56 protein-coding genes and 1 tRNA gene (2 of these 57 running past the window's edge) are annotated in these 54826 nt (G+C 71.1%); 30 read left to right on the forward strand and 27 right to left on the reverse strand.

Going from position 1 to position 54826, the window contains the following annotated elements:
• Positions 1-946 carry the 5' portion of a serine/threonine-protein kinase gene (locus tag ACFY1P_RS17310; RefSeq protein WP_390751042.1) on the reverse strand. Its footprint begins 722 nt before the window's first position, so the window shows 946 of its 1668 coding nt (coding positions 1-946); it begins with the start codon at positions 944-946; its stop codon lies beyond the left edge, outside the window.
• Positions 947-1188: 242 nt separating this feature from the next.
• Between ACFY1P_RS17310 and ACFY1P_RS17315 the strand changes: the two genes are divergently transcribed.
• Complete coding sequence (locus ACFY1P_RS17315) at positions 1189-1452, forward strand: hypothetical protein (protein ID WP_361535206.1); 264 nt, start codon at positions 1189-1191, stop codon at positions 1450-1452.
• 150 nt (positions 1453-1602) lie between these two features.
• Here ACFY1P_RS17315 and ACFY1P_RS17320 read toward each other — a convergent pair whose 3' ends face one another.
• Positions 1603-2391, reverse strand: a complete 789-nt coding sequence (locus ACFY1P_RS17320) for an ABC transporter permease (protein WP_390751043.1) — start codon at positions 2389-2391, stop codon at positions 1603-1605.
• Complete coding sequence (locus ACFY1P_RS17325) at positions 2388-3341, reverse strand: ATP-binding cassette domain-containing protein (protein WP_361535212.1); 954 nt, start codon at positions 3339-3341, stop codon at positions 2388-2390. Before ACFY1P_RS17325 ends, ACFY1P_RS17320 begins: the two co-directional genes overlap by 4 nt.
• Positions 3342-3404: 63 nt before the next feature.
• On the opposite strand from ACFY1P_RS17325, the gene ACFY1P_RS17330 reads away from it, so the two are divergent.
• Positions 3405-4136: a TetR/AcrR family transcriptional regulator C-terminal domain-containing protein gene (locus ACFY1P_RS17330; protein WP_361535215.1), complete on the forward strand. Its 732-nt coding sequence runs from the start codon at positions 3405-3407 to the stop codon at positions 4134-4136.
• On the opposite strand, the gene ACFY1P_RS17335 is transcribed toward ACFY1P_RS17330, so the two are convergent.
• From ACFY1P_RS17335 to hmgA, 3 genes are all read right to left on the reverse strand, one after another.
• Positions 4131-5342, reverse strand: a complete 1212-nt coding sequence (locus ACFY1P_RS17335; RefSeq protein ID WP_390751044.1) for a type ISP restriction/modification enzyme — start codon at positions 5340-5342, stop codon at positions 4131-4133. The genes ACFY1P_RS17330 and ACFY1P_RS17335 overlap by 6 nt on opposite strands.
• Positions 5343-5980: 638 nt before the next feature.
• Positions 5981-6730, reverse strand: coding sequence for a GntR family transcriptional regulator (locus ACFY1P_RS17340; RefSeq protein ID WP_361528208.1), 750 nt, complete (start codon positions 6728-6730; stop codon positions 5981-5983).
• 49 nt (positions 6731-6779) lie between these two features.
• A complete protein-coding gene (gene hmgA, locus ACFY1P_RS17345; RefSeq protein ID WP_361528206.1) occupies positions 6780-8105 on the reverse strand; it encodes a homogentisate 1,2-dioxygenase in 1326 nt (441 codons plus the stop codon).
• Between the two features lie 124 nt (positions 8106-8229).
• On the opposite strand from hmgA, the gene ACFY1P_RS17350 reads away from it, so the two are divergent.
• Entirely contained in the window at positions 8230-9186 is a 957-nt protein-coding gene (locus ACFY1P_RS17350; RefSeq protein WP_361528204.1) for a hypothetical protein, read from the forward strand.
• Here the strand turns inward: ACFY1P_RS17350 and ACFY1P_RS17355 are convergent.
• Positions 9171-9788, reverse strand: a complete 618-nt coding sequence (locus ACFY1P_RS17355) for a TetR/AcrR family transcriptional regulator (protein ID WP_361528202.1) — start codon at positions 9786-9788, stop codon at positions 9171-9173. The genes ACFY1P_RS17350 and ACFY1P_RS17355 overlap by 16 nt on opposite strands.
• Positions 9789-10024: 236 nt before the next feature.
• Here ACFY1P_RS17355 and ACFY1P_RS17360 point away from each other — a divergent pair, with 236 nt between their 5' ends.
• A complete protein-coding gene (locus ACFY1P_RS17360) occupies positions 10025-10543 on the forward strand; it encodes a DUF2165 domain-containing protein (protein ID WP_361528200.1) in 519 nt (172 codons plus the stop codon).
• A gap of 33 nt (positions 10544-10576) precedes the next feature.
• Here ACFY1P_RS17360 and ACFY1P_RS17365 read toward each other — a convergent pair whose 3' ends face one another.
• From ACFY1P_RS17365 to ACFY1P_RS17375, 3 genes are all read right to left on the reverse strand, one after another.
• Positions 10577-11662, reverse strand: a complete 1086-nt coding sequence (locus ACFY1P_RS17365) for a Zn-dependent alcohol dehydrogenase (RefSeq protein WP_361528198.1) — start codon at positions 11660-11662, stop codon at positions 10577-10579.
• Between the two features lie 85 nt (positions 11663-11747).
• Complete coding sequence (locus tag ACFY1P_RS17370; protein ID WP_361528196.1) at positions 11748-13166, reverse strand: aldehyde dehydrogenase family protein; 1419 nt, start codon at positions 13164-13166, stop codon at positions 11748-11750.
• A 115-nt stretch (positions 13167-13281) separates the two neighbouring features.
• Complete coding sequence (locus ACFY1P_RS17375; protein WP_361528194.1) at positions 13282-13743, reverse strand: MaoC family dehydratase; 462 nt, start codon at positions 13741-13743, stop codon at positions 13282-13284.
• Between the two features lie 108 nt (positions 13744-13851).
• Between ACFY1P_RS17375 and soxR the strand changes: the two genes are divergently transcribed.
• A complete protein-coding gene (gene soxR, locus ACFY1P_RS17380) occupies positions 13852-14337 on the forward strand; it encodes a redox-sensitive transcriptional activator SoxR (protein WP_361528192.1) in 486 nt (161 codons plus the stop codon).
• A 20-nt stretch (positions 14338-14357) separates the two neighbouring features.
• Here the strand turns inward: soxR and ACFY1P_RS17385 are convergent, their stop codons facing one another.
• The 4 genes from ACFY1P_RS17385 to ACFY1P_RS17400 all read right to left on the reverse strand — a co-directional run bounded on the left by ACFY1P_RS17385 (position 14358) and on the right by ACFY1P_RS17400 (position 19449).
• Positions 14358-15800, reverse strand: coding sequence for an amidase (locus ACFY1P_RS17385; RefSeq protein WP_390751045.1), 1443 nt, complete (start codon positions 15798-15800; stop codon positions 14358-14360).
• A gap of 91 nt (positions 15801-15891) precedes the next feature.
• Positions 15892-16503: a hypothetical protein gene (locus ACFY1P_RS17390; protein WP_361528188.1), complete on the reverse strand. Its 612-nt coding sequence runs from the start codon at positions 16501-16503 to the stop codon at positions 15892-15894.
• 212 nt (positions 16504-16715) lie between these two features.
• Positions 16716-17999, reverse strand: a complete 1284-nt coding sequence (locus ACFY1P_RS17395; protein WP_361528186.1) for a serine-threonine protein kinase — start codon at positions 17997-17999, stop codon at positions 16716-16718.
• Positions 18000-18099: 100 nt separating this feature from the next.
• Positions 18100-19449, reverse strand: coding sequence for an erythromycin esterase family protein (locus ACFY1P_RS17400; RefSeq protein WP_390751046.1), 1350 nt, complete (start codon positions 19447-19449; stop codon positions 18100-18102).
• A 188-nt stretch (positions 19450-19637) separates the two neighbouring features.
• On the opposite strand from ACFY1P_RS17400, the gene ACFY1P_RS17405 reads away from it, so the two are divergent.
• The 4 genes from ACFY1P_RS17405 (at position 19638) to ACFY1P_RS17420 (ending at position 23140) form a co-directional block, all read left to right on the forward strand.
• Positions 19638-20414: an SDR family NAD(P)-dependent oxidoreductase gene (locus ACFY1P_RS17405; RefSeq protein ID WP_361528182.1), complete on the forward strand. Its 777-nt coding sequence runs from the start codon at positions 19638-19640 to the stop codon at positions 20412-20414.
• Positions 20415-20423: 9 nt separating this feature from the next.
• Positions 20424-22118 carry an AMP-binding protein gene (locus tag ACFY1P_RS17410; protein WP_390751047.1) on the forward strand — a complete coding sequence of 565 codons (1695 nt, stop codon included), beginning with the start codon at positions 20424-20426 and terminating at the stop codon, positions 22116-22118.
• On the forward strand, positions 22115-22723 hold the full coding sequence (locus ACFY1P_RS17415; RefSeq protein ID WP_361528178.1) for a TetR/AcrR family transcriptional regulator: 609 nt from the start codon (positions 22115-22117) through the stop codon (positions 22721-22723). Before ACFY1P_RS17410 ends, ACFY1P_RS17415 begins: the two co-directional genes overlap by 4 nt.
• Before the next feature lie 99 nt (positions 22724-22822).
• The gene (locus ACFY1P_RS17420) at positions 22823-23140 is read left to right on the forward strand and encodes a hypothetical protein (protein WP_390751048.1); all 318 of its coding nucleotides are present in this window, start codon (positions 22823-22825) and stop codon (positions 23138-23140) included.
• A 152-nt stretch (positions 23141-23292) separates the two neighbouring features.
• Here ACFY1P_RS17420 and ACFY1P_RS17425 read toward each other — a convergent pair whose 3' ends face one another.
• The 4 genes from ACFY1P_RS17425 to ACFY1P_RS17440 all read right to left on the reverse strand — a co-directional run bounded on the left by ACFY1P_RS17425 (position 23293) and on the right by ACFY1P_RS17440 (position 27168).
• A complete protein-coding gene (locus ACFY1P_RS17425) occupies positions 23293-24525 on the reverse strand; it encodes an acyl-CoA dehydrogenase family protein (RefSeq protein ID WP_361528174.1) in 1233 nt (410 codons plus the stop codon).
• Between the two features lie 5 nt (positions 24526-24530).
• Entirely contained in the window at positions 24531-25553 is a 1023-nt protein-coding gene (locus ACFY1P_RS17430; protein ID WP_390751049.1) for a phosphotransferase family protein, read from the reverse strand.
• Positions 25554-25697: 144 nt separating this feature from the next.
• The gene (locus tag ACFY1P_RS17435; RefSeq protein WP_361528170.1) at positions 25698-26639 is read right to left on the reverse strand and encodes an MBL fold metallo-hydrolase; all 942 of its coding nucleotides are present in this window, start codon (positions 26637-26639) and stop codon (positions 25698-25700) included.
• 88 nt (positions 26640-26727) lie between these two features.
• Positions 26728-27168: a MarR family transcriptional regulator gene (locus ACFY1P_RS17440; RefSeq protein ID WP_361528168.1), complete on the reverse strand. Its 441-nt coding sequence runs from the start codon at positions 27166-27168 to the stop codon at positions 26728-26730.
• A gap of 134 nt (positions 27169-27302) precedes the next feature.
• Here ACFY1P_RS17440 and ACFY1P_RS17445 point away from each other — a divergent pair, with 134 nt between their 5' ends.
• Together ACFY1P_RS17445 and ACFY1P_RS17450 are read left to right on the forward strand one after the other, a co-directional pair.
• A complete protein-coding gene (locus tag ACFY1P_RS17445; RefSeq protein ID WP_361528166.1) occupies positions 27303-28793 on the forward strand; it encodes an MFS transporter in 1491 nt (496 codons plus the stop codon).
• 34 nt (positions 28794-28827) lie between these two features.
• Positions 28828-29754, forward strand: coding sequence for an NADP-dependent oxidoreductase (locus ACFY1P_RS17450; RefSeq protein ID WP_361528164.1), 927 nt, complete (start codon positions 28828-28830; stop codon positions 29752-29754).
• A gap of 48 nt (positions 29755-29802) precedes the next feature.
• Here ACFY1P_RS17450 and ACFY1P_RS17455 read toward each other — a convergent pair whose 3' ends face one another.
• Complete coding sequence (locus tag ACFY1P_RS17455) at positions 29803-30327, reverse strand: NUDIX domain-containing protein (RefSeq protein ID WP_361528162.1); 525 nt, start codon at positions 30325-30327, stop codon at positions 29803-29805.
• A 311-nt stretch (positions 30328-30638) separates the two neighbouring features.
• Positions 30639-31523: a DMT family transporter gene (locus ACFY1P_RS17460; RefSeq protein WP_361533363.1), complete on the reverse strand. Its 885-nt coding sequence runs from the start codon at positions 31521-31523 to the stop codon at positions 30639-30641.
• A gap of 418 nt (positions 31524-31941) precedes the next feature.
• Here ACFY1P_RS17460 and ACFY1P_RS17465 point away from each other — a divergent pair, with 418 nt between their 5' ends.
• Together ACFY1P_RS17465 and ACFY1P_RS17470 are read left to right on the forward strand one after the other, a co-directional pair.
• The gene (locus tag ACFY1P_RS17465) at positions 31942-32895 is read left to right on the forward strand and encodes a hypothetical protein (protein ID WP_390751050.1); all 954 of its coding nucleotides are present in this window, start codon (positions 31942-31944) and stop codon (positions 32893-32895) included.
• 78 nt (positions 32896-32973) lie between these two features.
• Positions 32974-34494 carry an APC family permease gene (locus ACFY1P_RS17470; RefSeq protein WP_361533357.1) on the forward strand — a complete coding sequence of 507 codons (1521 nt, stop codon included), beginning with the start codon at positions 32974-32976 and terminating at the stop codon, positions 34492-34494.
• Positions 34495-34631: 137 nt separating this feature from the next.
• Here ACFY1P_RS17470 and ACFY1P_RS17475 read toward each other — a convergent pair whose 3' ends face one another.
• On the reverse strand, positions 34632-35036 hold the full coding sequence (locus tag ACFY1P_RS17475; RefSeq protein WP_361533354.1) for a (2Fe-2S) ferredoxin domain-containing protein: 405 nt from the start codon (positions 35034-35036) through the stop codon (positions 34632-34634).
• Positions 35037-35091: 55 nt separating this feature from the next.
• On the opposite strand from ACFY1P_RS17475, the gene ddaH reads away from it, so the two are divergent.
• The 9 genes from ddaH to ACFY1P_RS17520 all read left to right on the forward strand — a co-directional run bounded on the left by ddaH (position 35092) and on the right by ACFY1P_RS17520 (position 42361).
• Positions 35092-35868: a dimethylargininase gene (gene ddaH / locus ACFY1P_RS17480; RefSeq protein ID WP_390751051.1), complete on the forward strand. Its 777-nt coding sequence runs from the start codon at positions 35092-35094 to the stop codon at positions 35866-35868.
• 284 nt (positions 35869-36152) lie between these two features.
• Positions 36153-36707 (forward strand): hypothetical protein, encoded by a 555-nt coding sequence (locus ACFY1P_RS17485; protein ID WP_390751052.1) that lies wholly within the window; start codon positions 36153-36155, stop codon positions 36705-36707.
• 547 nt (positions 36708-37254) lie between these two features.
• Positions 37255-37464 (forward strand): hypothetical protein, encoded by a 210-nt coding sequence (locus ACFY1P_RS17490; protein WP_078870908.1) that lies wholly within the window; start codon positions 37255-37257, stop codon positions 37462-37464.
• Positions 37448-37960: a DUF6879 family protein gene (locus ACFY1P_RS17495; RefSeq protein WP_390751053.1), complete on the forward strand. Its 513-nt coding sequence runs from the start codon at positions 37448-37450 to the stop codon at positions 37958-37960. Before ACFY1P_RS17490 ends, ACFY1P_RS17495 begins: the two co-directional genes overlap by 17 nt.
• Positions 37957-38790, forward strand: coding sequence for a helix-turn-helix domain-containing protein (locus ACFY1P_RS17500; RefSeq protein WP_390751054.1), 834 nt, complete (start codon positions 37957-37959; stop codon positions 38788-38790). The genes ACFY1P_RS17495 and ACFY1P_RS17500 overlap by 4 nt, the downstream gene beginning before the upstream one ends.
• A 494-nt stretch (positions 38791-39284) precedes the next feature.
• Positions 39285-39422: a hypothetical protein gene (locus ACFY1P_RS17505; protein ID WP_169748831.1), complete on the forward strand. Its 138-nt coding sequence runs from the start codon at positions 39285-39287 to the stop codon at positions 39420-39422.
• A 14-nt stretch (positions 39423-39436) separates the two neighbouring features.
• Positions 39437-40624, forward strand: a complete 1188-nt coding sequence (locus ACFY1P_RS17510) for a cupin domain-containing protein (RefSeq protein ID WP_390751055.1) — start codon at positions 39437-39439, stop codon at positions 40622-40624.
• Positions 40625-40653: 29 nt separating this feature from the next.
• Positions 40654-41526 carry an aldo/keto reductase gene (locus ACFY1P_RS17515; protein WP_390751056.1) on the forward strand — a complete coding sequence of 291 codons (873 nt, stop codon included), beginning with the start codon at positions 40654-40656 and terminating at the stop codon, positions 41524-41526.
• Positions 41507-42361 (forward strand): hypothetical protein, encoded by an 855-nt coding sequence (locus ACFY1P_RS17520; protein ID WP_390751057.1) that lies wholly within the window; start codon positions 41507-41509, stop codon positions 42359-42361. The genes ACFY1P_RS17515 and ACFY1P_RS17520 overlap by 20 nt, the downstream gene beginning before the upstream one ends.
• A 21-nt stretch (positions 42362-42382) precedes the next feature.
• On the opposite strand, the gene ACFY1P_RS17525 is transcribed toward ACFY1P_RS17520, so the two are convergent.
• Positions 42383-43219 (reverse strand): recombinase family protein, encoded by an 837-nt coding sequence (locus ACFY1P_RS17525; protein WP_390751058.1) that lies wholly within the window; start codon positions 43217-43219, stop codon positions 42383-42385.
• A 510-nt stretch (positions 43220-43729) separates the two neighbouring features.
• Between ACFY1P_RS17525 and ACFY1P_RS17530 the strand changes: the two genes are divergently transcribed.
• On the forward strand, positions 43730-44473 hold the full coding sequence (locus ACFY1P_RS17530; protein ID WP_390751059.1) for a hypothetical protein: 744 nt from the start codon (positions 43730-43732) through the stop codon (positions 44471-44473).
• A gap of 20 nt (positions 44474-44493) precedes the next feature.
• Complete coding sequence (locus ACFY1P_RS17535) at positions 44494-46593, forward strand: DNA methyltransferase (protein ID WP_390751060.1); 2100 nt, start codon at positions 44494-44496, stop codon at positions 46591-46593.
• Between the two features lie 776 nt (positions 46594-47369).
• Here the strand turns inward: ACFY1P_RS17535 and ACFY1P_RS17540 are convergent.
• Positions 47370-47744, reverse strand: coding sequence for a hypothetical protein (locus ACFY1P_RS17540; RefSeq protein WP_390751061.1), 375 nt, complete (start codon positions 47742-47744; stop codon positions 47370-47372).
• Between the two features lie 114 nt (positions 47745-47858).
• Positions 47859-48041 carry a helix-turn-helix domain-containing protein gene (locus ACFY1P_RS17545; RefSeq protein ID WP_390751062.1) on the reverse strand — a complete coding sequence of 61 codons (183 nt, stop codon included), beginning with the start codon at positions 48039-48041 and terminating at the stop codon, positions 47859-47861.
• Positions 48042-48180: 139 nt separating this feature from the next.
• On the opposite strand from ACFY1P_RS17545, the gene ACFY1P_RS17550 reads away from it, so the two are divergent.
• Together ACFY1P_RS17550 and ACFY1P_RS17555 are read left to right on the forward strand one after the other, a co-directional pair.
• On the forward strand, positions 48181-48744 hold the full coding sequence (locus ACFY1P_RS17550; RefSeq protein ID WP_390751063.1) for a hypothetical protein: 564 nt from the start codon (positions 48181-48183) through the stop codon (positions 48742-48744).
• Positions 48745-48776: 32 nt separating this feature from the next.
• Positions 48777-50054: a tyrosine-type recombinase/integrase gene (locus ACFY1P_RS17555; RefSeq protein ID WP_390751064.1), complete on the forward strand. Its 1278-nt coding sequence runs from the start codon at positions 48777-48779 to the stop codon at positions 50052-50054.
• Between the two features lie 88 nt (positions 50055-50142).
• On the opposite strand, the gene ACFY1P_RS17560 is transcribed toward ACFY1P_RS17555, so the two are convergent.
• Positions 50143-50230 (reverse strand) — tRNA-Leu (locus ACFY1P_RS17560).
• 228 nt (positions 50231-50458) lie between these two features.
• Between ACFY1P_RS17560 and ACFY1P_RS17565 the strand changes: the two genes are divergently transcribed.
• The 3 genes from ACFY1P_RS17565 (at position 50459) to ACFY1P_RS17575 (ending at position 53225) form a co-directional block, all read left to right on the forward strand.
• On the forward strand, positions 50459-51793 hold the full coding sequence (locus ACFY1P_RS17565) for a M20/M25/M40 family metallo-hydrolase (RefSeq protein WP_361533345.1): 1335 nt from the start codon (positions 50459-50461) through the stop codon (positions 51791-51793).
• Positions 51794-51923: 130 nt separating this feature from the next.
• On the forward strand, positions 51924-52157 hold the full coding sequence (locus ACFY1P_RS17570) for a chaplin (protein WP_390751065.1): 234 nt from the start codon (positions 51924-51926) through the stop codon (positions 52155-52157).
• A gap of 141 nt (positions 52158-52298) precedes the next feature.
• A complete protein-coding gene (locus ACFY1P_RS17575) occupies positions 52299-53225 on the forward strand; it encodes a chaplin (RefSeq protein WP_390751066.1) in 927 nt (308 codons plus the stop codon).
• A gap of 73 nt (positions 53226-53298) precedes the next feature.
• On the opposite strand, the gene ACFY1P_RS17580 is transcribed toward ACFY1P_RS17575, so the two are convergent.
• Complete coding sequence (locus ACFY1P_RS17580) at positions 53299-53487, reverse strand: DUF5703 family protein (protein ID WP_361533246.1); 189 nt, start codon at positions 53485-53487, stop codon at positions 53299-53301.
• A gap of 47 nt (positions 53488-53534) precedes the next feature.
• On the opposite strand from ACFY1P_RS17580, the gene ACFY1P_RS17585 reads away from it, so the two are divergent.
• Positions 53535-54248 carry a hypothetical protein gene (locus ACFY1P_RS17585; RefSeq protein WP_361533243.1) on the forward strand — a complete coding sequence of 238 codons (714 nt, stop codon included), beginning with the start codon at positions 53535-53537 and terminating at the stop codon, positions 54246-54248.
• Positions 54249-54311: 63 nt separating this feature from the next.
• Here ACFY1P_RS17585 and ACFY1P_RS17590 read toward each other — a convergent pair whose 3' ends face one another.
• Positions 54312-54826 carry the 3' end of a helix-hairpin-helix domain-containing protein gene (locus ACFY1P_RS17590; protein WP_361533240.1) on the reverse strand. It continues 2197 nt past the right edge of the window, so only the last 515 of its 2712 coding nucleotides appear in the window; its start codon lies beyond the right edge, outside the window; its stop codon occupies positions 54312-54314.

Consider the following 54826-nt stretch of genomic DNA (forward strand, 5'->3'; position numbering starts at 1 on the left):
GCGCGGTGCCGGAGCCCGGGGTGCCGGGACCGGGCGTGAAGGGCGCCGGGGCCGCGGGGTGCGCGGCGACCGTCGGCGCGTGGGACACGTCCGCGCCGCGCTCCCCGCCCGCGACGGCGCGCAGCATCCGCTCCGCTTCCTCCGCCCCGAGCCGCCGCTCCGGCTCCTTGCGCAGCAGGCCTTCCAGTACGGGCGTGAGCGCGCCCGCACCGCGCGGCGGCGGGAGTTCCTGGTCCACCACCGCCCTGATCGTGCTCAGCGGGGTGTCCTGGCGGAACGGCGAGAAGCCCTCCACGGCGGCGTAGAGCGTCACGCCCAGCGACCAGAGGTCCGACGCCGGTCCGGGCGGCCGGCCGAGGGCGCGCTCGGGGGCGAGGTATTCGGGCGAGCCCACCAGCTCGCCGGTCCGCGTCAGCGCGGAGCTGCCCGCGACCGTCGCGATGCCGAAGTCGGTGAGGACCACCCGGCCGTCGTTCGCCAGCAGGATGTTTCCCGGCTTCACATCGCGGTGCAGCACGCCCACCTGATGTGCGGCCCGGAGCGCGGCGACCGTCTCCGCGCCGATGTGCGCCGCGCGCGCGGGCGTGACGGAGCCCTGTGCTTCCAGAACATCGGCGAAGGAGAGGCCCCGGATCAGCTCCATGACGATCCACGGGCGGCCGTCCTCGGTCACCACGTCGTAGACGGTGACGACATTGGGGTGGGATATGCGGGCCGCCGCCCGGCCCTCGCGCTCCATCCGGGCGTAGAGCTGCCGCACCTCGTGGTCGAGCAGCCCGGCCGGTGCCCGCACCTCCTTCACGGCCACCTCGCGGTCGAGCACCTCGTCCCGCGCCCGCCGGACCACGCCCATACCACCTTGGCCGAGCCGGTCCAGCAGTCGGTAGCGGCCCGCCACCCACCGGTCGCCCTGGCCGTCGTACCCGGCTCCGGAATTCCCGCTCATCGACGGGCCCCCTCCCGCAAGAGAGCAATTCGGGGTGAATGTACCGCAACGGAGCGTGATTGCCCCCCGTTCCGCGCATTCCGGCCCTCGCCAACTCGCGCCCAGTAACGGCAGGTTCACGCCAGGTTCGTCAACGCCCTTGACGGAGTGGTGAATACGGCCTGCCGATGCGCGGGTGACGGAATGGGGCGGTAGGGTTACTCTGCCTGGGCCGGGGTGCCTCGTACGGGTGGGGAGTTTCGATGGATCAGATAGCGATGCGCGGCAGGGCACGAGTGCCTGCCATCAACTGCAACAGCGGTGCGACCAGTGCGCGCCTCGACCGCCATCTCGCGGTGCTGGGCGGACCCGCCCTGCCGCAGCGGGAGGTCGAGAACGCGACCCTGCTGATGCGCGAGCTGACCGCGCGCGACCGGGTGGCCGCCAAGCAGAGCAGGACCGCCAAGGTCTCGCTCCTGGCGCCGCTCAGACGACTGCGCCGATCGCTCTTCGGCAACCACGGCTGACCCGGACCCCGGCCCGGATCGCATAAGCCGCCCACCACACCGACCCGGCTCAGCGCCGTCGGCCGTACGCCCTCTCCCCAGGGCCGGCCGATCGGCGCTGTGGCATGCCAGGGGCGGGCGGGTCGCTCGGGCCGTGTTGCCCAGGGCCGCTCAGGCCGCGTCGCGCCCGTACCGCCGGACCGTCAGCGGGACGAAGACCGCCAGCAGGACCGCCGCCCAGCCGAGGGACGCCGCGAGGGGATGGGCCACCGGCCAGGACGCGTGGGAGGCCGGGCCGCTGTTGCCGAAGAGGTCCCGGACCGCGGTGACCAGCGCGCTGATGGGGTTCCACTCGGTGACCGTCCGCAGCCAGCCCGGCATGCCGCCGGTCGGCACGTAGGCGTTCGAGAGCAGCGGGAGCATGAAGGTGCAGGCACCCAGCTGTCCCGCCGCCTCCTCGGACCCCACCACCAGCCCGATGTAGTGCCCCACCCAGGCCGTGACCAGCCGGAAGAGCAGCAGCAGCGAGAAGGCGCCGACGGCGGCGGCCGGCCCGCCCTCGACGCGCCAGCCCACCGCGAGCCCGCACAGTGCGAGCGGGACGAAGCCGAGCGCGGCCATGGCGACGTCGGAGGCGGTCTGCCCGGCCGGGATCGCGAAGCGGCTCATCGGCAGGGTGCGGAAGCGGTCCATGACGCCCCGCTGGTGGTCCTGCGCGGACGCCAGCATCGAGGTTAGCACGCCGTTGACGGCGGTCGCGGCGAACAGTCCCGGCACCAGATAGGCCCGGTAGTTCCCGCCACCGTCCAGCACCATCGCGCTGCCGAAGACGTAGCCGAAGAAGAGCAGCATCGTCATCGGCATGGTCATGGTGATGATGAACAGGCCGGGCGCGTGCCGCATCCGCTGGAGGTGACGGCCGAGCATCGACCAGCTGTCGGACAGGGCGAGCGTGGTCATGCGACGGCCTCCTCGGCGTCGGTGGTGGCGGTGAGGCGTAGGAAGACCTCGTCCAGGGTGGGCTGCCGCAGCGTCGCGTCGACGACGGGCACGCCCGCGGCGTCGAGTTCACGCACGAGGCGCGGCAGGGTCAGGTCCGGCTCGGCCGCGGCGCCCGCCGCGCGCCGGGCGGTGTCGAGCGTGGCCCGGGAGCCGGTGAGGCGGCCCAGCACCATCGCCGCCGCGGGCAGCGCCGCGTCGTCGGCGACGACCACCTCGGCGTGCGCGCCGATCTCCGCCTTCAGCGCGGCCGGTGTGCCGCGGACCGTGGCCCGGCCGCGGTCGATGAGCACGATGTCGTCGGCCAGTTGGTCCGCCTCCTCCAGATACTGCGTGGTCAGCAGCACCGTGGTGCCGCCCAGGGTGAGTTCGCGGACGACGTCCCAGATGGCGGTGCGGCTGGCGGGGTCGAGGCCGGTGGTGGGCTCGTCGAGGAAGAGCACCCGCGGCCGGGTGAGCAGGCTCGCGGCGAGGTCGAGCCGCCGCCGCATCCCGCCGGAGTAGGTGCGGGCGGGCCGGTCCGCCGCGTCGCCGAGCGCGAAGCGGTCCAGCAGCGCGTCCGCGCGGGCGCGCGCCACCGCGCCGCCCAGCCGGTGCAGCCGGGCGAACAGCCGCAGGTTCTCCCGTCCCGTCAGGTCCGTGTCCACCGAGGTGGCCTGGCCGGTCACGCCGATGGCCCGGCGCACGGCGGCGGGCTCCCGCGCCACGTCGTGCCCGGCCACTTCGGCCCGGCCCCCGTCCGGCCTGATCAGCGTGGTGAGCAGGCGGACCGCGGTGGTCTTGCCCGCGCCGTTCGGCCCGAGCAGCCCGCACACGGTGCCCTCGGGCACGGCGAGATCCAGCCCGCGCAGCGCGTGGACGTCCCCGAACCGCTTCTCCAGACCCTTACTAAGTACAGCGTACGTAGTCATGAGGGCGACCATACTCCATTACGTACGCTGTACGTAACTAGGATGGGAGCGAGGTGATGATCAATGACAGCCAGCGGTCGCCCGTCCGGGCCCGAGGTGATCTGGGCGCGCCCCGAACGCGCCGGCCGCGGCCCGCGCCCCGCGCACACCCGCGCCGAGATCGCGGCGGCGGCGGTGCGCGTCGCCGACGCGGAGGGGCTCGACGGCGTCTCCATGCGGCGCGTGGCGGCCGAGACCGGCTGCGGCACGATGTCGCTGTACAACTACGTGCCGCGCAAGGAGGACCTGTACGAGCTGATGGTCGACGCCGTCGTCGCGGAGTACGTCTTCCCCGACGCACCCTCCGGTGACTGGCGCGCCGATCTCAAGGCGCTCTGCCGGCAGACGCGCGGCATCATGCACCGCCACCCCTGGGTGCCCCGGGTGATGGCGCCCGCCCACGGCTTCAGCCCGAACGCGCTGCGCTATTTCGAGTACGCCCTGGGGGTCCTGGACGGGCTGGACGTCACCGACGGCACCAAGATCGAGCTGCTCGCCATGCTGAACGGCATCATCACCGCCTATGTCTCCAACGAGCTGTCGGCGGCCGAGCGCGCCCGGACCTCGCCGTACGCTCCCGAGCAGGAACAGGCCGCCCGCACGGCCTACCTCACGCGGGCGCTGGCCGACGGCGCGTACCCGCGCCTGGCGAAGGCGCTGGCGAGCGGGTCCGGGCCGGTCGACTCCGACGCGGTGTTCGACCGGGTCCTCGACCGCGTCCTGGACGGCTTCGACGGCAGCCGGCGCGGCTCATAGCAGGGCGAACTGCCCCTCCGGGCCCTCCTCCTGGTGGCCCAGCACCGTCGCCGGCCGCCGGGCGGAGGGCGGCGGCGGGAGCACGCCCACCCGGCGCAGCTCCGCCGCGTCCGGGCCGCCGCCCGGCACGGGCAGCGGCCGCCGCTCCGCCGTCTCCGCCAGCAGCGCCAGGACCGTGATCAGCTCCAGCAGTTCGGACGTCCACTCCGGCAGCCAGCCGACGGGCCGCAGGGCCTCCAGCGTCCCGGGCTCGGCCGTGGCCGTACGCTCCGCGAACCAGCTCTCCAGCACCCGCGCCCCGCCCGCGCGGAACTCCCAGGCCGCCTCCGGCACCGGCGCGATCCTGCCCGTGCCCAGTAGCAGCGTCTCCCGCTCCGGGTCGTAGCCCAGGCTCCCGGGCGGCCCGGACGCGACGGCGGCGCGCACGTAGGGCCTGCGGCCGCCCGGCAGCCGGGGGCGTTCACCCGGCGCGGGTGCACAGCGCGCGCCCCGTGTGTGCACCCACACCACATGACGGCCCAGCGCCACCCCTTCCTCCCACAGCCGGGGCGACGCGGTCAGTGGCACGGCCGTCCCGGCGCGGGAGGGGCGGGCGGCCGCGGCGGTCCAGGCGAGGAAGTCCTCGGCGGACACGGGCCGTCCGAGCGCGCCCGCCAGGTGGTCGAGGAGCCCGGGCGCGAGATTGGGCTCCAGGCCGCCGGGGCGCCGGTAGAGCGGCCGGATCCTGCCGGGTCTGCCGCCGGGGGAGTGCCCGTCGGGCAGGAGGGCGCAGAAGGCCGGGCCGTCCGTACCGGGCGCCGCCTCCAGCAGATGGATCTGGTGCTCGTCAGCCACCCGCCACAGCTCCGGCCGCGCCGCGTCGACGAGCCGGTGATCCGGCAGCAACCACTGCTCGTCGTACGGCCCATGAGCGATCCGCACCGGCTCCGGACACGCCCCCATCCCGTGCGCGAGCCGCCCGGTCGCCGTCGCCTGCCCGGGGAGCTGGGCGACGGCGCTGTGCGGTGTGCGGTGGCGGGTGGGGCGGAAGAGCGTGTCGCGGACGTCGTCGTCCGCGGCGGCTAGTGCGGCCCAACGGGCTTTCAGGGAGGCGGTGTCGGGGGCGGTGACCCAGGTCCGGCCGAGGCGCATGGGGGCGACCGACCAGGGCATGAGGTCGGTGAGCAGTGCGTCTTCGGCGGCCTGGGGGGAGGTCACGCCGGGCATCGTAGCGGGGGTGGGTGCGGGTGGTGTCGCCTGCGGCGGGCTTTTCCCCTACCCCGCCCTTTCCCGGCTGCGTCTGATGTGCGGCTCCGCCGCGTGGGGGGCGCTGCCCCAGACCCCTGGCTGCGGGTGGGTGGGCGCCTGCGGCGGGCTTGTTCCCCTACCCCGCCCCTTCCCGAAACTGGGGCTTCGCCCCAGACCCCGAGCTGCGGGTCCGTTGCCTCCCCCAGCTACCTCCCCCAGACTCCGTCCGGGGGTGCCCCCAGAGGTGCCCCCAACGGGCTGAAGACAAAAGCATGGCGGACCCGGGCTGGAATGAGCGCCCCGGGCTGGAAAAGCGCGGCGCACCCCACGATCCGATGTTGCCCTCCGGTGGGAGGGGGTGGGGTCGGAGGGTGGGGTTCTGGAACGCGGTGCGTCGGCACGGCACTCAATACGCCTTACGGTGCCCGCACCGCGTTCCAGGTTCCCAGCCCGGAGGCCCCGCCCCCGGCACCCACCACACACCCAAGCCCGGCCGGCGATTGAGGCCACGCCCGAAGGGCGTCCCGCCGCAGGCGCGAACCGAGCCGCACCCGACAACGGCGAACCCCACCCCGACCACACACCAACCCGCACAGAAAACCCGCCCAGGCCACCGCCTACCGCGCCTCCACCGTCACCGTGAAAGAGAAGCGGTCACCCCGATAGTGGATGCGCGCCACATCCACCACCCGCCCCGCCTCGTCGTAGGTCACCCCCGTGTAGAAGAGGATCGGGCTCAGCAGCGGTACCTGGAGGAGCCGGGCCGTCTCCGGGTCCGCGAGGCGGGCCTCGACCGTGTCGGTGATGCGGCTGATGCGCACGCCCACCGCGTCCCGCAGCACCTTGGTCATCGGCCACCGCTCCAGATCGGCGAGGTCGATGCGCGCGGCGAGTTCGGGGCGGACGAGGTTCTCCGCCCAGTTGGTCGGCTCGCCGGTCCGCTCGTCGCAGCGCAGCCGCCGGTAGGCCATCGCCTCGTCGAGGCCGGGGAAGTGCTCGGCCAGCTCCGCCGGGACGCCCGTCGGGCCGTGGCCGAGCACCTCCGTCCGTTCGCCGGACTGCTGCGCCACGATGGCGTCCACCGAGCCGAGCAGCCGCACCGGCGAACTCCGCCGCGCGCTCGGCTCGATGAACGTGCCGCGCCGCCGGTGCCGGCTGATCAGCCCCTCCGTCTCCAGCTCCTTCAGCGCCTGCCGCATCGTGAGCACGCTGACGCCGTAGTGCGCGGCGAGCGCGTCCTCGGTGGGCAGCCGCAGCGGGTCACCGGCGCTCCGGCCGAGTATCGAGGCGCGCAGCGACTGCGACACCTGATACCAGAGCGGCAGCTTCCGGTTGAGCGTGACGGAGTCGGGGGCGAAGGTGGTCACGTGGGGCTCCGGCTCTACGGCTGCGAGGGGCTGCGAGGAAGGGGCGCCATCACCGGCGGTAGTGGCGCTCCAGACCCTGCCATACGCCGTCGTAGCCCGTCTGAAGGTGGTCCGCGGTCCTGGCCCGCTCCGTCGTCGTCACCGGCCAGCGCGTCTCGAACATGAACGCCAGCCCGTTGTCCACCTTCTGGGGCCGCAGCTCCGTCGCGCTCGCTTTGTCGAAGGTGTCGCGGTCCGGGCCGTGCGCGGACATCATGTTGTGCAGGGACCCGCCGCCGGGCAGGAAGCCCTCCGCCTTCGCGTCGTACGCGCCCTCGATCAGGCCCATGTACTCGCTCATCACGTTCCGGTGGAAGTACGGCGGCCGGAAGGTGTCCTCGCCCACCAGCCAGCGCGGCGCGAAGACGACGAAGTCCACCCCCGCCAGGCCCGGGGTGTCCGAGGGCGAGGTGAGCACGGTGAAGATCGACGGGTCCGGGTGGTCGTAGCTGATCGACCCGATCACATTGAAGCGCCGCAGGTCGTAGACGTACGGGACGAGGTTCCCGTGCCAGGCCACGACGTCCAGCGGCGAGTGGTCGTAGGTCGCCGACCAGAGGTTCCCGCAGAACTTGTTGATCACCTCCACCGGGCGCTCGACGTCCTCGTACGCGGCGACCGGCGCGAGGAAGTCCCGGGCGTTCGCCAGCCCGTTGGCGCCGATCGGCCCGAGCTCGGGCAGGGTGAACGGCTGCCCGTAGTTCTCGCAGACGTAACCGCGAGCGGCCCCGTCCAGGAGCTCCACCCGGAAGCGCACCCCGCGCGGGATCAGCGCCACGTGGCCGGGCTCGGCGCGCAGCAGGCCGAACTCCGTCCGCAGCAGGAGCGCCCCGCGCTCGGGCACGATCAGCAGCTCGCCGTCGGCGTCGCTGAACACCCGGTCGGTCATGGAGGTGTTGGCCGCGTAGAGGTGGACGGCCATGCCGGTGCGCTGGGTGACGTCGCCGTTGCCGCCCAGCGTCCACAGCCCGGCGACGAAGTCGGTGCCCTCGGGCGGCTCGGGCAGCGGGCTCCAGCGCAGCCGGTTGGGGTCGGGCACGGAGTCGGTGAAGGGGGCGCTGCTGATGTCGCCGTTTCCGGTCCGGGTGAACGGCGGGTGCGCCGCGGAGGGCCGGATGCGGTAGAGCCACGAACGCCGGTTGCTGTGCCGGGGCTCGGTGAAGGCGGTGCCGCTCAGCTGCTCCGCGTAGAGCCCGAGCGGGGCCCGCTGCGGGGCGTTCCGCCCGTGCGGCAGCGCGCCGGGGACGGCCTCACTGCTGTGCTCGTTGCCGAAACCGGCCGAGTAGGCCAGTGCTTCGGCGGACTTCCGGGCCTGCTCGTCGCCCGTATCGCTCATCGCGTGCTCCCCGCGCCGATGGATTCCTATGGGAGACCGTAGGATTCCGGGCCGGGCACGTCAATGGATCAGCGCCAGGGCGTGGCGGCTGCGAGGATCGGACTCCAGACACCAGGGGGGACCGATGCGCCAGGGGCCGGAGTTCACATGGGGGAGCGAGCCGGGAGGGCCGAGAGGGGAAGACTTCGCGCACGCCGTCCGCGAACTGTCGCTGCGCCTGGTCGCGCTGGACAACGAGCCCGGCGGACCACCGGCCGCCGACGCGGCTGTACGGGCCTTCACCGCCGTGCGCCGGCTGCTGCGGGAGCGCGGGCCCGAGCGGCCGTACGAGCGCGATGTCCTCGCCGCCGTGGCCGAGCTCGGCGAGGTGGCGGGCTGGGCCCTCTTCGATGCCGAACGGCCGGACGAGGCCGCCGTGTTCAACCGCTCCGCCCTGCGCCTGGCCAGGCGCTCCGGCGACCGGGCGATCGAGCTGCTCGTCCTCCAGAACACGGCCCTCGCCTCCGGCTGGGCCGGCCGCCCCCGGGGTGAGCTGACGGTGGCGCGGTCGGTGCTCGACCGGGGCCGGCTGTCGCCGCGCGTCGAGGCGGTCTTCCGGGTGCGGGAGGCCCGGGGCCTCGCGGGCACGGGCCACCCCGCCGAGGCCGCCCGCTCCTTCGCCCGCGCCCGCTCGCTCCTGGCCGAGGGGGAGCGGGACGGCGACCCGTTCTGGGCCTGGTGGATGACCGCGGACGAGATCGACGGCCACCAGGGCTTCATGCTCCAGGAGGCCGGCGAGCGGAAGGCGGCCGTGCCCCACCTGCGCCGGGCGGCGCTCCAGGAGGCGGGCGCCGGGGCGGGCTACCGGCACATCTTCGCAGCGCGGCTGCTCGACTGCCTGCTCGGCCTCCACGCGTGGCGCGAGGCTGAGGAGGTGGCGGAAGGGCTCGTCCCGGTGGCCGCGGCCGGGATCGCCTCGGCCCGCACCCGCGGCCTCCTCGGCAGCCTCGCCCGGCGCGGGCGGGGCGCCCCGGCCGGTCTCCGCGAGGTGCTGGACCAGCTTGGTACGAATCGTGAGCCGGCCGGTCAGCCCTTGTGGTGACCCACCATGCGCAGGACCAGGTCGGCGTAGAGCTCGCCCACCTCGTCCGGAGTGCGCTTGCCCTCCGCGTTGAACCAGCGGGCCACGTCGATGCACAGGGAGAGCACGGCGAGCGTGGTGCCGCGCACGTCCGGGACGTCGAAGTCGCCCGCCGCGACGCCGTCCTCGATGATCGCGCGGACCGCCGCGTCGGTGTCCCGGCGCAGCCCCACGATCTCGGCGTGGTGCTCCTCGCCGAGCGCCCCCAGCTCGTACTGCACCACGCGGGCGGTGGTGTGATGCTCGGCGTGCCAGCGGACGAAGGCCCGCACGGCACCCGCGAGACGCTCCGCGGGGGTGCCGTCGCCGTCCTGCTCCCGGCGGAGGATGTCGAGGGCGAGCCGGTGCCCGACGCTGCTGATGCGGTAGAGCAGCTCTTCCTTCGTCCGGTAGTGGATGTAGAGCGCGGCGGGGCTCATGCCCGCGCGGCCGGCGATGTCGCGGGTGGTGGTGGCGTGGTAGCCGCGCTCGGCGAACGCGGCGACGGCGGCGGTCACCAGCCGGCGCGCGGCGTCGGGTGTGACCTCGGCCCACTCCTCGCTCCGCGTGTGCTTCGCGTCCATCCCGAGCCCCCGCTCTTCGGCTGCGCCGCGGACTGCCCGCCGGCGAGAGGAACACCATAACCCGTGCGGCTGAGCAAGCGCTTAGGCTGTGGCCTGGGCGGATCGGGCTTCCCGCCGCGTCCGGGGCTCCGCCCCGGACGTCGCCTGGGGCCGCGACGATCCGCACCTCCGCGTATACCGCCGCCCGTACGGGCATGCATCCCGCAGGGGCGTGGCGCTCGAGGGTGGGAGACCCGATGGCGAACAAATGGCAAGGGCACGTGGGGCGCTTCGGCACTCTTCCCGTCGTCGCGGTCGCGCTGACCGCGACCGTCGCGCTGTACACGGCGCTCGTCGCCTTCGGCAACATCACCGACTTCGGCACCAACCAGCAGTTCGTCCGGCACGTCCTGGCGATGGACACGACGTTCAAGGACGACGACCTGATGTGGCGGGCCATCACCGACCACACCGTGCAGGACATCGCCTACGTCGCCATCATCATCTGGGAGACCGTCGCCGCCCTCGTGCTGATCGCGGGCACTCTGCTCTGGCTGCGGGGAGCGGCGGCGCGCGTGGCGGCCCGGCGGGTCACCACCGTGGGGCTCGTGATGCTCCTGCTGCTCTTCGGGATGGGCTTCATCGCGATCGGCGGCGAGTGGTTCGCGATGTGGCAGTCCGCGAAGTGGAACGGACTCCAGGCCGCCGAGCGCAACTTCGTGGTGGCCGGCCTGGTGCTGGTGCTGATCCACCTCCCGATGCGCGACGACATCTGAGGTGAGGAGGGCAGCCGTTCCCTCGTGCGGAACCTACGGGAACACCACCAGGGACCGGCCGCCCCGCCCCGCCAGCATCGCCTCGAACGCCGCCGGGATGCCGTCCAGCCCGATCCGGTCGGTGATCATCGCGGACAGGTCGAACCGCCCGGCCCGCACCTGCTCGGCGATCACCGGCAGGTCCTTCGCCGGGTCGCTGTTGCCGTAGACGCAGCCCGACAGCGTGCGGCCGAAGTGGAAGAGCTCCAGCGCCGTGAACGTCACCTGCTGGTCCCGCCCGCCGACGCCCACGACCGTGGTGCGCCCGCCCCTGCGCGTGGCCGACCAGGCCGTACGGATGGCCTCGGCGCGGCCCGCGCACTCGATGGCCACGTCGGCCCCGTGGCCGCCGGTGAGTTCGCGGATCCGCTTGGCGGTGCCCTCGCCGGCGACGAGGAACTCGGTGGCACCGGCGGCGCGGGCCAGCTCCTCCTTCTGCGGCGAGACGTCGACGGCCACGACCGTGCCCGCACCGGCGATCCGCGCCGACTGGAGGGCCGCCAGGCCCACCCCGCCGATGCCGTGGACGGTCACGGACTCCCCGGCGCGCACCCGCGCGCTGTGGTGCACCGCGCCGTAGCCGGTGAGCACCGCGCAGCCCAGCAGCGCCGCCTCCGCCAGCGGCACGCCCTCGGGCAGGGGCAGGGCGGCGCTCGCCCGGACGACGGTCTCCTCCGCGAAGACGGCGGTGCCCAGGCCCGGGTAGAGCTCGGTGCCGTCCTCGCTGAGCGTGGCGTACGGCGCGGTGGCCGCCGCGCCCGCGTCCGCGCACAGCCAGGGCTCGCCGAGCCCGCAGAAGTGACAGCTCCCGCAGGAGGGCGCCCAGTTGAGCACCACCGCGTCACCGGGCGCCACATGCGTGACGCCCTCGCCCACGGCGGTGACCGTGCCCGCCCCCTCGTGCCCGAGGACGGCGGGGACGGGCTGGCGGAGCGTGCCGTCGGAGAGCGAGAGGTCGGAGTGGCAGACCCCGGCGGCGGCGAGCCTGATCCGCACCTGCCCCGGGCCCGGGTCCGGGAGGTCGATCCCGGCGATGCGCAGGGGAGTGCCGGTGCTCGTCATGACGGCGGCGCGGACCATGGCGGAGGCTTCCTCTCGGTGAACGCGGCGCGGTACGGGGGGGCACTTGCCCCCCGCCCGCCTGTGTTCTCGTCGGGTTCTCTCGTCAGAACTGCAGGGACTTCGTCTGGAGGTATTCCGTCAGGCCGTGCGCGCCCAGCTCCCGGCCGACGCCCGACTGCTTGTAACCGCCGAACGGCGCGAGGACGTTGAAGCGGCCGCCGTTGATCTCGACCTGCCCCGCCTCCAGGCGCCGGGCGAACGCCGTCGCCGTCGCCTCGTCCGCGGCCCAGACCGCGGCCGCGAGGCCGTAGACCGTGCCGTTGGCGATCCGCAGGGCCTCCTCCTCGTCCTCGTACTTCAGGAGCGAGATCACCGGACCGAAGATCTCCTCCTGCGCGATCGTCATCTCCGGGGTGACGTCCGCGAAGACCGTCGGGCGGACGAAGTAGCCCTTCTCCCGGCCCTCCGGCGCGTCGGAGCCGCCGGCGACGAGCCGGGCGCCCTCCTGGACGCCCTGGTCGATGTAGCCGCGCACGCGGGCGTGCTGCTTGGCGTTGACGAGCGGGCCGACGCGGACCTCGGGGTCGGTCGGGTCGCCAGGGACGTAGGCGGCGACGGCGGCGGCCGCCAGCGAGACGGCCTCCTCGTACTGATCGGCGTGGACGAGCAGCCGGGTCAGGGCGTTGCAGGACTGTCCGGTGTTGCGGCAGACGTCGGCGACGTTGGCGGCGACGGCCTTCTCCAGGTCGGCGCCGGGCAGGACGACGTTCGCCGACTTGCCGCCCAGTTCGAGGGCGAGGCGCTTGACGCCCGCGCCCGCGATCGCGCCGATCCGCTTGCCGACGGCGGTCGAGCCGGTGAAGGAGACCAGGTCGACGCCGGGGTGCTCGGCCAGCGCCTGGCCCGCGACCGGGCCGAGGCCGGTGACGAGGTTGAAGACGCCCGCCGGGATCTCCGCGGCGGCCACGCACTCCGCGAACAGCTGGGCGGTGAGCGGGGTGTCCTCGGCGGGCTTGAGGACGATCGTGCAGCCCGCCGCGAGCGCGGGGGCCACCTTGTTGACGATCTGGTGCAGCGGATAGTTCCAGGGCGTGATCGCGCCGACGACGCCCACCGGCTCCTGGAAGACGGTGGAGTTGCCGATCCGCTCCTCGAAGGCGTAGGTGGCGGCGAGCTCCGCGTACGAACCGGCGACGGCGACGGGCAGTCCGGCCTGCACGCGCGTGGCGAAGCCGATCGGCGAACCGAGCTCGGCGGTGACCGTGGCGGCGATCTCGTCCTGCCGGGCGGCCAGTTGGTCGCGCAGCGCCGCGATGAACTCGCCCCGCCGGGCCGGCGCGGTGGCGGCCCAGCCGGGCAGCGCGGCGCGGGCGGCGGCCACGGCGGCGTCCACGTCCTCGGCGGAACCGGCGGGCACCCGGCCGATGACCTGCTCGTCGGCGGGGTTGACGACGTCGATGGCACCGGTCCCGACGGCGGGCCGCCAGCTGCCACCGATGTACATACCGTCGTGGGCGATCACGGTTCATCTCCTCGCGGTGTCGGTGCTCGATGTCCCGTACGGATCATCGAATTCCCCGTGGCCTCAACCTAACCCCCGCCGGAACCCGGGCACCAGGGCACCTCTGCCGCCGGTCTCACCAGGTGAAGCGGCTCACCGACTCCGCCACGCACACCGGCTTCCCGCCGCCCTCGCGCTCGACGGTCACCGCCGTCGTCAGCTGGACACCGCCCTCGACGTCGGTCACATCGGTGATCACCGCCCGCGCGCGCAGCCGCGAGCCGACCGGCACGGGAGCGGGGAAACGCACCTTGTTCAGCCCGTAGTTGATGCCCATCCGCACGGGGGAGACCCGCATCAGGAGCGGCATCAGGGACGGCAGCAGGGAGAGCGTGAGATAGCCGTGCGCGATCGTCGTGCCGAAGGGGCCCGCCGCCGCGCGCTCCGGGTCCACGTGGATCCACTGGTGGTCCCCGGTCGCCGTGGCGAAGAGGTCGATCCGCTTCTGGTCCACCTCCAGCCAGTCGCTCGGGCCGAGCTCCTCGCCGACCGCTGCCCGCAGCTCGTCGGACGAGGAGAAGATCCGGGGTTCCGCCATGCCGCTGCCTCCCGAGCACGACCACTGTGCACCACTGTCCAAGCGCTTGCTCAGGATGTTCGGTGCTCGTCGCGATGTCAACGTCCCGGCTGACGTAAGGTCGGACCCGTGCCGCAGATTCCTTACGAGGTCCACGAACTCACCGTCGGGCAGCTGTCCGCGCGCAGTGGCGCGGCCGTCTCCGCGCTGCACTTCTACGAGACCAAGGGTCTGATCAGCAGCCGCCGGACGTCGGGCAACCAGCGCCGCTACGACCGTGACGCGCTGCGCCGCGTCGCCTTCATCCGGGCCGCGCAGCGCGTCGGCATCCCGCTCGCCACCATCCGCGAGGCGCTCGCCGAGCTGCCCGACGAGCGCACGCCCAACCGCGAGGACTGGGCGCGGCTGTCCGAGCTGTGGCGCGGCGAGCTCGACCAGCGCATCGAGCAGCTGGGCCGGCTGCGCGACCACCTGGACGACTGCATCGGGTGCGGCTGCCTGTCACTGGAGAGCTGTGTGCTCTCCAACCCGGACGACGCCGTGGGGCGGCTCGGCAGCGGTTCGCGCCTGCTGGTGGAGCGGCGCCGGGCCGCCGCCGGCCCGTCCGGCGACTGAGGGCGCCGCCCGGGCGTCCCTCACCACATCGACGGCCGCCGCCCGGCCCACGGCTTCGCCGACTCCAGCTGCGCGGACAGCGAGATCAGCGTCGCCTCGTCCCCGTACCGGCCCGCGAGCTGGATGCCGATCGGCAGGCCCGCCGCGTTCCAGTGCAGCGGCACGCTCACCGCGGGCTGCCCGGTCGCGTTGAACAGCGGGGTGAAGGGCAGGAAGGGGATCAGGGCCGCGAACTCCGCCGCCGGGTCGGCGTCGTCGCGCAGCGCCCCCACCGGCAGCGGCGGCTGCGCGAGCGTCGGGGTGAGGAGCACGTCGTAGCCGGTGCCCGGCGCCTGGAGGCCGTCGGCCACCAGCTGGGTGAGCTTGCGCAGGGCGTACATGGCCCGCGCGAATTCCGGCCCGCCCACCGCCCTGCCCCGCTCGCGCAGATGCCGGGTGAGCGGCGTCAGCAGCTCCTCGCGGCCGGCCGGCACGGGCTGGACGGCGGCCAGCACCTCCCACACCCGGGCGAACGCCTCGGCGAGCGTCGGGTCGTCCGGCAGCGACAGTTCCTCGACCTCGTGCCCCAGCCCGCCCAGCAGGGCGGCAGCCTCGTCCGCCGCCGTGAGGCAGTCGGGGTGCACATCCACCCCCGGCACCGGAGTGCCCGTCAGCCGCACCACCCGCAGCGGCCGGGGGGCGCGCCGCGCGTGATCGGCGAACGTCTCGCCGGGCGGCAGCGGGGGCGCGCTGTAGGGGTCGCCCGGCTCCGTGCCCGCGAGGACGTCGAGGAGCGCCGCCGCGTCGGCGACCGTACGGGCCAGCGTGCCGGAGGTCGAGAGACCGGTGACGTCGTGCAGCGCGGGGCCCGAACTCACCCTGCCGCGGCTGGGCTTGATGCCGAAGAGCCCGCACACGGACGCCGGGATGCGGACGGAACCCCCGCCGTCGCTGGCGTGCGCGAGCGGCGCGAGACCTGCCGCCACCGCGGCGCCCGCCCCGCCGCTGGAGCCGCCCGCGGACCGGGTGAGGTCCCACGGCGTGCGGGCGGGCGGGGCGACGTCGTTCTCCGTGTGGGCTGGCAGGCCGAACTCCGGGGTGTTGGTCTTGCCCAGCAGGACCGTGCCCGCCGCGCGCAGCCGCGTCACCACGTGGTCGTCCACGGCCGGGACGTGGTCGGCCAGCGCGGCCGACCCCAGGGTGCACCGCACGCCCGCGACGAAGTTGAGGTCCTTCACCGGCACCGGCACCCCGTGCAGCGGGGACAGCGGCCGCCCCTCGCGGCGGGCGGCCGCCGCCTCGCTCTCGGCGTCGGCCGCCTGCTTGCGGGCCAGCTCCGGGGTGACCGTGACGAACGCCCCCACCGCGGCGTCCAGCCGGTCGATGCGCTCCAGATAGTGCTCGGTCAGCTCGACGGGCGAGATGCGGCCGGCCCGCACCGCCTCACCCTGCTCCAACGCGGTCAGATCGTGCAGCTGCGCCATGGCCGTCCGCCTTCTCCTCGCCCGAAGAGCCGTGTGCGCCGCATCCTCGCACCACGGACGGCCGGCGGTCACCACCCCCTGCTCCACGCGGTCACACGACCGCGTACTGCTCCTGGAACGTACGCCGCCGCGCCGCCGTCAGCGCGGCGGGGCTGAGCACGGGCACCGGTACCACGATGCCGCAGTCCGTGCAGACGGGCCCTTCCATGGGGTAACGCTCCAGATCGCAGCGCCATTCGAGCTGCTCCCGGCGGCAGACGGGGCAGCCGTCGCCGGGGCCGGCCTCCATCGCCGCGATCACCCGGCGCAGGACATCGGAGAGCCGCGGCGCCGGATACACCGTGGGGCTCACACAGGGCACCACGTCACAGCCGCCCCAGGTGTTGCGGTGCCAGTCGTCCACCGCGCAGGGCTGGCGGATTCCGTCGTGCTTCTCGCGCTTGCGGCGGTCGGCGAAGGACGCCTCGTAGGCCAGCCAGACCGCGCGGGCCTCCTCCAGTTCCGTCAGCGCCACGATCAGCCGGGCCGGATCGGGGGCGCGGTCGTCGGGGGCGAGCCCCGCCAGGGCGCACAGGTGGTGCCAGGTCGCCCGGTGCCCGTAGGGGGCGAAGCGTTCGAGACATTTGCGCAGGGAGGTCCGTCGCAAGGCGATGGTGTTCCGTGGATTGCGCACCTCTCGTGCGAGTGCTCTGAAACCTGCCACTGCATCCCACCTCCGACAGCGCGGACTCGGATCGACATGGAAGGGACGTAACGCGTCGCGATTCGGATCCATCGGACGTGCCACGCCGCCGACTCCGCTCTGCTACCCCGAAGACGCGGACAGATGTGGGGCGTGTGGGAGATTGAGCGAAGGTGGCGGATCCGCGACCTCCGCTCAGGGGACGATCCGGCCGGTCCCCGGCGGCCCGGCGCTCAGCGCGTGATGCCTCCCGCGAGCAGGATCACGCGTGCCAGCTCGGCGTGGCAGATGTCGCTGTGCGCTCCCGAGGGCGGGCCGCCGTGCGCGACGACGGCCGACGCGTCGACGTTCACACAGCCGTATGCCGGCAGGTCGCCGGAGAGCGCCTGCGCGAGGGAGAGCCCGGCGCAGGCGTCCACGGACTGCATACCGTCGTGCCCCAGTGCGCCCCACCGGGAGTCGTCCAGACCCAGCACCGAGTCGTCGTCCCCGGAGATCCGGGACGCCAGCGGGTACAGCACACCGAGCGCGGTGTCATGGCTGGAATGGCAGCACACCACCGGCCCGTTCACCCGGTCGTACAGCCCGCTCAGCGCACCGCCCCGGTCCGTGGCGAACGGCAGGCTCGCCGCGAACACGTAGTGCGAGAAGGCACCCTGGAGCAGGGTCAGCGAAGCCACCGGCGAGCGGCCGTCCGGGAGCCCGCTCAGCGCGAACGACACCAGGCGCGCCCCGAAGCTGTGCCCCGCCAGATGCACCCGCACCCCGGGCCGGGAGCCGGCCAGCAGGCCGAGGAAGGGGCCGAGCCCGTGCCCGCCGACCGTGCCCGCCCGCCGCTTCATCGTGTAGTACGAGATCTGCCGCAGCAGTTCGTACGCGCCGTGCCACAGCCGCTTCAGGCCGCTGCCGAGCAGCTCGGTGGTCAGGGCACCCGTGCTGGCCAGCGCGTCGGCGAAGGCCCCGCACACCGACTGCGCGTCGGCGGTGAGCATGGCGGGCAGCGGGCCCGGTCCCAGGTCGGTCACCCCCGGCGGGTGGGCGGTGGCGAGGCCGCGGACGGTGGAGACGAACTCCTCCAGCCGCGCCGGGTCCTCGGGCCGCTGGGCGAGCAGCTCCGCCAGCCGGTCCACCACCGCTTCCTCGCACGGCAGGACGCGGACCAGCGCCTGCCGGGTGGCCGGGTCGAGCCCCTCATCGGGCGGGGCGGCCGCCGTCGACGACGGGAAGTGGGGGATCGGTTCGTCGGCGAAGTCCATCGACGGCCAGATCACCCCCACGTAGCCGAGGCGCTTGCCGCCCGCCGCCCCGGCGAGCAGACCGGGGAAGGGCGCGAAGAAGCGGTCGTAGAGCCGGGTCGCCCCCGGCCGGTCGTTGTTCCAGCCGTGCGCGAACACCACCAGGTCCGTGACGCCCTGCTGCGCGACCCCGGCTATGAGGGCGTCCCGCTCGGCCGGGTCCACGTCCCCGTCGGTGTCGAACGTCAGCTCCCAGTACGGCTCCACACTCATGTCCGGCATGGCAGATCCCCCTTGTGCGGCCAGATGCGCGGGCATCGTCCCGCCGCCGAGGGGGGCTGTCCAGGCTCATGGCACGGCTTCACACGTCCGTGACGGGGGACTACTGGGGCGGCAGGAGGTCCGCCGTCCGTATGCGGTGGAGATGGACGAGGATGTCGTATCCCGCGCCCAGCGCGGTCATGTAGTCCGGGGTCGGGTAGTCCGTGCCGATGTTGCGGGTCGGGCGCGCCACCGCCAGCCACTTCCGGACCGCGGCGGGCGCCGTCCGCATGTCCAGCGCGTAGGCGTGGTACGGCACCTTGTCGAGCGTGTGCTCGTTGCTGCCGGGCGCGGCCGGGCCGAGCGTGACGGCCCGGGTGGGCCCGCCGTCCCGCATGACGTTGAACGAGCCCTCGCCGAAGGTGAGCCGGACGTTCACATAGCGGGCGCCCAGCCGGTCCCGGAGGAACGCCCCCTGCACCCGCGGGTACTGCGCGGGGTCGTCGCTCACGTACGAGACGTGCGCGTTGTGCGCGGACAGCAGGACCTTCCGGCCGGTGTGCTCCTGCCACCAGGCGGTGTTGGCCGCCATGGTCGCGTCCCGGAAGCGCATGCAGTCGGCGACGCCCTTCGGGTCGTCCAGGTCGAACGTGTACATCTCCGCCACCTGCGAGATCGCCCGCGCGTGCTGCACCGCCCACGTGAACTCCTCGCAGCCGCCGGCCGGGCGCTGCCGCGTCAGCAGGCCGAGGGCCTCGCGCGCGCTGTCGGCCATGGCGCGGCGCTCTCCCAGCGGACGCTTGAGGCAGTCGTTCATGTAGCTGTCCGTGCTGGTGCCGGGCGCGGGCCGCTGCGCGCGGTAGAGCTCGGTGAAGCGGGGCAGCAGCGCGGGGCGGTGGGCGCGGACGTAACCGGTGACCTTGTCGAAGAGACCGGGCCCCGCGTAGGCGGAGTCGTCGCCCATGAAGCGGAGCTTCTTCGCGTGGGTCGTGTTGTACGCGCGCATCCACTCGATCAGGCCGAGGTACTCGCGGTTGTTCCACATGCGGTACGAGTTCTGGAACTCCTCGCGCATGATCCGCCGCGCGTCGCCTCTGCCGTGCACGACGTAGTCGTCGAGCCGCACGCCGGCGCTCCAGTTCGCCTCCAGGGCGAAGGTGGTGAACCCCTTCTCCTCCACGAGGTAGCGGAAGACGCGGTGCTTGTTGGTGAAGAACTCGTGCGAGCCGTGCGTCGCCTCGCCCAGCCCGACCACCGTGGCGTCGCCCACCATCGCGCCCAGCGGCCGCAGGTCCCGCAGGTCGCCCGTGGGGTCCGTGGTGCGCAGCGGGCGGGCGGCCCGGGCCAGGGCGTCCACCGGCTCGGCCGGGGCGGTCGCCGCCCCGGCGGGCTTCGCGGCGACCAGCGGGCTCAGGGCCGCCAGCAGCGTGAGCGACAGCGCGGAGCGGCGGGTGAGCTGCGCGGAAGGCATGGGAACACTCCAGGAGGTCGTTCGGAACTCTCCCGGACACGATCCTTTCCGAGGCGCTGCCGCCACCATCCGACCTGCCCCTGGCTCCGGGCTGGAGGCAGCCCCACCCCCGGTGCCCGACGCCCCCTTCCGCCCCCACATACCGACTGGTTAGTCTGCCCGTGCAGCCGAGCGAGGGAGACGTCAGCGTGGGTACGGTGCGGGACGCGGGAGTTGTGGTCACCGGAGCGGGCGGCGGCATCGGCGCCGCGCTCGCCCGCAGGTTCGCCGCCGAGGGCGCCCGCGTCGTGGTCAACGACCTCGACGTCGCCAAGGCCCGGGCGGTGGCCGAGGAGATCGGCGCGACCGCCGTCCCCGGCGATGCCTCCGGAGTGGTCCCGGCCGCCCGCGAGGCGCTCGGCGGGCGGGTCGACATCTACTGCGCCAACGCGGGCGTCGCCCCCGGCGGCGGACCCGAGGCGGAGGAGGACCTGTGGGAGGCCGCCTGGGACGTCAACGTCATGGCACACGTGCGGGCGGCCCGTGAGCTGCTCCCCGAGTGGCTGGACCGGGGCAGCGGCCGCTTCGTCTCCACCGTCTCCGCCGCCGGGCTGCTCACGATGATCGGCTCGGCCCCGTACAGCGTCTCCAAGCACGCCGCGCTCGCCTTCGCGGAGTGGCTCTCGCTCACCTACCGCCACTGCGGGATCGACGTCCACGCCATCTGCCCGCAGGGCGTCCGCACGGACATGCTGCGCGGCACGGGCGCGGCCGGCGAGCTGGTGCTCCTGCCCACCGCCATCGAGCCCGCGCAGGTCGCCGACGCCCTTTTCGAGGGCATGGCCGCGAACCGCTTCCTGATCCTCCCGCACCCGGAGGTCGCCGACTACTACGCGGCCCGCGCCACCGACCCCGACCGCTGGCTGCGCGGCATGAACCACCTCCAGCGCAGGCTCGAAGAGGTGCCCGGCCAGGGCCGGATGTAGGCGCCGGCCATGACCCCGAGCACCCCCGCCTACCGGGACGCGCCCTGGCTCGCGCTGCTCAGCCCCGCCCAGCGGGCCCCGGGCACGCCGCCGCCCACGGTCCTGCACGCCTTCGCCGCCACCGTGCGGCGCGCCCCGGACCGGCACGCGCTCGCCTATTTCGACGGGCGGCTGACCTACCGGGAGACCGACGAGCTGTCCGGCGCGCTCGCCGGCCGCCTTGTGGCCCGCGGCTTCCGGCGGGGCGGCCGGGCCGCGGTCATGCTCCAGAACACCCCGCACTTCGTGCTCGCCGCCCTCGCCGTCTGGAAGGCCGGCGGCACCGTCGTGCCCGTGAACCCCATGCTCAAGGCGGGCGAGGTCCGGCACATCCTCGACGACTCGGGCGCCACCGCGCTGTTCTGCCGGGACCGCGCCTGGGCGGACTTCCTGCGGGAGGCCACCGCGGGTCCGGCCGCCCCGATCGCCTTCACCGCCTGTCCCTTCGGCCTCCAGACGCGCGACGACGCGCGGGTGCTGCGCGGCGAGCGCATGCCGCCGCCCGACGGCGCGGAGGACCTGCTGACCGCCGCGCGCTCGGGGGCCCGCGCGCCCGCCGACCCCGGCCTCGGCCCCCAGGACCCCGCCCTCATCAGCTACACCTCGGGCACCACCGGCGCCCCCAAGGGCGCCGTCAACACTCATGGGAACATCGCCCACAACGCAGAGCGGGCGCGCGTCGGCTCCGGACTGCCGGACGGCTCCACCTACTTCGCGCTAGCCCCGCTCTTCCACATCACCGGCATGGTCGCCGAGCTCGGCTCCTGCCTGGTCAACGCGGGCACCCTCGCGCTCGCCTACCGCTTCGACGCGGCGGTGGTGCTCGACGCGTTCCTCGAACACCGCCCGGCCTACACCATCGGCCCCGCCACCGCCTTCATGGCCCTCATGGCACAGCCGGGCGTCTGCCGGGACCACTTCGCGTCCTTCCGCCTGGTCTCCTCCGGCGGCGCGCCGCTGCCCCCGGCCCTGGTGGAACGGTTCCGCGCCACCTCCGGCCACTACCTCCACAACGGCTACGGCCTCACGGAGACCACCGCCACCACCGCCTCCGTCCCGCCCGGCACCGAGGCCCCCCTCGACCCCGCCACCGGCACCCTCGCCGTCGGCGTGCCCGGCCCGGGGACGCTCGTGCGCATCCTGGACGAGCGCGGCGCGGAGGTCCCCTTCGGCGGTCACGGCGAGATCGTCGTCAGCGGCCCCCAGGTCGTGCCCGGCTACTGGCGGCGCCCCGGGGAGACCGCCACCGCCCTCCCCGGCGGTGAACTGCGCACCGGCGACATCGGGTTCATGGACCACGACGGCTGGCTGTACGTGGTCGACCGCAAGAAGGACATGATCAACGCCTCCGGCTTCAAGGTCTGGCCCCGCGAGGTGGAGGACGTCCTCTACACCCACCCCGCCGTCCGGGAGGCGGCCGTCGTGGGGGTGCCCGACGACTACCGCGGCGAGACGGTCCGGGCGTACGTCAGCCTCCGCCCCGGCCCCGCGCCCGAGCCGGCGGAACTGGTCGCGCACTGCCGGGAGCGGCTCGCGGCGTACAAGGTCCCGCGCGAGGTGCGCGTCCTCGCCGACCTGCCCAGGACGACCAGTGGCAAGATCCTCCGCCGGGAGCTGCGCGACGACCCCGCGGCACGACAAGGAAAGACAGGTGGCGGCGCATGACCAGGACGGTGACGGCCGGAACGCAGGACGGCGGCACGAGGCCCGTACCGCAGCGGCTGCTGGCCGCCGCCACCCGGCTCTTCGCGGACCAGGGCTACGACCGCACGTCCGTCCAGGAGATCGTCGAGGCGGCGGGCGTCACCAAGGGCGCGCTGTATCACTACTTCGGTTCCAAGGACGACCTGCTGCACGAGGTCTACGGCCGGGTCCTGCGGCTCCAGCAGGAGCGGCTGGACGCCTTCGCGTGCGCGGACGCCCCCGTGGAGCGCAGGCTGCGGGACGCCGCCGCGGACGTCGTGGTCACCACCATCGAGAACCTCGACGACACGAAGATCTTCTTCCGGTCGATGCACCACCTGGGCCCGGAGAAGCACAAGCAGGTGCGCGCCGAGCGGCGCCGCTACCACGAGCGCTTCCGCGCCCTGGTCGAGGAGGGCCAGCGCGCGGGCGTCTTCAGCGCGGCCACCCCGGCGGACCTCGTCGTCGACTACCACTTCGGCTCCGTCCACCACCTGGCGAACTGGTACCGCCCGGAAGGCGCCCTGACGGCGCACCAGGTGGCCGGCCACCTGGCGGATCTGCTGCTGCGCGCGCTGCGTCCATGATCCCGCTCCGCGTGGCGCGTGTCGTGCGGGGCCGGGCGTCGTTGAGCGGATGAAGGGCCTTTCGGCCCTTTCGTCTGCTGTCGAGAAAAAGGATCAGGGATGCGCCTTTTCCGTCCTGTCGTCGTCGCCCTCGCGGGCCTCGCCCTCGCCGTGGCCGTGCCCTCGGGCGCGGCCGTCGCCTCGAAGGGCTCCTTCACCTGGGTGGGCCCCAAGGGCAAGCCCTTCTTCGTCGAGAACCCGCCGGACGGCAAGTGCCTGACGATGAGTCAGGAAGCTCGCGGTGCGTACAACGGAACGGCGGGCCCGGCCACGATCTACACCGGCAAGAAGTGTGACGGGACCTCCAAGCGGCTCGCCACGGGCCAGCACGGGCCGGCCGACATGTCGTTCTCCAGCGTGAAGTTCGCCGGGCACTGACGACTCCGTGTCACCTCGACCGCCGGACGGGCTGTCCTGTGCGCTCACATCAGCCACATCCAGCCCGTCCGGCGCTTGAGGGCACCGCCGCGCAGCGGTGGTGCGGACGACGCGACCCGCGGTCGAAGGATCAGGCCGGCCCCGACCACCGCTCAGAGATAGCGCCGCAACTCCCGCCGCGCCAAGGACCGCTGGTGGACCTCGTCCGGCCCGTCCGCCAGCCGCAGCGTCCGCGCCGCCGCCCACAGCTCCGCCAGCGGGAAGTCCTGGCTCACCCCGCCCGCCCCGTGCAGCTGGATCGCCCGGTCGATGATGCCGACCACCGTCCGTGGTGTCGCGATCTTGATGGCCTGGATCTCCGTGTGCGCCCCGCGGTTGCCGGCCGTGTCCATCAGCCACGCCGTCTTGAGCACCAGCAGCCGCAGCTGTTCCACGGCGACCCGGGAGTCCGCGATCCACTCCTGCACCACGCCCTGCTGGGCGAGCGGCTTGCCGAAGGCCGTACGGGAGACGGCCCGCCGGCACATCAGCTCGATCGCCCGCTCGGCCATGCCGATCAGCCGCATGCAGTGGTGGATCCGGCCGGGGCCCAGGCGCGCCTGGGCGATGGCGAAGCCGCCGCCCTCCTCGCCGACGAGGTTCGTCGCGGGGACGCGTACACCGTCGAGGACGATCTCCGCGTGGCCGCCGTGGGCGTGGTCCTCGAAGCCGTAGACCCGCATCGCCCGCCGGACCTCCAGGCCGGGCGTGTCCCGCGGGACCAGGACCATCGACTGCTGGCGGCGCGGGTCCGTGCCCTCCGGGTCGGTCTTCCCCATGACGATGAAGATCTCGCAACCGGGGTACATCGCACCTGAGATGTACCACTTGCGGCCGGTGATGACGTAGTCGTCGCCGTCCCGCTCGATCCGCGTCTCGACGTTCGTCGCGTCCGAGGAGGCGACCTCCGGCTCGGTCATCGCGAACGCCGACCGGATCTCGCCCGCGAGCAGCGGCTCCAGCCAGCGCTTGCGCTGCTCCTCGGTGCCGAACTGGGCGAGCAGCTCCATGTTTCCCGTGTCGGGGGCCGCGCAGTTGAGGGCGGTGGGCGCGAGGTGCGGGCTGCGGCCGGTGATCTCGGCGAGCGGCGCGTACTGGAGGTTGGTCAGCCCGGCCCCGTACTGCGCATCGGGCAGGCTGTGCTGGTCTACAAAGAACAGATTCCACAGCCCGCGCCTGCGCGCCTCCGCCTTCAGCTCCTCGACGACCGGGGGAGTGTCCCAGGGGGAGGCGAGCGCGGCCCGCTGTTCCTCGGCGGTGGCCTCGGCCGGGTAGACGTGCTCGTCCATGAAGGCGAGCAGCTCGCCGCGCAGCTCTTCCGTACGTGCGTCGAATGCGAAGTCCATTGTGCTCAGCCCTCCTGAAGGGTGGTGAGGCCGTTGTCGATGAAGAGCGGTACGAGCGCTCCGATGCGGTCGAAGCCCGGCCCGACGGTCTGCCCGAGGGTGTAGCGGTAGTGGATGCCCTCCAGGATCACGGCGAGCTTGAAATAGGCGAAGGCGGTGTACCACGGCAGCGCCGAGACGTCGCGGCCCGACCCGGCCGCGTACCGCTCCACCAGCTCCGCGGGCTCCGGGTGGCCCGGGGCCTCGCGGGTGGTGGCGATGGGCGAGCCGGGCACGGGCCGCTGCTCGCTGTACATCACCAGCAGGCCGAGGTCGGTCAGCGGATCGCCGAGCGTGGACATCTCCCAGTCGAGGACCGCCCGGACGGTGTCGTCGGCGCCGACGAGGACGTTGTCCAGGCGGTAGTCACCGTGCACGACGGTGGGCGCGGGCGAGACGGGCAGCGCCGCCGCCAGGGCCGTGTGGAGCTCGTCGATGCCGGGCAGCTCGCGCTCGCGCGAGGCCGCCAGCTGCTTCCCCCAGCGCCGCAACTGCCGCTCCAGGAAGCCCTCCGGCCGCCCGAAGTCCGCGAGCCCGGCCGCGGCCGGGTCCACGGCGTGCAGCTCCACGAGGGTGTCGGCGAGAGAGAGGACGACCCGGCGGGTGCGCTCGGGGCCGAGCGCGGCCAGCTGCCCGGCCGAGCGGTAGGGCGTGCCGGCCACGAAGTCCATCACGTAGAACGGCGCTCCCACGACGCTCTCGTCCTCGCACAAAAGCAGCGCACGCGGCACCGGCACGGGGGTCGGGTGCAGCGCGCTGATCACCCGGTGCTCGCGCCGCATGTCGTGGGCGGTGGCCAGCACGTGCCCGAGCGGCGGGCGGCGCACCACCCAGCGGCCGGTGCCGTCGGTGACGGCGTAGGTGAGGTTGGAGCGGCCGCCCTCGATCAGCTCGGCGCTCAGCGGCCCGCGCACCAGCCCCGGGAGCTCCTGCTCCAGATGCCCGCGCAGCCGGTCCAGGTCGAGTCCTGGGGGATTGCCCTTGCTCATCGAGTGCTCCTCCATGGGGAATTGAGCCCGCGGACGCGGTCGGGCCGGTGCCGCGGCGGGCGCGGCACCGGCCCGGGATCATCATGCCGACCGGTCGGTATGCCGTCCAGACCTCCCGGCGACAATCCGCCACCGCCGTGCGCGTCAGGCGTGGCAGGTGAGGGGCTCCCCGCCGTTCATCGTCCGCATGTCACCGAGCACCAGGGGCAGGTCGAGCTGGGCTCCCAGCGGCAGGCCGTCGAGCTCGGCGTACGCGCGGTGCAGATTGCCCACCAGCCGCTCGCTCTCGTGCAGCTGCGCGAACTCGCCGAGGTCCGCGCGGCGCGCGGCCTCCAGCGGGGTGCGGCCGGCGGCGTGCTCGGTGGCGGCCAGGTCCTGGAGCCAGCGGAAGTAGCGTTCGAGGACGTCGTAGACGCCGGGGTCGGTGACCGGGCCGTGGCCCGGCACGACGGTCTCGGCGTCCAGGCCCCGCAGCACCTCCAGGGCGCGCAGCGATCCGGCGAGGGAGCCCATCGGGATGAAGGGGGTGCCGCCGTTGAAGACCAGGTCGCCGGTGAAGACGATGCCCGCGTCCGGCAGGTGCACGATCGTGTCGCCGATGGTGTGCGCCGGGCCCGGGTGGATCAGCCGCAGCTCGTGGTCACCGACGTGCACGGTGAGCGTGTCGTCGTAGGTGACGAAGGCGGGGGTGATGGCGATGTCGCCGTAGTCGACCCAGGGCCACTGGCCGTGCAGCTGGAAGCCCACGGCGAGGGTCTCCTCGCGGCAGCCGGTGTGGCCGATGATCGTGGCCTCGGGGAAGACGCAGTTGCCGTAGGTGTGGTCGCCGTGGTGATGGGTGTTGACGACCGTCGTGGGCGGTGCCGCGCCGTGCGCCGCGGCGGTGTCCCGCAGCCGCCGGGCGCGCCGCTCGGTCGCCGCCGTGTCGATCAGCGCCGTGCGGCCGCCCGAGCTGATGATCCCGGCGTTGTTGAGGCACCAGCCGCCGTCGGGCTGGACGAACGCGCGGACGCCCGGGGCGAGCTCGACGGTGTACGGCTCCGTCGCTGCGGTGCCGGCGGCCGGTGCGGTGGTGGTGCTGGACATCCAAGGGCCTCCCCTCGTCGTCCGCGCGGGGTGCGCGGATCGGACTGACCGTCAGAATACGGGCGCGGGGCGATCGCGTGGACGGCCGTCAGCCGCGCCGCTCCATGCCCGGGCGGAGGCGCTCCAGCAGGCCGTAGAGCGTGGTGCGCTCCTCCTCGTCCAGCGCGTCGAGCGCGCTGTGGGTGGCCTGCATCTCGGCCCGCACCCGGCGGATGATCTCGTGGCCCTCGTCGGTGGCCACCACGTTCTTCACCCGCCGGTCGGCCGGGTCCGCCTCGCGGCGGACGAGGCCGCGGGCCTCCAGGCGGTCCACGATGCCGGTGACGTTGGAGGCGTCGCAGACCAGCAGGGTGGCCAGGCCGCGCATCGGGACCGGGCCCTTGAGCTGGGCGAGGAGCTTGGCCTGCACGGAGGTGAGGCCCTGGCGGGCCGCGGCGGCGGCGAAGTCCTGCCACTGGGCGGTGCCGAGCGCCGCCACCAGCTCCAGGAGCTGGGCCTTGGTCGGGGTCCGGGGAGAGGTGGCGGTCATGCCCTCGAGTCTACTCAAGAGCTTGAGGTAATGAAACATTAACTTGACTACCTGAAGTATCCGGCCCTAGCCTTTGCTGGTTGCTTGACGATCTCAAGCATCAAAGTCGTGAAGCAATCCGGAGGATTCCCCGCATGAGCTCCCCAGCCGCCACCGAGAGCGGAAGACGCAACGAGACGGTCATCGTCTTCGCCCTGAGCCTCGCCGCCATGGTCGTCTCGATGATGCAGACGCTGGTCGTACCGATCCTCGGCCTCATCCAGAAGGACCTCGGCACCAGCTCCGCCAACGTCAGCTGGGTCACGACCGCCACCCTGCTCTCCGCCGCCGTCTTCACCCCGCTGCTCGGCCGCTTCGGCGACCAGCACGGCAAGAAGAAGACCCTCGTCGGCGTGCTGGTCGTGATGGTCGCGGGCTCCGTGCTCGCCGCCGTCACCCACTCCCTGCTGTGGCTGATCGTCGGCCGGGTGCTCCAGGGCGCCGCCACCGCGATCTTCCCGCTCGCGCTCTCCGTGCTGCGCGAGGAGGTGCGCCCCGCCAAGCTGCCCGGCGCCATGGCCATGGTCAGCGGCACCCTCGCCTTCGGCAGCGGCCTCGCGCTCGTCGCCACCGGCCTGCTCACCTCCGGCGACAACCCCGACTACCGCAGCGCCTTCTGGCTGGCCACCGGCCTCGCCGCGCTCGCGCTGATCGCCGTCGTCTTCCTCGTGCCCGCCACCCGGGAGACCACCGGCGGCCGCACCGACGTCCTCGGCGCGCTCAGCCTCGCCGCCACCCTCGTCCTGCTCCTGCTGCCCATCACCCAGGGCCACGAGTGGGGCTGGTCCTCCGCCCGTACGATCGGCTGCTTCGCCGGCGCCGTCGTGATGGCCGGGGTGTGGACGCTGGTCGAGCGCAAGGTGAGCGAGCCGCTGGTCGACATGAAGATGTTCGCCCACCGCCCGGTGCTCTTCGCCAACCTCTCCGGACTGCTCGTCGGCTTCGGCTCCTTCGCCCTCTTCATCGGCGTCTCCTACCTCGTGCAGATGCCGTCGAAGATCGCGGGCTACGGCTTCGACGCCAGCGTCCTGCGCGCCTCCGTCGAGTTCCTGCTGCCCAGCACCATCGTCTCGCTGCTCGCCGCCCCGATCGGCGGCCAGCTCGTGCGCCACAAGGGCCCGCGCCTGGTCCTGCTGCTCGCCTCGCTCTTCGGCACCGCGGGCTTCGCGTGGATCACGCTCGACCACGACCACGCGCTCTCCGTCATCGGCGCGGGCGTCCTCGTCGGCGCGGCCATCAGCTTCGGCTACGCCGCCATGCCCGCCGTGATCGTCGCCAGCGTGCCGCACCACCAGACCGGCATAGCCAACGGCATCAACTCCATCTCCCGCTCCACCGGCAGCGCCATCGGCTCCGCGATGATCACCACGGTGCTGGCCTCCAAGAGCATCGAACACCTGCCGCCGGGCGCCCCGAAGCTGCCCGCCGAGAGCCAGTTCACGCTGACCTTCGTCATCGCGGGCGTGGCGCTCCTGCTGGTCGCCGCCGTCGCCGGGCTGGGCCTGCGCAAGATCCACACCCTGCGTTCCGAGGTGGCGGGCCAGGCACCCGCGAAGGACGCTGAGACCGCACGCGTCACCGCCTGACCGCTGTTCGCACCCCCCAACGAGGAGCACCACCATGAAGGCCATCAGCTACCGCAGCTACGGCGGACCCGAGGTCCTGGAGTACGGTGAGCGGCCCGACCCCAAGGTCGGCCCCGACTCCGTCCTGATCAAGGTCAAGGCCGCCGCCGTCAACCCCGTCGACTGGAAGGCGCAGGCCGGCTACCTCGACGCGGCCCTGGACGCCGTCTTCCCGGTCATCCCCGGGTGGGACGTCTCCGGAGTGGTGGTGCAGCCCGGCGCCGACGTCGCCGAGTTCGCCGTCGGTGACGAGGTCATCGGCTACGTCCGCGAGGACTTCCTCTCCCGCGGCACCTTCGCGGAGTACGTCGCCGCCCCCGTACGCACCCTCGCCCGCAAGCCGGCGAACCTGACCTTCGAGCAGGCCGCCGGGCTCCCGCTCGCGGGCCTGACCGCCTACCAGTCGCTGGTCAAGGCGCTCAAGGTGGGACAGGGCGAGACCGTGCTGGTCCACGCGGCGGCCGGGGGCGTCGGCTCCATGGCCGTCCAGATCGCGAAGCACCTGGGCGCGCGGGTCATCGGCACCGCGAGCGAGCGCAACCACGACTACCTGCGCGGCCTCGGCGCCGAGCCGGTCGTCTACGGCGAAGGGCTGGCCGACCGCGTACGGGCGCTGGCGCCCTCCGGCGTCGACGCCGCCCTCGACCTGGCGGGCGGCGAGGCGCTCACCGTCTCCCCGGCCCTCCTCGCGGAAGGCGGCCGCATCGCCTCCATCGCCGACCCGGCCGTCCTCGGCCTCGGCGGCCGCTACGTCTTCGTACGCCCCGACGCCGCCGACCTCACGGCCCTCGCGGAACTGGCGGAGAGCGGCGTGCTCACGGTCGAGGTGGCGGAGGTGTTCCCGCTGGAGAAGACGGCGGACGCGCAGCGGCTCAACGCGGCGGGCCACACGCGCGGCAAGATCGTGGTGACGGTGGACTGACCCCCGGCCCCGAGGCCCCCGACTGTCGGCCGGGGGCCTCGGGCATGCTCAGCGGGCGTCGTACTCGCGCAGCAGGCGGTACGCCGCGAGGCCGTCCGGCACCCAGTCCCACTCCGGAAGCCGGGCCTCCAGCTCCTCGTCGGAGAGGAAGGTGTGCCAGGCCACCTCCGACTCCTGCGGGGAGACGGCCGCGTCGCACCGCACCTCGTACACCGCCGACCACCACGACTGCCCCGGCGCGTCGTAGAGGAAGCGGAAGAGCGGGGTCGGCGCGGGGAGCCCGGAAACCCCCAGCTCCTCCTCCGCCTCGCGGAGCGCCGCCTCGTCGTAGGACTCACCCGCCCCGACGACGCCGCCCACGAACATGTCGTAGCGCGAGGGAAAGACGAGCTTCTGCGCCGTACGGCGATGGACGAACACCCGCCCCTCGGCGTCCCGGGCCCGCACGAACACGCAACGGTGCCGCAGCCCGCGCGCATACGCTTCCCCACGGGGCGCTTGCGCCACGACGCGGTCCTGTTCGTCGACGATGTCGAGCACCTCATCCGCTGGCTGCGGTAGCTGATCGGTCATGGGCCCATCCAAGCAGCCGTCGCCTGCGGCGGGGGTTTGTTCCCCAGCCCCGCCCCTTCCCGAACTGGGGGCAAGCCCCCAGACCCCCGAAGCACGCTTCGCGCGCTGTCCTCAAACTCCCCCAGCTACCTCCCCCAGACTCCGTCTGGGGGAGGTAGCTGGGGGAGGCAACGGACCCGCACATCGGGGTCTGGGGCACGCGCCCCCACGCGGCGGAGCCGCACATCAGATGCAGCCGGGAAGGGGCGGGACTGGGGAAACAAAGCGCCCCAGGCGTACACAACCGGCACCCGAAAACCAATCCGCACCCTTTAATGTGGCTGAAGGTCCCGGACACGGTGCGGCTCGGCGGAGCCGGACGGCATTGCCGGATGCCGCCCGATCAGGACGATGCCGACCACGATCGCGACCAGCCCCGCCACCTCCCAGGCCAGCGCCCCCGGCGTCGTCCGCAGCCGGTCGCCCAGGAAGCCCACGCCGCAGACGATCCCGGCCAGCGGCTGCGCCGCGGTCAGGGCGGGCAGCGACAGCCGCAGCGGCGCCGTCTCGAAGGCGCTCTGCACCAGGACCAGCGCCGTGACACCCAGCGCGAACACCCCGTACGGCTGCCAGCTCACCACCAGCGTGGTCCAGCCGCCGTGCGCCAGCCGCTGGCCGCTGACCCGGGTGAGGGCGTCCTGCACGCCGTAGAGCAGACCCGCCGCGACCGCCAGCAGCGCCGCCTCCACGCTCATCCGCAGCCGCTTGGAGACCGTCGCGAGCAGCAGGGCCGAGCCCACCATCAGGCCGATGATCAGCCAGTGCCGCAGCGGGTCGGTCACCGAGTCGCCGCCGTGCGGGCGGCCCGCGACGATGAAGGCCGTCACCCCGCCCGCCAGCAGCCACAGCCCGCACCAGCCCGTGGCGCCCAGCGGCTGCCGGGTGCGCCAGCGCGACAGGGCCATCGCGAACAGCAGGTTCGTCGCCAGCAGCGGCTCCACCAGGGAGATCTCGCCCCGGCCGAGCGCGATCGCGCCGAGCACCATCCCGACGATCATCAGCGCGATGCCGACCAGCCACTGCGGCATCCGCACGAGGTCGAGCAGCAGCCGGAGGGAGAGGAAGTCGCTCATCGGGGCCCGCTGCGCCGCGCTCTGCTGGTAGACGAAGCCGACCCCCAGGCAGCAGGCCGCACTCACGGCGAAGGCGAAGACCATCACGTCGCGCACCTCAAGACCACTGGGTCGTAGGGGACTTGACAGAAAAACGATAGCCGCCCCGAGAGCGGTGTGACGGCCGAGTACCCGTCTTTCGGCCGTGCATTCCCTCCCGCGTTCCCTCCAATGGCCTATAGAACATATATGCGAAAAATGCCCTTCCGGTCACCTCTCCACCGTACGTCCGGGCGGCGGCGGACGTACCCTGATCCGGGCGAGCCGCCGGACCGCGATCCGATCTGACGGAGTGTGAGTTGAGGTGCTGTCAGTTCCAAGATCACCCTTGACTCGGAGCCGTGACTACCGCTTTGCTGTGCGTGACCGAAGCGGTTGATCAGCGTGTGAATTCAGCGGTTGATCCCGGCGACGCCTCGCGCGGGCACCGGGAGGGGGCGCAGCCCGTGGAGGAGGTCCGCCGATGACACCCCCACCCTTGGGCCGCCCGCGGAACAAGGACGCACCGGCCTTCGACCCGGCCCTGGACGACAGCGCACTCGCCACCGCCCGCGACGCCCTCGCCCGCGGCCGCTGGGCCGAGGCCCGCCACCTCCTCGCCGAGACCGGCGACGACTGGGACCGCCGCGGCCACCGCCTCGTCGTCCTCGCCGAGGGCACCGCCAGCACCGCCTGGGCCCGCGAATGGCAGCTCGCCGAACCCGACAGCCCCGACGCCGCCGCGCTCCTCGCCTGCGCCACAGTCTTCCGCGCCGTGCGGGGCCAGGAGATCCCCGAGATCGCCCGCGCCGCCTGCCTCACCGCGGCCAGGATGGCCCCCGCCGACCCCACCCCGTGGCTCGGCATCCTCATCCTCGCCCGCCGCACCGGCACCGACGACGAGCGCGTCCGCGCCTTCGACCAGGTGCGCGCCCGCCACCGGGACCACCATCACGCCCACCACCTCATGGCCGCCTGCCTCGCGGAACACCGGACGGGCGACGGCGACGACCCTCTGCACGAGGTCTACGACTTCGCCTCCTGGGCCGCCGAGCAGGCACCCGCCGACTCGCCCCTGGCCGTGCTCCCCGTCGTCGCCCACGCCGAGCGCTATCGTGTGCTCGCCCGCGCGGGCGTCGAGCCTCACGACCCCGCCCGCTCCGGGCACTGGACCACCCGCAGGGCCCGCCAGGTGATGAAGGCCGCCTTCGACTGGTGGCTCGAATGGGATGTCGACGACGGCTCGGCCCACCCCCGCCGCAAGGTCGACCTCAACTACCTCGCCCACGCCAAGCTCCACGAGGGCCGCCCGGCCGAGGCCGCCGCCCTCCTCACCCGCATCGGCCCGCACGCCACCCACGCCCCCTGGTCGTACCCCGACCAGGACGCGCGCAAGGCGTTCCGGGCCGCCCGCCAGGCCGCGCTCGGCGCGGTCTGACCCCGCACACCAGCACACCCGCACACCCCGCACAGGCACGACCGCCCCGCTCACTCCCATGGGAAGGACGACCCCGCCATGCCGACGGGCACGACGAGCGAGATCAGCACGTTCAAGGGCCAGGAGAGACGGCTGCGCGCCGGTCGGATGGGACCGGCCGGCCTCCTGCTGTCCGTGGTCGCCGCCAGCGCGCCCCTGATGGTGACGGCGGGCGTCATGCCCACCACGTACGGCACCATGGGGGTCGTCGGCCAGCCCCTGCTCTTCGTCATCCTCGGCGTGGTGCTGACCCTCTTCAGCCTCGGCTACGCCGAGATGAGCCGCCACGTCCACAACGCCGGCGCCTTCTACGCCTATATCGCCCGCGGCCTCGGCGGCACCGCCGGGGCGGCCGCCTCCGTCGTCGCCCTGGTCGCCTACAGCGCCCTCCAGTTCGGCATCTACGGCATCTTCGGCTTCGAGCTCTCCGGCCTCCTCGACGACCACCTCGGCATCGGCGTCGCCTGGTGGGTGCCCGCCCTCGCGGCCGTCCTCGCCGTCGGCGTCCTCGGCTGGCTGAAGATAGACCTCAACGCCAGGGTCCTCGGCGTCCTCCTGCTCGTCGAGTGCGCCATGGTCGTCGTCTTCGACCTCGCCGGCCTCACCGCCCCCGGCAGGGAAGGCGTCTCCTTCCACGCCTTCGACCCCACGACGCTCGGCGGCGGCGGCCTCGGCACCGCGCTCTGCTTCACCATCGCCGCCTTCGTCGGCTTCGAACAGGCCGCCGTCTACGCCGAGGAGACCAGCAGGCCCCAGGTCGTCGTCGCCCGGGTGACCTTCCTCGCCGTCGGCTTCGTCGCCCTCTTCTTCGCCGTCAGCTCCTGGGCCCTGAGCGTCGCCGCCGGCCCCGGCCGCATCGTCGGCCTCGCCCGTGAACAGGGCCCGAACCTCCTCTTCACCCTCACCGAGGACCGGCTCGGCGGAGCCGTCGCCGACGTCATGCACGTCTTCTACGTGACCGGCATGTTCGCCGCCATGCTCAGCTTCCACAACGTCGTCGCCCGCTATGTCTTCGCCATGGGCCGCGAGGGCCTGCTCCCCGCCGCCATGGGCCGTACGACCAAGGGCAGCGGCGCGCCCGCCCACGGCTCACTGCTCCAGAGCGCCGTCTCGGTCCTCGCCGTCCTGCTCTTCGCGCTCACCGACGGCCGCCCGCACGGCGACCCGACGGCCCCCGTGCAGCGCCTCTTCACCTGGAGCGGCAACGTCGGGGCCCTCGGCGTCATCGTGCTCATGGCCGCCGCGTCCGCCGCCGTCATCGCCTTCTTCGTACGCCGCGGCGCCGCCCGCGCCCAGGCCCCCCGCCTCATCGCCTCCGGCGTCGCGGGCCTCGCGCTGATCGTCATCGCCTGGTACGCGGTCAGGGACTTCTACGTCCTCCTCGGCGCCGACCCCGCCTCGCCGCTGCGCTGGATCCTGCCGGGCATCATCGGCGCCGCGGTCGCCGGCGGGATCTGCTTCGGCGTCGTCCTCAAATACGTACGCCCCGCCGTCCACGCCGGCATCGGCCTCGGCAACGAGGCGTTCCAGCTGGAGAAGGCGGCGACGGCCGGGCCTTGAGCGGGCTTGACGGAGTCCGGTGCGGTTCGGCAGCGCCCCGAAGGGGCGCGGGGCTCTTTCGACATGCGGCTCCGCCGCGTGGGCGCGACCGGCCACGACCCACCCGCGGATGACTCACCGGACTCCCAGCGGAGCGCTCAGCCCTCCAGCGCCTTGCCGACCCGCCGCGACGCGGTGAACTCGTAGAGGTCGAGCACCCCCGGCGGGTCGGCCACCCCCGGTCCCCCCGACCGCACCCACGCCGCTATGTCCGCCAGCGCGTCGTCGTCGTTGACCAGGCCCAGCCAGACCGGCCGGCCACCCGCCGCCCGGCCCGCCGCCGACGGCTGCACGACCATCACGTTCGCCTGGTCGCAGACATCGAGGCACTCCGACACCCGCACCTGCGCCGCGTCCCCGACGGCCGCCCGCAGCCGGGCCGTCTGCCCCGCGTGGTCGACCCCGGGCACCTTCCGCGGGTCGCCGCAGCAGCAGCCGCGGCACACGGTGATCCGGCAGGGGGCGGTTTCCGGGGCGGTGCGACGGGCACGTTTGGAGATCATCAGGCAGATGATACGCACGGCCGTACCGCTCAACACCCGTGGAGAGGAAGCCCGTATGCCCGGCAGAACGGCCCTGGTCCGCCGCCCCGGCCCCCGCCTCGCCGAGGGCCTGGTCACCCACATCGCCCGCACCCCCGTCGACACCACGCTCGCCCTGCGGCAGTGGGAGGGCTACTGCCGGGCGCTGCGCGACCACGGCTGGCGGACGGTCGAGGTGCCGCCCGCCGACGACTGCCCGGACGCGGTGTTCGTCGAGGACGCCATGGTCGTCTTCCGCACCGCCGCCCTGATCGCCCGCTCCGCGGCGCCCTCCCGCCGCCCCGAGACCGCCGGCGCCGAGGAGGCCGCCGAGGCGCTCGGCCTCACCGTCCACCGCGTCCGCGCCCCCGGCACGCTCGACGGGGGAGACGTCCTCAAGATCGGCGACACGGTCTACGTCGGCAGGAGCGGCCGCACGGACGCCGAGGGGATACGCCAACTCCGCGCCGCCTTCGAACCGCTGGGCGCGCGCGTGGTGCCCGTACCGGTGGAGAAGGTCCTCCACCTGAAGTCCGCGGTCACCGCCCTGCCCGACGGCACGGCCCTCGGCCACCCGCCCCTCGTCGACGACCCGTCCGCCTTCCCCCACTTCCTCCCGGTCCCCGAGGAACCCGGCGCCCACGTGGTCCTCCTCGGCGGCGGCCACGTCCTCCTGTCCTCGAACGCCCCCCGCACCGCCGCCCTCCTCACGTCCCGCGGCCTCGTCCCGGTCCCGGTGGACATCACCGAATTCGAGAAACTGGAGGGGTGCGTGACGTGCCTGTCGGTGCGCGTACGGGACCTGCCGGGCTGACCGGGGCAACCGGGAAGCGGCTTCCCGGTCCTGGAGAGCGACGAGCCCGCCGTCTACGAACACCTGGTCCGTGAGGCCGCTTTCGCGTGACCGGAACGGCCTTCCGCGCGCCGGGGCCACCGCGTTGCCTCAGGGGCGCGACCTCCCGCCCGCGCGCCGTGTGCTTGCCGGGGCGGCGTGAGCAACGAGGCCATGCGTCAGCTCTGTTGCCTCTCCCCGAGTGAGGCCGTCACCGCGGTGGGTAGCCCAAGCCGGTCCGTCGTGGCATTCGGGAGGGGGCCGGTATGGGGTTCGGCAGAAGAGGCGTGGCGGCGACGCTGTCCGTTCTCGCGCTGGCGGGTTTCTCGCTGGCGGGGGCACCATCGGGCCAGGCTCACGAGCCGGTCTCGTGCCAGGGGCCGGAGAACACCTCCTTCAGCCCGGGGCTGTCCCTTCTGCCCCGGGCCACCCGGATCGACGCCGACGTCTCCTACTCCTGCTCCGGAGCGGAGGGCGAGCCTCTTCCGGCGACCGGCCATATCCACGGAGGATCATCGGCAGCAGCCTGTGTGAACGCCGGCTCGCTGCCCGCGCAGCCGCGCCCGTCGAAGGAGGTCGTGCACTACGCCGACGGCGAGAAGTCCGTGATCGTCTATACGTCGGCTCCCCTGGTCACGCGCGCCGCCGGCGTCCAACTGCTCACCCTGCGGGGAGAGGTCGTAGCCGGACGCGGCAAGGGCGGCCGAGCGACCAGGACCATCACGCTCCTGCCCACCCAGCTGCCCACCGCCTGCCTCACTCCGGAGGGCCTGCGGCAGGCCAATGGCGCGGCTGCCCTCCGGATCACCCCAAATGCGTGACGCTACCGGCATTCACGTTCACAACGCCGCCCGGGGAAATTTGCGTGACGGGGTTGCCGACGGCCGGGGAGAGTCCCAGCCCGCTGGGCCGTGGGTCACGCCACAGCCGGAAAAGCAGAAAGACCCCAGATGAACTGGGGTCTCTTCTGGTGTCCGAGGGGGGACTTGAACTCTCCTCTCGGGCGCCAGCCCACAACCGCTCTGACCTGGGGAAACGCCCGTCGACAGGCTTCATTTCGGCGGGCGTTTCTCCTGTTCTTTCCTGCTGTTTCAGGCCCTCTCGGGCCCCTGTTGGCCATGCGTTGGTCACGTGACCAACCCTCCTCCGGGGCGTCCGTCCCTGGTCAGGCTTCCCGGACCGCGCCACGGGGCTACGCCCAGTCTGCACGGGCGCGTACGTGACCACGTACCGGGGGTGGCTGGGGCGGTCGGGGATCTGTTTATGCAAGGACACGCATAGTCGCGTTCACGCATAGACGCGTAGCGCCACCCCCTCTACTGTCGGCGGGCAGGCGGCCCAAACGGGGCCAGAGCAAGGGGGTTTGGCATGTCCGAACGTTCGGCACTCACCCGGCTCACGGGCAACGGCAACGGCGAGTGCGGAGAGAAGGACTGCCCGAACGTGTACCGCACGGCCACGGGATCGTTCGTCGTGCAGGGCGACGTGTCCAACGCCTTCACCCCGCCCTCCGGAGAAGGGCTCGTGGAAATCCCGGAGGCGGTTCTCAGGGAGGCATTCCGTGCACTTGGATGGTGACGCGTGGAATGACTGCTTCGATTCCATGGAGCGTGGGGCGTGGCGGCTGGAAACGCTGCCCGTCTACACCATGCCCCAGGAAGCGGAGAAGCTGAAGCGCTTCCTAACCGGGGAGAAATCCCCGGACGATTACACGTCGGCCTGGGTGGACGAGGTTCGGCAATGGGCCTCGGAAGGGAAGAGCGTCGGCAGGGTGCACGTCGTGACTCGCCCGCTCTCGGATTACCTCCGGTTCGAGTTCGAGTATTACTACCGGCACCACGTGAAGGCGGGCGAGGATATCCGCATTCTCGACCTCACCGACCGAGAGAACCCGGGGCTTCCGGATCAGGACTTCTGGATGTTCGATGAGTCCAAGGTGGTTCTGATGAACTACCGGGCGGACGGGACGCAGATAAACCGGGAACTGTACGAGGGTGACCCTGAGCCGTATCGGCAGTGGAAGCGGATTGCCGTTGCCGAGTCGGTTCCATTCCTGGAGTACGTGAGCGGGTGACGTTCGACCCTGAACAGCTGGGGCAGCCGAAGCAAGAATTGGCCGCCCTGCTGAAAGAACTACGCAAGCGAGCCGGCCTCACTGGGGACCGGCTCGCTCGGCGTTGCAACATGTCCCAATCGAAGATCAGTCGGATCGAGAACGGGAAAGCGCAACCGAGCCTGCTCGATCTGGAGAGAATCCTCCGGGCTGTCGTTGCTCCGCCCGAGGTCATCGAGGAGGTCATTGCCCTCGCGAGGCTGGCCAATACCGAGTGGCAAGACCTGCGCTCGCTGCGCCGCAGAGGACTGGAAAAGAAGCAGACCGAACTTGCCGCGCTCGAATCCTCCTCTACCGAGTTCCGTTTCTTCCTGCTCTCAATGATTACGGGACTGCTGTCCACCCCTGAGTACATCCGGGCCAGCCTCGCCCATTCCCCGGCTGATGTCACTAAGACGATCGCGAGGAAGTTGGAGCGGCAGGAGGTTCTTTACGACACGAAGAAGCGGTTCACCTTCATCCTCACCGAACAGGCCGTGAGGTGGCCGCTCCTGCCCCCGGCCGCGATGGCGATGCAGATTGACCGGCTGGCCTCACTGACCCACCTGCCGAATGTGAAGCTCGGTGTCATCCCAATCGCGGGATACAAGCCCATGGCTCCGATGGACACCTTCACTGTCTACGACAACACCCTGGCCACTGTGGAGAACACCACCGGTGTCGTGATCCTGAGAGATCCACGCGACATCGAAATGCATTTGGAACTGTTCTCGACACTGGAGGGGTACGCGGTGTTCGGGGCCGAAGCGCGAGCCTTGTTGACGGAGTGGGCTGCCGCCTGCCGTTCATGATCTTTAGTCCATGACGGGAAAGAACTACACAGCCGCCGATTTCTGGGCCAATGATTTCCCCCATGACAGCGACCGAGCGAAACGAAGAGCGGGTGCGCTACGGCGTAGGTCGGGGGCTGGAGTACCGGCGGGCGTTCGGCCCTGATGGTGGTGTGCGCTCGTGACCGGGCGTATGACTCTGCGGGTGTCGTACGACGGCGGCCGGACGTACGGCCCGGTGCGTGAGGTGCAGGTGGAGCCGCGCAATGCGGTGATCCTGGGTTCGCCGACCAAGTACCCGCCGTGCGGGTGCCCTCGGTGCACGGGCCGCAGCTCGTTGCCTGCCAGTGCTCTCCGCCCCGTGGCGGTGGAGCCGAAGGCGACGTGATGGGTGGCGTGCGTCCTGGCTCTCGCCGGAACTCTGGCGATCCGGTGGCCGCCGCACTCGCCGCTGTCTCCCTTTGCTTCCTGCCGGATTCCCGGCGGGAGTTCCCCGAGAAGAGAGAGGTAGTCCGATGGTGGAAGAGAACACCACTTCGGTGGCCCCCGAGGGGGGTGGCCTGCTCGTCGCGAAGCGGAAGATCGTGGCCGCGCGCACCCGCGCCGAGCAGGAGTCTGACGTCAGCAGTGGCCGTTCCGACGGCAACGACTGACGGGAGCGCCCACGTTGCTTGATGCAGCCTCGTGGGCGGGGCGTCTGGGCGGAGACACGTTCCTCGCCCAGACGTACCACCGCTCCCACGCGCACTTCCCCGGGGCCGCCGACACAGCGGGCCTGTTCTCCTGGGACGACCTGAACCGGATCATCGCCACGCAGCGGCTGGAGCCGCCCCGGCTGCGCCTGTCGGCTGACGGCGAGATGGTCCCGCTGCACCGCTACGCGATCCCAACCACGAACCGCCGCGCGGTCACCTGGTCCCGCATCCAGCCGTCCGACTTCCACGCCCAGCTCAGGGACGGGGCGTCGCTGGTCCTCGACGCCGTGGAGAAGATGCACCCCGCCGTGGGGGCAGCTGCGGAGGGATTGGAACGCTTCCTCGGGACTTCCGTGCAGGCCAACGTGTACGCCTCGTGGACCGAGCGGGAGGGCTTCGGCCGGCACTGGGACGACCACGATGTGGTCGTGGTCCAGCTGCACGGCTCGAAGCGGTGGCGCCTGTGGGGGATGACCCGTGAAGCTCCCACCTTCCGGGACGTGGAGTCGCCGGAGGAGCCGGAGGGCGACCCGGTGGCGGACCTCGTTCTGTTCCCGGGTGACGTGCTCTACCTGCCGCGCGGCTGGTGGCACTCGGTCACCGCTGACCAGGGGACAGAATCCCTTCACCTCACGTTCGGGATGGTCCCGCACACGGGCGCTGACCTGATGCTCTGGATCGTTGACCAGCTTCGGGCGTCCCTCGCGCTCCGCAGGGACGTCCCGCGGTTCGGCTCGCTGGCGGAACAGTCGGACTTCACCGACGCCGTACGCCGTGAAGTGGCCGACATGATGGCGGACCCCCGCCTCGTGGAGCGGTGGGCAGAGTCGATCGACACGACGGACCTGGGCCACGCGATTCCGTCCCTGCCCTACGTGGACGGCCTCCCCGCACGGGGGGAGATCACGGTCAAGCTCACCACTCCGAGGGGCCGCCTGACGGCGAACCGCGAACAGGGCACGGTCACCTTCTCGGCGGCCGGTACCGCTTGGGACTTCGCCGAGTCCGCCGCGCCCGCGCTGGGCACACTGCTGACCAACCAGCCGACCACGCTCGGCGAACTCGCCGACTCCGCCGGACTGGAGGTCAAGGAGGTGGCTGAACTGGTCTCCGTCCTCATCGACGGCCACGCCGTCGCAGTCGTGGGGACGGCGCTGTGACCGCCGCTCTCTGCCTGGGGACATACCGCGTGCGTGCCGTCAGCCGGGCGGCACGCACCGCCCTGGCTGCCGGTAGTCCCTGGGTGGACACGGCACCCAACTATGCCCGTGGTCGGGCGCATGAGGAACTGCGCCCGGTTCTCGGGGAGTACCCGACCGTGCGGGTAGCCACGAAGACGGGGTTCTTCGCGGAGGAGCAGGGCCGTACCGCCCTGGCTGAGGACATGCTCACCCGGGAAGAGGCGGCCGGTAGGCACAGCCTTGAGCGGGGCTTCGTCCGCTGGCAGACGGAGCGGTCGTTGGCCGCGCTCGGGCGCGTGGACCTGGTGTTCGTGCACAACCCGGAGCACCACGGGCACGGCCTTGACCGTGCCGTTCTGCACGGGCATGTACGGGAAGCCTTCACCGCGCTGGAAGAGTTCGCCCATGCGGGCGGGATCGGCGGGTACGGCGTCGCCACCTGGTCGGGCCTGACCTCCGGAGCGCTCAGCGTGCCCGAGTTGCTCGCGCTCGCCCGGCAGGCGGCCGGTTCCGCCGAGCATCACTTCACGGGCTTGCAGATGCCCGTCAGCCTGATCATGGATGCCCCGATTACACAGGCCCTGAACGGCGGCGGACCGCTGGTGCAGGCGAAGGACGCGGGGCTGATCACGTTTGGCTCCGCGCCCCTGCACGGGGGCGAACTCCTTGACGCCATGACACCCGAACTGGTGAACCTCATCCACCCCGGCCTGTCGGCCGCAGCCGCTGCCCTGCTGGCCGCTGGCTCGTGCCCTGGCCTCGATGTCGTCCTCACCTCCGCGAGCACCCGCGAGCACTGGGACGATGTGGCCAAGGCTCTGGCTGCGCCGCTGACGGCCCAGGAACTCAGGAGGGTGACGGATGAACTCGCCGGTGAATGAGGAGGTGCAGGCCCTGATGGAGGCCGCCCACGACCGGGCGGCCAAGGCACTGGGCCTCACCTGCACGGGGCCACTGGCGTGGGGCTTCCTCGGTGTCACCCTCGGACGCCGAGCGGGGAACCGGTGGCTACGGGTCAGCCGGACGGCGAAGAGGAACGCGGGCAGGAAGGCGGGGGAAGGCATCGTCGGAGCCTCTGAGCTGGTACCTGACGGCGTGCCCCACCCCCACCTGCACGCGGTGCATGACTGGACTGACGGCGAGTGGGCCTTCGAGGCGGAAGTCCTGGACTACCTCACGCAACCCATCGTGTCCCCCGACCGGGCCGACATCGACCACGACCCGGGGTTGCCTGACGAGTGGTGGGCGGACCTTCGCCAAGCCCTGGCCCTCCTCGCTGAAGCGGAGGGAGTGAAGGCAACCGTGCGGGACGGGTGGATCGAACGAGCCTTCCCCCAGTTCCTCGGCATCCCTGCCCCCGCCAAGGTGGAGCGGGTGACCGGTCACGGTGACCTGCACTGGGGCAACCTCACCGCCGCGCCCCTGTGCCTGCTGGACTGGGAGCGGTGGGGACGGGTGCCCTTCGGCTATGACGCGGGACTCCTCCACGCCAACAGCCTGCTTGTTCCCGACGTAGCCGCCCGCATCCGCAAGGAGTTCGCGCCGATCCTCAACACCCCCGCCGGCCGAATCGGGGAACTCGCGGCCCTGGCCGAGATGCTGCAAGCCGTAGCCCGTGGCTGGTACCCCGACCTTGCACCCCACCTCGTGGCCCATGCAGAGGCGCTCACCGGAGTGCGCCCGCCCGCCCCTGTGCACTCCGAGGTGAGCGCCTGACCGTGCCCCTGTGCGCCGGTCTCAGTCGCTCTCACCGATGTGCCGGTACAAGGTGGCCCGAGAGATCCCCAGAGCCTTGGCAATGGCCGTGACGCTCTCTCCCTTGGCGTGCCGGGCACGGGCTACGGCTAGCTTGTCGTAGCCCACTACGGAGGGGCGTCCACCGTGGTTGCCCTTGCGGGCCGCAGTGTCCAGCCCTTCCAACGTCTTCTCCCGGATGCCTTCCCGCTCCACCTCGGCGGCCACGGCCAGGACGGCGAACACGATGGCTCCCGCCCCGTTCGGGTCGTACACACCCTGCAAGGGGCCGGAGAGGAGTTCCAGTTGGATGCCGCCCTTCTGGAGCGTGGACGAGAGGGTCATGAGTTCCGCCGCGTTGCGGGCAAGGCGCTTCATCTCCACCACGGTGAGGATGACGGGCTGGTTCGGAGCGGCTGTCTTGAACTCCCGTGCGAGAGTGAGGGCATTCTCCAGTTCCGGCCGCTCCTTCACACGGGTACTGATCTTCTCCGAGAACACCCGCGTGCAGTCGGCACGGGCCAGCATGTCCAACTGGCTCTGTAGTTCCTGCCCAACCGTGCTGCACCTGGCATAGCCCAGTCGTATCGCTGGGCCCGGCACGGCTTCAGCCACGACAGGCACGGGCTCACCCTGCACCCACCGCTTACCGGGGTTGCGGTCGGCCGGGGTCTTCACGGTGAGTTCCGCCTTCAGAGACGGCACGAGGGCGAAGCGCCCCGTGTGGTAGTTCGCTGCCACCTTGCCCGCACCCGTACGGCAGGGGCTACCGGCGGGGGCTTCGCACTTCGGGCAGGTGTGACGCTCGACCTGTTCGGCCGACGCGGTGTTCGTGGCCATGATGAGACCGTCTCATAAACGTGTCTCGAAAGCCAGTCGCGAGGCGGATCTTTTGAGACGGGTTTCGAGACGCAAGAGTGAGGGCGAATCGGACACCGCCCAAGAGGTGCCAGAGCGTCTCACTGTCGAAGGTTTTTGAGACGTCCCGTCGCGGTCGCTCTGCACCCATCGGCAACCTGTCGCGTTGCACGGTAGGCCCTCACAGTCAGGGGGAGGGATCGGCCAGCACTCGCCGGGGTGACGGCGGAGGGGGTGGGGGATGACCCCCGAGTGGATGAGCTAGGACCGCCGTGTCTTGGCGGCACGGGTTGCGCCACTGTTCCAAGGTCGCCCTACGCAAGAGGCCAGGGAGTTGGGTTAGGTCATTCCGGCTACTGCTCCCCGTGTAAGCGCATAGTCTTGGGTCGACCTATCGGCGCCGGCCGATCCCATACAAGACCTCGGATGCGAACCTCTATGGCTGCGACTCCCTCGACCTCCGCCGACGCCTTCTTGGCTTGCTATGAGGCCATGCAGCGTGCGGTGTTGATCAAGCGCGTAAGCAAGTCGGATAAGGAGTTTCACTTTCAGAACTGGGTCGGAGACCGTCTGACTGACGCCGACCTCATGCACGACTCGATCGGGAGAAATAGCTACCCGGACTTCACGCTGGTACACCATCCAGAGGGCTATGAGGTTAAGGGGCTCCAGTGGCCCGGAAGGGAGGCAGACTACGATAGCAACAGTCGAGTTCCTACCGGTCTGCATAACGGTCGAACGGTCTACTACGTTTTCGGCCGATACCCGGCCAACTCTGGTGAATCAGAGTATCCCGTGGTTGATTTGGTCGTATGTCATGGCGACTTCCTGAACGCCGATCACACATACGTCCACAAGAATAAGAGTTTTCGCGGATTCGGATCGTATGGTGATCTCTTGGTTCGCGACCGGAAGATGTACGTCGCCCCGACTCCATTTGCGCTGACCGAAGGGACAACAGGGCAGGCAACGCTCATCGTTCCAGCGGAATTTCCGATGGACGGGAGGCTTGAGAAAGTCGGCGATCTGGTTCGCGTAGAGGCGCGTGATATCATAGTCGGGTACAGCTTTGACATGCGCGAGAACGTGCTGACGCCTCAGTTCGCTCCGAACCCTTCAGCCGGCAAAGAGCACCGCTTTGCTGCTTATCGCATGAAGGGGGCGGGCAGTGGAATCGTTAGCATGAAGAGCCCGGTGCAGGTCAATGATCAGCTCCTCCTTGGTGGCGACGAGTGACCCTTTTTGAAATTGACCATGTGACCGATCTCGCTGGCAAGCTTTCTCAGGTGCCTCCTCGCACGGCTCTGGAATACGACTTCCCTGCGGCCGAACTGAGCCAGATCGGGGAGCATGAGTCCTGGCGCAAGGAGGTGCATCGTCCGGCGACCAGCACTCACAAATGGTGGGCCAAGCGGCTCGGATCGATCTTTCGTGGCATTCTGACGTCTGCGCTCACCGAGGATCGTTTCGCCGCCATGGGGGCTTATTCGACGGCAACTAGCCTCGACGGGATGACGGTGTTCGACCCATTTTCGGGATCGGGCACAACTGTCGTGGAAGCTGCAAAGCTTGGAGCCAAGGTAGTCGGCTGGGATATCAACCCGGTTGCAACTCTGACGCAGCGCCAAGCCGTGCACAGGTGGGATAGCTCGGAACTCAAGCGGGCGTTCAAATTCCTTGAGGAGAGTTGCCGCCCGGAGATTGATCGGGTGCATCGATCTGAGAACGGGGAAACCGTCCTTTACTACTTTTGGGTAGGAGTAGCGGACTGCCTCACCTGTGGCGTAGCCACGCGGCTATTTTCTTCTCACGTGTTCTCGCAACATGCTTACCCGAAGCGCATCCCCGATGCTCAGATCGTCTGTCCGGAGTGCTTGGATATTATTCCTGGTAGGTATGATTTCGAGTCGTTGACCTGTCGCAATGGTCACCTTGTCAAGCGCGACGGAGCAGTCAATCGCAGCATCATGACGTGCTCGCAAGGCCATGTGTCCAAGGTTGTTGACGCACTGGGAGGGCAGCCTCCGAATCGAGAGATGTTTGCTAAGCTCGTGCTTGATTTTGATGGGAAGAAACGCTACGAGCCCATCAGTCAGTTCGACAAAGATCTTTACGCCGAGTGTTCCAAGTTGCTTCGAGAGAAGCAAGATTATCTAGTGACTCCCCGCGGAACACTTGACGATGGACAGAACACTCGACAGGCAATCCGATGGGGATTCCAGGAGTGGCGTCAGTTCTTCAATGACCGCCAGCTATATTCGCTAGGGTTGCTGGGCGCCGCCATCCGGGACCTCGACGATATTGACGCCGCTGAACGGGAAGCTCTCGCCGCGCTCTTTTCTGGAACACTAGAGTTCAACAACATGTTCTGTTCCTTCAAGGGGGAAGGAACCGGAGCGGTCAGACACATGTTCAGCAACCATGTACTGAAGCCAGAACGCACCCCCCTGGAAGCTCACCCATGGGGAACCCCAGCATCGTCGGGTTCATTCTCCACCCTGTTTCAGAGTCGGCTCATGAGGGCACAGGCATATAAGCTCTCTCCCTTCGATCAAGTTTTGGTCGGCGGCCAGGTTCAGCGCGTCGAAGGTTTGTCGCACCCGATCGAGTTGACGCTCTTCGATGAGTGGCCCCAAGGAGGGTTGCCCGACGGAGCAGTCTATCTGCGCACTGGGGATGCGTCGCAAACCGATCTGCCTGATGCGTCAGTTGACCTAGTGATCACTGACCCGCCGTATATGGATAACGTCCACTACTCGGAGTTGGCTGATTTCTTTCACGCCTGGCTTAGGGAGGTAGTGCCGTTCGAGCGTTATCCGGTGACTCGCGACACCACCCGTAACATCGGCGAGGTGCAGAGTGCCTCACCGGAAGAGTTCCAGAAAGCCATTGCTCGCGTCTGGCGTGAATGCGCTCGTGTGCTAAAGGTTGATGGCCTCCTTGCCTTTACCTTTCACCAAGCCAGGATTACGGGGTGGGTGGCACTCATGCAGGCTCTCGCTGACGCCGGGTTGGTAGTGACCGCCGTCCGCCCCGTAAAGGGCGAGATGACTACGAGCGTTACGAAGGGAGGGAAGGAGCCGTCAAACCTCGACTCGGTAGTGGTCTGTCGAAAGCGGTCGGGGGCGGCTCGCAACATGATGACTGATCCGCGAGCAGCCGCGCGCGCTGGCGAGCGTCTGCTGAGCGAACTACAAGCCACGGAAGTTTCGGTCGGAGCTGGTGATATTCGATCAGTGATCCGCGGATATGTCCTGGCGACCTATACCGCAAATCCGGAACGGGTTGATCTCTTGGCTACGGCTGCACTCGCAGATGAACTGGCGACCGAGTGTATCGACCGCCTGGCTCCTTGAGTGAAAGTCTCGTTAAGTCCGGAAGTGGGGGCATGCCCCTCCCCGCCGATGACATCAACCGGCATGCCTTAGCAGCTCATATCCTGCCACGGTTCCAGACCTCGTCAGGGCAGCGGCGACCGTGGGCGGCGGCGGAGAAGTAGCAGGTGGGAGCGCTGTGCCTAGCCTGGCTGGCACGCGGAGCCTGCACAAGAATGACGCCTCCGGGGCTTGCCGTAAGCGGCTTGGCCCTGTGGCCGCGTAAGCGGCCCACGCCTCTTGCTGCAAGTCGAAGGGGCTTCGCGCTATGGGGGCGCGGCAGCGCCCCACCCGGCTGGCTTCCCGGTCTTCCTGATGTCGGCCCCTTCGGGGCCGCTCTGCCGAAGTGGCTTCCAGCTGCGCGGCCGGAGGCCGCCCCTGCCGCTTACCTCTTCGCCACCGCACTCGCCGTTGATGGGGGCGCTGCCGCGCCCCTGCTTCCCTTCGCCGCTGCACGTTAGTGGCTCCACGATGTCGGCCCCTTCGGGGCTGCTCATGGCGTAGCTCCTTCGATCCTCGCCTTTACGTCTTGCTGTTGACGTACGTACGTGAGTCGCTTCGCTCTGCCGGCCCCGGCAGGGGCCGGGTATTCAAGGCTTGCGAGGCTAAGAACCTACTGAGATAGATAAAGAGCAGCGAACGTTTCCGCAGGTCAGGTGACGTACCACGACACGGGCGGCGTGTCCCTCCGCCACGTCCGGCGTGTACGTTCCGCGTGTTTGTACACCTGACGCGTGTCGGTCTGGACGGGTGAGCGTTCAGGAAGCCCACGCCCAAGGCGTGGCGCCGCCGTGCACGCTGCACTTGCGGCCACCCCGGCCGCCCTTCTGGAAGTGGCGATGGGCCAGGGTGAGGCACCGGACGGTTGAGTCCGGTCCGATGAGGTCCAGCGCCTTGGCTCGCCCGACCGCGTTCGTGACGCTCTGCCTGGACGGGATGACTCCACCTTCACCGACAAGGATCGTGGCGAGCTCACCCATGCGGAACTCGGCGTGACCTATCTGGTTCGCCTTCCACAGGGCGGAGAAGTAGACGCGGTATGCCAGCGGGTGCCGGTTGTCACGGGCCATGCATTCGCACTGCGCCTGAGGGAGGCCGCCCCACTCGACGCCGGGTCCGAAGTCGATGCGCACTGAGTCCTGATCCTTCCCATGTGGCGCGGTGTGCGCCGGTTGTTGATGGTTTGCATGTGTTCCCTTCTGGTAGGCACGGCCAGCCGTCCGGCTGGCTTGGGGTTGGGGTTCAGGTCAGGCGACGGCCGGGCACTGCTCCTCGATCCAGCGGTCCACGTCGGAGGGCCGGAAGCGGAGGTGTCCGCCGATCTTGCGGGCGGGGATGTTGAGTGCTCGGTGGTTGTTGTAGACCCACGCGGGCGTCACGCCCAGGTACTCGGCCAGGTCGGTGACGCTCATCAGGCGGGCGTTCTGCAAAGGACGGCTCCTCGGTTAGCGGAGGGGAGGGTTCTTCCCCTCGGGCTGCCCATCCCGAGTTATCAGTCTGGCTCAGTCAAACCCGGATGCGTCACACCCTGACTTGCCTGATGCGTTTCGGTTCCGTACGTTGTCGGCCATGACGAACACCAACGATCACGAGGGCAGCGCTGCGCCCCGTGCGGGCATCGAACAGTTCCAGCGCATCGGGGCATGGAAGGTCACCATGTGGATGCCGCTCGACTCCACATCGGGCAACCCCCGCGAAATCCGGATCGAGCCCCACGAGGAAGCCGACCCCCAAGAGGTGGCGCGCGGCATCACCAGCACGGTCCTGCGGCAGATCGACACCGCCGCGTTCGCGAAAGACGTAGGGGCGTTGACGCGGCTGAGCCGCGCTGGCGAGCAGGCGATCGAGAACTTCCGGCGTGAGCTTGCCGGCCTCCCCAAGGGGGTGTCGGACGAGTACCTCGCGGTGCTCTCCGCCCTGTACGTGCGCTTCGTGAACCTCGGACGGACCGCACCCGCCCAAGACCTTGAGCTGTGGACAGGGACCAAGCAGGCGACGTTGAAGGGCCACCTCCGGGCGGCGCGTCAGCGTGGCTTCCTGACCAAGGTCGAAGGCAAGGCGGGCGGACAGCTCACAGACAAGGCGATCGAAACGCTGAGGGGGATCAATGTCGAACAGGTGCGACAGCCGTAGCGGCTGGGACAGAGCGAGGGGGAACTAGCCGGGTGGCAAAGCGCGGCAACGGGCTCGGTGGGACTCCGGTGGAGATCCCGCGCACGGGCCGACCGAACACCTGGGGCGTGCGTACGCCCCTGCACTTCAACCCGGCGACGGGCAGGAAAGAGCGCTACTGGATAGGCCGGGAGTACAGGAACAAGACCGAAGCGGAACGGGGGCTGCGCAAGTGGCACACCGACCATGAGGCAGGCACCCTCACGCCCCGCTCCGACATGACCATGGCCCAGCTCATGGAGGGGTGGCTTGCCAAGCACCGGGGCGAAGACACCACGAAGGAGGGGTACGAGCCGAAGATCCGGCTGCACATCAAGCCGCACATCGGCAGGGTGAAGGTGGTGGAGGTGACGGACGAGCGACTGGACGAGCTGTACCGGCTCTTGGAGGCCACGCCCATCGAGGCCAACGGCAACAAGCCGCTCGGCCCCAAGAGCGTCCGCCACATCCACAACATCATCTCGGCGGCGCTGGACTCGGTGACCGGACCGAGGAAGCTCCTCACGGTCAACCCGGCCCACACTGCCAACCCGCCCACGGAGCGGCAGATCAAGGCGGCACAGCCGGACTTCCCCACGCTCAACGATCACGAGACGCGGGGGTTCCTGGCGGACATCTGGAAGCCGTGCGGCAACCGGGCCTGTGACGGCGGGCTGACTCACCACTGCCTTCGGGACGCCCCGCTGTGGACCGTCTACGCGGCCACCTCATGCCGCCGTAGCGAGGTGCTGGGGTGGAAGTGGTCGCTCATCCACTGGGATGAGTGCGCCATCGAACTGGCCTGGGTCGTGGTCGAGGAAGGCAACACCTACCGGCTGCGGAAGCTCACCAAGGACGGAGACGACAACGCGATCATCTACGTAGACCAAGCCCTGATGAACATCCTCAAGTGGCAGAAGGAACGCCAGGACGCGGAGCGGGAACGCCTCGGGGATCTCTGGGTGGACCATGACCTCGTGTTCGCCCGCGACGGCTTCAAGCTGTACCGGGGTGAGGCGGGCGGACCACAGGACCCCGAGAAGGTGTCGGCCCGCTGGCGGACGGCACGCAACCGTCTGCACCTGCCGGAGAACTTCCGCCTGCACGACTGGCGGGCGTCGAAGATCACGAACGATCTCGACAACCACGAGAACCCGGTAGAGGTCTCGGCCAACGCCCGGCATCACTCGCCGGGCTACACCATGGCGCGGTACGGCAGGCGTCGCGCTGAGGGAGCGAAGAAGCTGGCAACTTCGAGCGCCAGTCGACTCGGCCTGTCATCCCTGGTCTGACCAGGAAATTCGCTCGGCTGTTGGTTACGTGGTTGGTCACGCCACAGTCTGAGAAACAGAAAAACCCCAGATGAACTGGGGTCTCTTCTGGTGTCCGAGGGGGGACTTGAACCCCCACGCCCGATAAAGGGCACTAGCACCTCAAGCTAGCGCGTCTGCCATTCCGCCACCCGGACCAGGTGTTTTGTCTTCCGGGCTGTTCCCCTTCCGACGAGGAAAACAATACCAAAGATCTGGAGTGCTCGATCACGCGGTCGGTCGCGGCGGCCGGGCGGTGTGTGGCGGGCGTGTGTCCGGAGCATTGCGCCCTTGGGCTGCGGAGACAGGAGAGAGAGGATGGCGGAGGACCACGCCGTGGGCCGCCCCGCGGGGGTGGGTCGCGGCAGCGAACCAGAGGAGGCAGCGTGAGCGAGTCGAAGCCCGTCGGTAGCGGGCCGGGCAGGAGCGCCGAGGACGAGGTCGTCGACCTCTGCCGCGATCTGATCCGCATCGACACGAGCAATTACGGCGACCACTCCGGGCCGGGCGAGCGCGCCGCCGCCGAGTACGTCGCGGAGAAGCTGGCCGAGGTCGGGCTGGAGCCGCAGATCTTCGAGTCCCACAAGGGGCGGGCCTCGACCGTGGCCCGGATCGAGGGCGAGGACCCGTCGCGGCCCGCCCTCCTCATCCACGGCCACACCGACGTCGTGCCGGCGAACGCCGAGGACTGGACCCACCACCCCTTCGCGGGCGAGATCGCGGACGGCTGCCTGTGGGGGCGCGGCGCGGTCGACATGAAGGACATGGACGCGATGACGCTCGCGGTCGTCCGCGACCGCATGCGCTCCGGGCGCAAGCCCCCGCGCGACGTCGTGGTCGCCTTCCTCGCCGACGAGGAGGCGGGCGGCGTGTACGGCGCCCGCTATCTGGTGGACAAGCACCCCGGGCTCTTCGAGGGCGTCACCGAGGCGATCAGCGAGGTCGGCGGCTTCTCCTTCACGGTCAACGAGAACCTGCGCCTCTATCTCGTCGAGACCGCCCAGAAGGGCATGCACTGGATGCGGCTCACCGTGGACGGGACCGCGGGGCACGGCTCGATGACCAATACGGACAACGCGATCACGGAGCTGTGCGAGGCGGTCGGGCGGCTGGGGCGGCACGAGTTCCCGGTCCGGGTAACCAAGACCGTGCGGTCCTTCCTCGACGAGCTGTCCGACGCGCTCGGCACCCCGCTCGACCCGGACGACATGGAGACCACGCTGGTCAAGCTCGGCGGCATCGCCAAGATGATCGGCACCACGCTGCGGAACACCGCCGCCCCGACGATGCTCGGCTCGGGTTACAAGGTCAACGTGATCCCGGGCCAGGCCACCGCGCACGTCGACGGGCGCTTCCTGCCGGGTTACGAGGAGGAGTTCCTCGCGGACATCGACCGGATCCTCGGCCCCCGGGTCAAGCGCGAGGACGTGCACGCGGACAAGGCGCTGGAGACGACCTTCGACGGCGACCTGGTCGACGCCATGCAGAAGGCGCTGCGTGCCCACGATCCGATCGCGCGTGCCGTTCCGTACATGCTCTCGGGCGGCACCGATGCCAAGTCGTTCGACGACCTCGGCATCCGCGGCTTCGGGTTCGCTCCGCTCCAGCTGCCGCCGGAGCTGGACTTCGCGGGGATGTTCCATGGTGTGGACGAGCGAGTGCCGGTGGAGGGCCTGAAGTTCGGGGCACGCGTGCTCGACACGTTCCTCGACGAGAGCTGAAACCTCGTAAATCTGTGCTGAGTTAACCGAAAAGTGTGAACGATCATAGGGTTGCGTAGCCCGATTACCTCCTCGTCGTTACAGGTGTGCGGTCCGCGGCTGGGACCGCATTGCCAACAAGGAGGATCCAATGCTCAAGAAGGTTGCCGCCGCTGCGGCTGCCACCGGTGGTCTCGTGCTCGCGGGCGCGGGCATCGCCGCCGCCGACTCGGGTGCCCAGGGCGCTGCCGTGAACTCGCCCGGCGTCGCTTCCGGCAACGTGATCCAGGTGCCCGTCAACGTTCCGGTGAACGTCTGTGGCAACACGATCACCATCGTCGGGGCGCTGAACTCCGCCATGGGCAACACGTGCGTCAACGAGTGACGTTGTGCCTCAACCCGTAAGGGTGTGAAGGCGGCTCCGGAGTGTGCGCCTCGCGCTGCTCCGGAGCCGCTGGACTTTCGCGCGTGGGTATCCATCCCGTGCGCATCCCGCAAGAAGGTCTAGAGAGGCAGTACAGAACTCATGCGACACGTGACCAAAAAGAGCCTGATCACGGTGGCGGCCGCGACCGGCGTCATCGCCATGACCGGTGGCATCGCCACCGCTGACTCCGGTGCCCACGGTGCCGCGGTCAACTCCCCGGGCGTCGCGTCCGGCAACACCGTCCAGGTCCCCGTGCACGTCCCGGTCAACGCCTGTGGCAACACCGTGACCGTGATCGGGGCCCTCAACCCCGCCTCGGGCAACCACTGCTTCAACGGTGGGGGCGGCCACGCCCACCAGGGCCACGGCAGCGGCCACGGTGACCACGACCACGGCAGGGGCGAGCACGGCGGCCACGGCGGCTCGGGTGCGCAGGGCGCGAGCGTTGGCTCGCCCGGCGTGCTCTCCGGGAACACCGCGCAGGTGCCCGTGGAGGTGCCGGTCAACGCCTGTGGCAACAGCGTCAACGTCGTCGGCGTCGGCAACTCCGCCACCGGCAACGACTGCGTCAACAACGGTGGTCACGACCACCGCGGGGGCGACAACGGCGGGGAGCACAAGCCGCCGCACAAGCCGGGCAAGCCGGGGGAGCACCAGCCCCCGTGCGACGAGGACCACGGTCACAAGCCGCCGGCCGGTCACCACCCCGGTGACCACAAGCCCCCGGCCGACCACACGCCCGGCAGCCACAAGCCGGCCGAGCACGGTCCGGCCCAGCACCCGGCCGGTCACAAGCCGGCCGACGTGCACCCGGCGCACCTCGCCCCGGCCGTTCACCCGGCCGCCGCGGTGAAGTCGGCGCGCAAGGAGGCCGGCGTCCTCGACGTCGCCGCCGCCCCGGTGACCAAGGCCGCCCAGCTCGCGCACACCGGTGCGGGCCAGCTCGGTATGGCCGGTGCCGCCAGCGCCGGTCTGCTGCTCGGCGGCGCGGTGCTCTACCGCCGCGCGCGCTCCGCGCAGAACTGATCCAGGCACACAGGGCTGACCACGTCAGCACGGAGCGGGCCCCGCAACCGCGGGGCCCGCTCCGTGTCTGCTGTCACCAGGTCGCGCGCAGCTGGCGGATGATCCGACGGCGCAGCCGCACCTTGCGGCTGCCGTCGGGATTGAGGCGCAGTCGGTCCAACTCCCAGTGTCCGTACTCGGCGTGGTCGGTCAGCAAGCGTGTGGTCGCCCCTCGGGAGACACCCCTCGGCACATACACATCACAGAATTCGTATTCCGGCATCGCATCTATTGTGCGGGAACCGGCCCGGTGCGGATAGCGTCTGCACTATGTCTGATGCTGCGCAGCCATCCGCTGCCGAGGTACGCGCCGCCGCCGAGGCGGTCAAAGCCGCCCTGGACCGTCACCTCGACGCCGTCGAACGCCGGTCGGGGGAGGACGACCCGGCCGTCTACGCCGCGTTCAACGAGCTGGCCGCGACAGCCGAGGCGTACGACGAGCTGCTCTACGACGTCTACGACGAGGTCACGCCCTTCGAGATCCCCGGTGACGACACCCTGCCGGCCTATGCCGGGCCGGAGGAGCCGAGCGCGGTGAGCGTCCTGATCCGCCGGGACTACGCGGTGGTCGAGCCCCCGCGGCTGCTCGCCCAGGCCCAGCGGGTCGCCGACCTGGACCCCGACGCCGACCCGGACACGGGCGCCCCCGGCAGCACGGCGGGCGTCGTCGGCAGCAGCGTGCACGCCGCCCTCGGTGTGCTGTTCGGTGAGTACGAACCGGACGAGATCGCCTCGCGGCACAAGGAATTCGGCCTGGAGGAAGGCGACTCCACGCTCTGGGTCGCCGCGGCCGACCACCCCGCCGAGCCGGGGGACTGGCTGGCCGCCCCCTTCGACCAGGCGGACCCCCAACGGGTCATCTGCCGCTTCGACGTCAGCGCCGTCTTCGACGAGGAGGCGGACCCGGACGAGGACGGCCTGGACGACGACACGTTCGACGACGAGGACGGGGCCGTACGGGGCGGGAGTGCCCCCGGGCACTGACTCCGCGGACACCACGGATGCCGTACGGGGACCGGGCGCCGGGCCCCGTACGGCCTGCCCGGGTCAGCCGGACCGGTGCTGGGCGCGCAGCAGGGACTTGAGCCGGGTCGTCCGCTCCTTCGCCGGGACCTCGGCCACGGCGCGCGGCAGCGCCTGGTCGACCCCCTGCACGACCGACAGATGGCGCTCCGCCCTGCCGAAGGCCGTATAGACCCACGACCGCGTCAGCGTCCGCGCGGCGTCGCCCGGCAGCACGACCACGGCCGCGGGCCAGCGCATCCCGGCCGCCTGGTGGGCGGTGACGGCCCAGCCGTGCCGCACGGCCTTGCCGACGAGCTCCTTCGGCACGACCACGGGCGTGCCCGCGCAGTCCAGCCGCAGCCCTTCCGCGTCCGCGGAGACCACGGTGCCGGGGATCATGCGGCCGGGTGCCGGGACGTACGCCACCCGGTCGCCCGGGTCGAAGCCGCCGAACCGGCCGGGGCCGGGGTTCAGCCGCTCCTTCAGCGCCGCGTTGAGCGCGCGCGTGCCGGCGGGGCCGGCGTGGCCCGGGGTGATGACCTGCGTCTGCTCGGCAG

Source organism: Streptomyces sp. NPDC001407 (assembly GCF_042895325.1).
In the GTDB taxonomy this organism is placed as follows: domain Bacteria; phylum Actinomycetota; class Actinomycetes; order Streptomycetales; family Streptomycetaceae; genus Streptomyces.

Bases quoted from the DNA above. Each gene is read 5' to 3' on its own strand.
- ACFY1P_RS17315 (WP_361535206.1), top strand. From the start codon at position 1,189: ATGGATCAGATAGCGATGCGCGGCAGGGCACGAGTGCCTGCCATCAAC.
- ACFY1P_RS17320 (WP_390751043.1), bottom strand. From the start codon at position 2,391: ATGACCACGCTCGCCCTGTCCGACAGCTGGTCGATGCTCGGCCGTCAC.
- ACFY1P_RS17325 (WP_361535212.1), bottom strand. From the start codon at position 3,341: ATGACTACGTACGCTGTACTTAGTAAGGGTCTGGAGAAGCGGTTCGGG.
- ACFY1P_RS17330 (WP_361535215.1), top strand. From the start codon at position 3,405: ATGACAGCCAGCGGTCGCCCGTCCGGGCCCGAGGTGATCTGGGCGCGC.
- ACFY1P_RS17335 (WP_390751044.1), bottom strand. From the start codon at position 5,342: ATGCCCGGCGTGACCTCCCCCCAGGCCGCCGAAGACGCACTGCTCACC.
- hmgA (WP_361528206.1), bottom strand. From the start codon at position 8,105: ATGAGCGATACGGGCGACGAGCAGGCCCGGAAGTCCGCCGAAGCACTG.
- ACFY1P_RS17350 (WP_361528204.1), top strand. From the start codon at position 8,230: ATGCGCCAGGGGCCGGAGTTCACATGGGGGAGCGAGCCGGGAGGGCCG.
- ACFY1P_RS17355 (WP_361528202.1), bottom strand. From the start codon at position 9,788: ATGGACGCGAAGCACACGCGGAGCGAGGAGTGGGCCGAGGTCACACCC.
- ACFY1P_RS17360 (WP_361528200.1), top strand. From the start codon at position 10,025: ATGGCGAACAAATGGCAAGGGCACGTGGGGCGCTTCGGCACTCTTCCC.
- ACFY1P_RS17365 (WP_361528198.1), bottom strand. From the start codon at position 11,662: ATGGTCCGCGCCGCCGTCATGACGAGCACCGGCACTCCCCTGCGCATC.
- ACFY1P_RS17375 (WP_361528194.1), bottom strand. From the start codon at position 13,743: ATGGCGGAACCCCGGATCTTCTCCTCGTCCGACGAGCTGCGGGCAGCG.
- ACFY1P_RS17385 (WP_390751045.1), bottom strand. From the start codon at position 15,800: ATGGCGCAGCTGCACGATCTGACCGCGTTGGAGCAGGGTGAGGCGGTG.
- ACFY1P_RS17395 (WP_361528186.1), bottom strand. From the start codon at position 17,999: ATGCCGGACATGAGTGTGGAGCCGTACTGGGAGCTGACGTTCGACACC.
- ACFY1P_RS17400 (WP_390751046.1), bottom strand. From the start codon at position 19,449: ATGCCTTCCGCGCAGCTCACCCGCCGCTCCGCGCTGTCGCTCACGCTG.
- ACFY1P_RS17410 (WP_390751047.1), top strand. From the start codon at position 20,424: ATGACCCCGAGCACCCCCGCCTACCGGGACGCGCCCTGGCTCGCGCTG.
- ACFY1P_RS17415 (WP_361528178.1), top strand. From the start codon at position 22,115: ATGACCAGGACGGTGACGGCCGGAACGCAGGACGGCGGCACGAGGCCC.
- ACFY1P_RS17420 (WP_390751048.1), top strand. From the start codon at position 22,823: ATGCGCCTTTTCCGTCCTGTCGTCGTCGCCCTCGCGGGCCTCGCCCTC.
- ACFY1P_RS17425 (WP_361528174.1), bottom strand. From the start codon at position 24,525: ATGGACTTCGCATTCGACGCACGTACGGAAGAGCTGCGCGGCGAGCTG.
- ACFY1P_RS17430 (WP_390751049.1), bottom strand. From the start codon at position 25,553: ATGAGCAAGGGCAATCCCCCAGGACTCGACCTGGACCGGCTGCGCGGG.
- ACFY1P_RS17435 (WP_361528170.1), bottom strand. From the start codon at position 26,639: ATGTCCAGCACCACCACCGCACCGGCCGCCGGCACCGCAGCGACGGAG.
- ACFY1P_RS17440 (WP_361528168.1), bottom strand. From the start codon at position 27,168: ATGACCGCCACCTCTCCCCGGACCCCGACCAAGGCCCAGCTCCTGGAG.
- ACFY1P_RS17445 (WP_361528166.1), top strand. From the start codon at position 27,303: ATGAGCTCCCCAGCCGCCACCGAGAGCGGAAGACGCAACGAGACGGTC.
- ACFY1P_RS17450 (WP_361528164.1), top strand. From the start codon at position 28,828: ATGAAGGCCATCAGCTACCGCAGCTACGGCGGACCCGAGGTCCTGGAG.
- ACFY1P_RS17455 (WP_361528162.1), bottom strand. From the start codon at position 30,327: ATGACCGATCAGCTACCGCAGCCAGCGGATGAGGTGCTCGACATCGTC.
- ACFY1P_RS17460 (WP_361533363.1), bottom strand. From the start codon at position 31,523: ATGGTCTTCGCCTTCGCCGTGAGTGCGGCCTGCTGCCTGGGGGTCGGC.
- ACFY1P_RS17465 (WP_390751050.1), top strand. From the start codon at position 31,942: ATGACACCCCCACCCTTGGGCCGCCCGCGGAACAAGGACGCACCGGCC.
- ACFY1P_RS17470 (WP_361533357.1), top strand. From the start codon at position 32,974: ATGCCGACGGGCACGACGAGCGAGATCAGCACGTTCAAGGGCCAGGAG.
- ACFY1P_RS17475 (WP_361533354.1), bottom strand. From the start codon at position 35,036: ATGATCTCCAAACGTGCCCGTCGCACCGCCCCGGAAACCGCCCCCTGC.
- ddaH (WP_390751051.1), top strand. From the start codon at position 35,092: ATGCCCGGCAGAACGGCCCTGGTCCGCCGCCCCGGCCCCCGCCTCGCC.
- ACFY1P_RS17485 (WP_390751052.1), top strand. From the start codon at position 36,153: ATGGGGTTCGGCAGAAGAGGCGTGGCGGCGACGCTGTCCGTTCTCGCG.
- ACFY1P_RS17490 (WP_078870908.1), top strand. From the start codon at position 37,255: ATGTCCGAACGTTCGGCACTCACCCGGCTCACGGGCAACGGCAACGGC.
- ACFY1P_RS17505 (WP_169748831.1), top strand. From the start codon at position 39,285: ATGGTGGAAGAGAACACCACTTCGGTGGCCCCCGAGGGGGGTGGCCTG.
- ACFY1P_RS17520 (WP_390751057.1), top strand. From the start codon at position 41,507: ATGAACTCGCCGGTGAATGAGGAGGTGCAGGCCCTGATGGAGGCCGCC.
- ACFY1P_RS17525 (WP_390751058.1), bottom strand. From the start codon at position 43,219: ATGGCCACGAACACCGCGTCGGCCGAACAGGTCGAGCGTCACACCTGC.
- ACFY1P_RS17530 (WP_390751059.1), top strand. From the start codon at position 43,730: ATGCAGCGTGCGGTGTTGATCAAGCGCGTAAGCAAGTCGGATAAGGAG.
- ACFY1P_RS17550 (WP_390751063.1), top strand. From the start codon at position 48,181: ATGACGAACACCAACGATCACGAGGGCAGCGCTGCGCCCCGTGCGGGC.
- ACFY1P_RS17570 (WP_390751065.1), top strand. From the start codon at position 51,924: ATGCTCAAGAAGGTTGCCGCCGCTGCGGCTGCCACCGGTGGTCTCGTG.
- ACFY1P_RS17575 (WP_390751066.1), top strand. From the start codon at position 52,299: ATGCGACACGTGACCAAAAAGAGCCTGATCACGGTGGCGGCCGCGACC.
- ACFY1P_RS17580 (WP_361533246.1), bottom strand. From the start codon at position 53,487: ATGCCGGAATACGAATTCTGTGATGTGTATGTGCCGAGGGGTGTCTCC.
- ACFY1P_RS17585 (WP_361533243.1), top strand. From the start codon at position 53,535: ATGTCTGATGCTGCGCAGCCATCCGCTGCCGAGGTACGCGCCGCCGCC.